48 protein-coding genes are annotated in these 56,882 nt (G+C 71.0%); 20 read left to right on the forward strand and 28 right to left on the reverse strand.

The window, feature by feature from the left end; translation table 11 throughout:
• Positions 1 to 179: 179 nt before the first annotated feature.
• Positions 180 to 419, forward strand: a complete 240-nt coding sequence (locus ACFY1L_RS14005) for a hypothetical protein (protein ID WP_388822943.1) — start codon at positions 180 to 182, stop codon at positions 417 to 419.
• A gap of 274 nt (positions 420 to 693) precedes the next feature.
• On the opposite strand, the gene gcl is transcribed toward ACFY1L_RS14005, so the two are convergent.
• A complete protein-coding gene (gcl, locus tag ACFY1L_RS14010) occupies positions 694 to 2,478 on the reverse strand; it encodes a glyoxylate carboligase (RefSeq protein WP_388822945.1) in 1,785 nt (594 codons plus the stop codon).
• Between the two features lie 205 nt (positions 2,479 to 2,683).
• On the opposite strand from gcl, the gene ACFY1L_RS14015 reads away from it, so the two are divergent.
• Positions 2,684 to 3,373 (forward strand): hypothetical protein, encoded by a 690-nt coding sequence (locus tag ACFY1L_RS14015; protein ID WP_388822947.1) that lies wholly within the window; start codon positions 2,684 to 2,686, stop codon positions 3,371 to 3,373.
• A 28-nt stretch (positions 3,374 to 3,401) separates the two neighbouring features.
• Here ACFY1L_RS14015 and ACFY1L_RS14020 read toward each other — a convergent pair whose 3' ends face one another.
• Together ACFY1L_RS14020 and ACFY1L_RS14025 are read right to left on the reverse strand one after the other, a co-directional pair.
• Positions 3,402 to 4,991, reverse strand: coding sequence for an AMP-binding protein (locus ACFY1L_RS14020; protein WP_388822949.1), 1,590 nt, complete (start codon positions 4,989 to 4,991; stop codon positions 3,402 to 3,404).
• On the reverse strand, positions 4,988 to 6,661 hold the full coding sequence (locus ACFY1L_RS14025) for an AMP-binding protein (protein WP_388822951.1): 1,674 nt from the start codon (positions 6,659 to 6,661) through the stop codon (positions 4,988 to 4,990). The genes ACFY1L_RS14020 and ACFY1L_RS14025 overlap by 4 nt, the downstream gene beginning before the upstream one ends.
• 117 nt (positions 6,662 to 6,778) lie before the next feature.
• On the opposite strand from ACFY1L_RS14025, the gene ACFY1L_RS14030 reads away from it, so the two are divergent.
• The 3 genes from ACFY1L_RS14030 to ACFY1L_RS14040 all read left to right on the forward strand — a co-directional run bounded on the left by ACFY1L_RS14030 (position 6,779) and on the right by ACFY1L_RS14040 (position 11,575).
• Positions 6,779 to 7,615 (forward strand): response regulator transcription factor, encoded by an 837-nt coding sequence (locus tag ACFY1L_RS14030; RefSeq protein ID WP_388822953.1) that lies wholly within the window; start codon positions 6,779 to 6,781, stop codon positions 7,613 to 7,615.
• 156 nt (positions 7,616 to 7,771) lie between these two features.
• The gene (locus ACFY1L_RS14035) at positions 7,772 to 10,579 is read left to right on the forward strand and encodes an ATP-binding protein (protein WP_388822954.1); all 2,808 of its coding nucleotides are present in this window, start codon (positions 7,772 to 7,774) and stop codon (positions 10,577 to 10,579) included.
• Between the two features lie 204 nt (positions 10,580 to 10,783).
• Entirely contained in the window at positions 10,784 to 11,575 is a 792-nt protein-coding gene (locus ACFY1L_RS14040; protein WP_388822955.1) for a S1 family peptidase, read from the forward strand.
• Between the two features lie 103 nt (positions 11,576 to 11,678).
• On the opposite strand, the gene dmpI is transcribed toward ACFY1L_RS14040, so the two are convergent.
• A complete protein-coding gene (gene dmpI / locus ACFY1L_RS14045) occupies positions 11,679 to 11,882 on the reverse strand; it encodes a 4-oxalocrotonate tautomerase DmpI (RefSeq protein ID WP_388824009.1) in 204 nt (67 codons plus the stop codon).
• Between the two features lie 71 nt (positions 11,883 to 11,953).
• Entirely contained in the window at positions 11,954 to 12,820 is an 867-nt protein-coding gene (locus ACFY1L_RS14050; RefSeq protein WP_388822956.1) for a LysR substrate-binding domain-containing protein, read from the reverse strand.
• A 77-nt stretch (positions 12,821 to 12,897) separates the two neighbouring features.
• Between ACFY1L_RS14050 and ACFY1L_RS14055 the strand changes: the two genes are divergently transcribed.
• Positions 12,898 to 13,545 (forward strand): LysE family translocator, encoded by a 648-nt coding sequence (locus tag ACFY1L_RS14055; protein ID WP_388822957.1) that lies wholly within the window; start codon positions 12,898 to 12,900, stop codon positions 13,543 to 13,545.
• 18 nt (positions 13,546 to 13,563) lie between these two features.
• Here the strand turns inward: ACFY1L_RS14055 and ACFY1L_RS14060 are convergent, their stop codons facing one another.
• On the reverse strand, positions 13,564 to 14,697 hold the full coding sequence (locus ACFY1L_RS14060) for a winged helix DNA-binding domain-containing protein (RefSeq protein ID WP_388822959.1): 1,134 nt from the start codon (positions 14,695 to 14,697) through the stop codon (positions 13,564 to 13,566).
• A 143-nt stretch (positions 14,698 to 14,840) separates the two neighbouring features.
• On the opposite strand from ACFY1L_RS14060, the gene ACFY1L_RS14065 reads away from it, so the two are divergent.
• On the forward strand, positions 14,841 to 15,998 hold the full coding sequence (locus ACFY1L_RS14065; RefSeq protein ID WP_388822961.1) for a magnesium and cobalt transport protein CorA: 1,158 nt from the start codon (positions 14,841 to 14,843) through the stop codon (positions 15,996 to 15,998).
• Positions 15,999 to 16,025: 27 nt separating this feature from the next.
• On the opposite strand, the gene ACFY1L_RS14070 is transcribed toward ACFY1L_RS14065, so the two are convergent.
• Positions 16,026 to 17,237, reverse strand: a complete 1,212-nt coding sequence (locus ACFY1L_RS14070; RefSeq protein ID WP_388822962.1) for a 4-hydroxybenzoate 3-monooxygenase — start codon at positions 17,235 to 17,237, stop codon at positions 16,026 to 16,028.
• A 96-nt stretch (positions 17,238 to 17,333) separates the two neighbouring features.
• A complete protein-coding gene (locus tag ACFY1L_RS14075; RefSeq protein ID WP_388822964.1) occupies positions 17,334 to 18,380 on the reverse strand; it encodes a Glu/Leu/Phe/Val dehydrogenase dimerization domain-containing protein in 1,047 nt (348 codons plus the stop codon).
• 79 nt (positions 18,381 to 18,459) lie between these two features.
• Here ACFY1L_RS14075 and ACFY1L_RS14080 point away from each other — a divergent pair, with 79 nt between their 5' ends.
• Positions 18,460 to 18,939: an Lrp/AsnC family transcriptional regulator gene (locus tag ACFY1L_RS14080; protein WP_388822966.1), complete on the forward strand. Its 480-nt coding sequence runs from the start codon at positions 18,460 to 18,462 to the stop codon at positions 18,937 to 18,939.
• Here ACFY1L_RS14080 and urtE read toward each other — a convergent pair.
• The 5 genes from urtE to urtA form a co-directional block, all read right to left on the reverse strand.
• A complete protein-coding gene (gene urtE, locus ACFY1L_RS14085) occupies positions 18,929 to 19,621 on the reverse strand; it encodes an urea ABC transporter ATP-binding subunit UrtE (RefSeq protein WP_361264137.1) in 693 nt (230 codons plus the stop codon). The two genes, ACFY1L_RS14080 and urtE, sit on opposite strands and share 11 nt — an antisense overlap.
• Positions 19,622 to 19,625: 4 nt before the next feature.
• Positions 19,626 to 20,393: an urea ABC transporter ATP-binding protein UrtD gene (gene urtD / locus ACFY1L_RS14090; RefSeq protein WP_388822968.1), complete on the reverse strand. Its 768-nt coding sequence runs from the start codon at positions 20,391 to 20,393 to the stop codon at positions 19,626 to 19,628.
• Positions 20,390 to 21,487, reverse strand: a complete 1,098-nt coding sequence (urtC, locus tag ACFY1L_RS14095) for an urea ABC transporter permease subunit UrtC (RefSeq protein ID WP_388822970.1) — start codon at positions 21,485 to 21,487, stop codon at positions 20,390 to 20,392. Before urtC ends, urtD begins: the two co-directional genes overlap by 4 nt.
• Entirely contained in the window at positions 21,484 to 22,368 is an 885-nt protein-coding gene (gene urtB, locus ACFY1L_RS14100) for an urea ABC transporter permease subunit UrtB (RefSeq protein ID WP_361264147.1), read from the reverse strand. The genes urtC and urtB overlap by 4 nt, the downstream gene beginning before the upstream one ends.
• A gap of 98 nt (positions 22,369 to 22,466) precedes the next feature.
• Positions 22,467 to 23,720, reverse strand: a complete 1,254-nt coding sequence (gene urtA / locus ACFY1L_RS14105) for an urea ABC transporter substrate-binding protein (RefSeq protein ID WP_388822973.1) — start codon at positions 23,718 to 23,720, stop codon at positions 22,467 to 22,469.
• Between the two features lie 248 nt (positions 23,721 to 23,968).
• On the opposite strand from urtA, the gene ACFY1L_RS14110 reads away from it, so the two are divergent.
• Positions 23,969 to 24,436, forward strand: coding sequence for a MarR family winged helix-turn-helix transcriptional regulator (locus tag ACFY1L_RS14110; RefSeq protein ID WP_388822975.1), 468 nt, complete (start codon positions 23,969 to 23,971; stop codon positions 24,434 to 24,436).
• Here ACFY1L_RS14110 and ACFY1L_RS14115 read toward each other — a convergent pair.
• On the reverse strand, positions 24,393 to 25,511 hold the full coding sequence (locus tag ACFY1L_RS14115) for a substrate-binding domain-containing protein (RefSeq protein ID WP_388822977.1): 1,119 nt from the start codon (positions 25,509 to 25,511) through the stop codon (positions 24,393 to 24,395). The genes ACFY1L_RS14110 and ACFY1L_RS14115 overlap by 44 nt on opposite strands.
• Before the next feature lie 188 nt (positions 25,512 to 25,699).
• Here ACFY1L_RS14115 and ACFY1L_RS14120 point away from each other — a divergent pair, with 188 nt between their 5' ends.
• The gene (locus ACFY1L_RS14120) at positions 25,700 to 27,199 is read left to right on the forward strand and encodes a family 43 glycosylhydrolase (protein WP_388822979.1); all 1,500 of its coding nucleotides are present in this window, start codon (positions 25,700 to 25,702) and stop codon (positions 27,197 to 27,199) included.
• A 29-nt stretch (positions 27,200 to 27,228) separates the two neighbouring features.
• Positions 27,229 to 28,677: a family 43 glycosylhydrolase gene (locus ACFY1L_RS14125; protein WP_388822981.1), complete on the forward strand. Its 1,449-nt coding sequence runs from the start codon at positions 27,229 to 27,231 to the stop codon at positions 28,675 to 28,677.
• 26 nt (positions 28,678 to 28,703) lie between these two features.
• Here the strand turns inward: ACFY1L_RS14125 and ACFY1L_RS14130 are convergent, their stop codons facing one another.
• Entirely contained in the window at positions 28,704 to 29,918 is a 1,215-nt protein-coding gene (locus ACFY1L_RS14130) for a cytochrome P450 (protein WP_388822983.1), read from the reverse strand.
• Between the two features lie 110 nt (positions 29,919 to 30,028).
• A complete protein-coding gene (locus ACFY1L_RS14135) occupies positions 30,029 to 31,039 on the reverse strand; it encodes a DUF2278 family protein (protein ID WP_388822985.1) in 1,011 nt (336 codons plus the stop codon).
• A 169-nt stretch (positions 31,040 to 31,208) separates the two neighbouring features.
• On the opposite strand from ACFY1L_RS14135, the gene ACFY1L_RS14140 reads away from it, so the two are divergent.
• From ACFY1L_RS14140 to ACFY1L_RS14150, 3 genes are read left to right on the forward strand one after another with little or no spacing between them, the layout of a single operon-like run.
• Positions 31,209 to 31,649, forward strand: coding sequence for an SRPBCC family protein (locus ACFY1L_RS14140; protein WP_388822987.1), 441 nt, complete (start codon positions 31,209 to 31,211; stop codon positions 31,647 to 31,649).
• The gene (locus ACFY1L_RS14145; protein WP_388822989.1) at positions 31,649 to 32,224 is read left to right on the forward strand and encodes a class I SAM-dependent methyltransferase; all 576 of its coding nucleotides are present in this window, start codon (positions 31,649 to 31,651) and stop codon (positions 32,222 to 32,224) included. Before ACFY1L_RS14140 ends, ACFY1L_RS14145 begins: the two co-directional genes overlap by 1 nt.
• A 48-nt stretch (positions 32,225 to 32,272) precedes the next feature.
• Entirely contained in the window at positions 32,273 to 33,538 is a 1,266-nt protein-coding gene (locus ACFY1L_RS14150) for a lanthionine synthetase LanC family protein (protein ID WP_388822991.1), read from the forward strand.
• A 15-nt stretch (positions 33,539 to 33,553) separates the two neighbouring features.
• Here the strand turns inward: ACFY1L_RS14150 and ACFY1L_RS14155 are convergent, their stop codons facing one another.
• The 5 genes from ACFY1L_RS14155 to ACFY1L_RS14175 all read right to left on the reverse strand — a co-directional run bounded on the left by ACFY1L_RS14155 (position 33,554) and on the right by ACFY1L_RS14175 (position 40,329).
• A complete protein-coding gene (locus ACFY1L_RS14155; RefSeq protein ID WP_388822992.1) occupies positions 33,554 to 34,705 on the reverse strand; it encodes an XdhC family protein in 1,152 nt (383 codons plus the stop codon).
• Positions 34,706 to 34,751: 46 nt separating this feature from the next.
• Complete coding sequence (locus ACFY1L_RS14160; RefSeq protein WP_388822994.1) at positions 34,752 to 36,209, reverse strand: NCS2 family permease; 1,458 nt, start codon at positions 36,207 to 36,209, stop codon at positions 34,752 to 34,754.
• A gap of 243 nt (positions 36,210 to 36,452) precedes the next feature.
• Positions 36,453 to 38,852: a xanthine dehydrogenase family protein molybdopterin-binding subunit gene (locus tag ACFY1L_RS14165; RefSeq protein WP_388822996.1), complete on the reverse strand. Its 2,400-nt coding sequence runs from the start codon at positions 38,850 to 38,852 to the stop codon at positions 36,453 to 36,455.
• 2 nt (positions 38,853 to 38,854) lie between these two features.
• Entirely contained in the window at positions 38,855 to 39,439 is a 585-nt protein-coding gene (locus ACFY1L_RS14170) for a (2Fe-2S)-binding protein (protein WP_388822998.1), read from the reverse strand.
• The gene (locus ACFY1L_RS14175) at positions 39,439 to 40,329 is read right to left on the reverse strand and encodes an FAD binding domain-containing protein (protein WP_388823000.1); all 891 of its coding nucleotides are present in this window, start codon (positions 40,327 to 40,329) and stop codon (positions 39,439 to 39,441) included. The genes ACFY1L_RS14170 and ACFY1L_RS14175 overlap by 1 nt, the downstream gene beginning before the upstream one ends.
• A 366-nt stretch (positions 40,330 to 40,695) precedes the next feature.
• Between ACFY1L_RS14175 and ACFY1L_RS14180 the strand changes: the two genes are divergently transcribed.
• Both ACFY1L_RS14180 and ACFY1L_RS14185 read left to right on the forward strand, forming a co-directional pair.
• Positions 40,696 to 42,369 carry a PucR family transcriptional regulator gene (locus tag ACFY1L_RS14180; RefSeq protein ID WP_388823002.1) on the forward strand — a complete coding sequence of 558 codons (1,674 nt, stop codon included), beginning with the start codon at positions 40,696 to 40,698 and terminating at the stop codon, positions 42,367 to 42,369.
• A gap of 153 nt (positions 42,370 to 42,522) precedes the next feature.
• Positions 42,523 to 43,305 (forward strand): hypothetical protein, encoded by a 783-nt coding sequence (locus tag ACFY1L_RS14185; protein WP_388823004.1) that lies wholly within the window; start codon positions 42,523 to 42,525, stop codon positions 43,303 to 43,305.
• Positions 43,306 to 43,309: 4 nt separating this feature from the next.
• Here ACFY1L_RS14185 and ACFY1L_RS14190 read toward each other — a convergent pair whose 3' ends face one another.
• Together ACFY1L_RS14190 and ACFY1L_RS14195 are read right to left on the reverse strand one after the other, a co-directional pair.
• Positions 43,310 to 43,603: a hypothetical protein gene (locus ACFY1L_RS14190; protein WP_388823006.1), complete on the reverse strand. Its 294-nt coding sequence runs from the start codon at positions 43,601 to 43,603 to the stop codon at positions 43,310 to 43,312.
• Positions 43,604 to 43,729: 126 nt separating this feature from the next.
• Positions 43,730 to 44,527 carry a GntR family transcriptional regulator gene (locus ACFY1L_RS14195; RefSeq protein WP_388823008.1) on the reverse strand — a complete coding sequence of 266 codons (798 nt, stop codon included), beginning with the start codon at positions 44,525 to 44,527 and terminating at the stop codon, positions 43,730 to 43,732.
• Positions 44,528 to 44,695: 168 nt separating this feature from the next.
• On the opposite strand from ACFY1L_RS14195, the gene ACFY1L_RS14200 reads away from it, so the two are divergent.
• Positions 44,696 to 45,544 (forward strand): (2Fe-2S)-binding protein, encoded by an 849-nt coding sequence (locus ACFY1L_RS14200; RefSeq protein WP_388823010.1) that lies wholly within the window; start codon positions 44,696 to 44,698, stop codon positions 45,542 to 45,544.
• Between the two features lie 303 nt (positions 45,545 to 45,847).
• Positions 45,848 to 46,885 carry a DUF2637 domain-containing protein gene (locus tag ACFY1L_RS14205; protein ID WP_388823012.1) on the forward strand — a complete coding sequence of 346 codons (1,038 nt, stop codon included), beginning with the start codon at positions 45,848 to 45,850 and terminating at the stop codon, positions 46,883 to 46,885.
• 70 nt (positions 46,886 to 46,955) lie between these two features.
• Here the strand turns inward: ACFY1L_RS14205 and ACFY1L_RS14210 are convergent, their stop codons facing one another.
• Positions 46,956 to 47,405: an ATP-binding protein gene (locus tag ACFY1L_RS14210; RefSeq protein WP_388823014.1), complete on the reverse strand. Its 450-nt coding sequence runs from the start codon at positions 47,403 to 47,405 to the stop codon at positions 46,956 to 46,958.
• A gap of 225 nt (positions 47,406 to 47,630) precedes the next feature.
• Between ACFY1L_RS14210 and ACFY1L_RS14215 the strand changes: the two genes are divergently transcribed.
• On the forward strand, positions 47,631 to 50,639 hold the full coding sequence (locus ACFY1L_RS14215) for an alpha-mannosidase (RefSeq protein ID WP_388823016.1): 3,009 nt from the start codon (positions 47,631 to 47,633) through the stop codon (positions 50,637 to 50,639).
• Positions 50,640 to 50,642: 3 nt separating this feature from the next.
• Here ACFY1L_RS14215 and ACFY1L_RS14220 read toward each other — a convergent pair whose 3' ends face one another.
• Entirely contained in the window at positions 50,643 to 51,104 is a 462-nt protein-coding gene (locus ACFY1L_RS14220; RefSeq protein WP_388823018.1) for a hypothetical protein, read from the reverse strand.
• Positions 51,105 to 51,199: 95 nt separating this feature from the next.
• A complete protein-coding gene (locus ACFY1L_RS14225) occupies positions 51,200 to 51,817 on the reverse strand; it encodes a hypothetical protein (protein WP_388823020.1) in 618 nt (205 codons plus the stop codon).
• A 174-nt stretch (positions 51,818 to 51,991) separates the two neighbouring features.
• Here ACFY1L_RS14225 and ACFY1L_RS14230 point away from each other — a divergent pair, with 174 nt between their 5' ends.
• On the forward strand, positions 51,992 to 53,341 hold the full coding sequence (locus tag ACFY1L_RS14230) for a helix-turn-helix domain-containing protein (RefSeq protein WP_388823022.1): 1,350 nt from the start codon (positions 51,992 to 51,994) through the stop codon (positions 53,339 to 53,341).
• Here ACFY1L_RS14230 and ACFY1L_RS14235 read toward each other — a convergent pair.
• Both ACFY1L_RS14235 and ACFY1L_RS14240 read right to left on the reverse strand, forming a co-directional pair.
• Complete coding sequence (locus tag ACFY1L_RS14235; RefSeq protein WP_388823024.1) at positions 53,338 to 55,080, reverse strand: pyruvate dehydrogenase; 1,743 nt, start codon at positions 55,078 to 55,080, stop codon at positions 53,338 to 53,340. The genes ACFY1L_RS14230 and ACFY1L_RS14235 overlap by 4 nt on opposite strands.
• Positions 55,081 to 55,151: 71 nt before the next feature.
• Positions 55,152 to 56,594, reverse strand: a complete 1,443-nt coding sequence (locus tag ACFY1L_RS14240; protein ID WP_388823026.1) for a protein phosphatase 2C domain-containing protein — start codon at positions 56,592 to 56,594, stop codon at positions 55,152 to 55,154.
• Positions 56,595 to 56,882 lie beyond the last annotated feature (288 nt).

Raw genomic sequence — 56,882 nt, forward strand, 5'->3', positions numbered from 1 at the left:
GGTTCGCCCGCCCCGGGGGGGGGGCGCCCCGGCCGGGGCGCCCCCCCCCCCCCCGCGCGGGCGGCCCCCCCCCCCCCCCCCCCCGGGGGGGGCGGGGGGGGGGGGGCCCGCCCCCCCCCCCCCCGCTTCTCGGCGTTCGTGGGGGTGCGGATCGGCGCGGCCCGCAGGACGCTGAAGGCATGGCACATCCAACGGAGCATCCGCACATCGTGGTGCACTCGCCGGCCCTGGACGGCTCCCGGCGGGTCACGGAGGGCGACGAGACGCTGGGGATCGCCACGCACGTCGACGACGTCAGCGAGATCCTGCGCCTGGCCGACCTGTACGTCACGGACGTGGAGGAGAGCGACCTCATCGAGTGGCAGGGCGGCGGCCCGGACGACTGGCCGGGGCTGTCGGAACACCACGAGGGGTCGTGACCACGTACGTACGCCTGGCGCGTGGACCAACGGCACGTACGCCCGGGGACGTAGGACGTCTACGCAAACCTCAAATCCAGCTCTGAACATGGTTCAAGAGGCTTCAGCCGCCCCCGCCCGCGGGCATATTCACGTCACATGGGGCCCGCCGACACGGGGGCGGCGGGCCCCATGACGGGGGAACGGGGGAAACGGGGGACGGCTCCTGGGAGCCGGGCACGCGAAAGGGGCGGTCCAACCAGCAGGTTGGACCGCCCCTCAGCTGTCGGCCGGGTCAGACCTTCAGCGTCCTGATCGACGTCGGGGCGTGCCCCGGCTCGGTCGCGATCTCCTCGAACTCCACCACGTTGCTGATGTCGTTGGTGGTCGACATGGAGATGTTGGTGACGCGCTCCAGGATGGCCTCGACGACGACCGGGACCTGGTACTCCTGCGCGAGCTTCTTGGCCTGCTCGAGGGCGGCGCCCAGCTCGGCCGGGTCGGTCACCCGGATCGCCTTGCAGCCGAGGCCCTCGGCGACCTTGACGTGGTCGACGCCGTAGACGCCCAGCTCCGGCGAGTTGATGTTCTCGAACTCCAGCTTGACCTGGAAGTCGATGTCGAACGCCCGCTGCGCCTGGCGGATCAGGCCCAGGTAGGAGTTGTTCACCAGGACGTGGACGTACGGGATCCTGTGCTGCGCCCCGACCGCCAACTCCTCGATCATGAACTGGAAGTCGTAGTCGCCGGACAGCGCGACGACCTGCGCCTCCGGGTCGGCCTTGGCGACGCCCAGCGCGGCCGGAATGGTCCAGCCGAGGGGGCCCGCCTGGCCGCAGTTGATCCAGTGCCGCGGCTTGAAGACGTGCAGCATCTGGGCGCCGGCGATCTGCGAGAGGCCGATGGTGGAGACGTACCGGGTCTCCGGGCCGAAGGCCTTGTTCATCTCCTCATAGACGCGCTGCGGCTTGATCGGGATGTCGTCGAAGTGCGTACGGCGCTGGAGCGTCGCCTTCTTCTCCTGCGCGGAGGCCGCCCACGCCGAGCGGTCGGGCAGCTTGCCTTCCGCCTTCGACTCCCTTGCCACCTCGACGAAGAGCTCCAGGGCAGCCTTCGCGTCGGACGCGATGCCGTAGTCCGGGGCGAAGATCTTGCCGATCTGGGTCGGCTCGATGTCGACGTGGACGAACTTGCGGCCGGCCGTGTAGACGTCGAGCTTGCCGGTGTGGCGGTTGGCCCAGCGGTTGCCGATGCCGAGGACGAAGTCGGACTCCAGGAAGGTCGCGTTGCCGTAGCGGTGCGAGGTCTGCAGGCCGACCATGCCGGCGTTCAGCTCATGGTCGTCGGGCAGGAGGCCCCAGCCCATCAGGGTCGGGACGACCGGAGTGCCCGTCAACTCGGCGAACTCGACGAGGAGTTCGGCCGCGTCGGCGTTGATGACACCGCCGCCGGCGACGATCAGCGGACGCTCGGACTCGTTCAGCAGCCCGATCGCCTTCTCGATCTGGGCGCGGGTCGCGGCCGGCTTGTACGCCTGGAGCGGCTCGTACGTCTCCGGGTCGAACTCGATCTCGGTGAGCTGGACGTCGATCGGCAGGTCGATCAGGACCGGGCCGGGACGCCCGGAGCGCATGAGGTGGAAGGCCTGCTGGAAGACGCCGGGAACCTGGGCGGCCTCGAGCACCGTGACCGCCATTTTCGTCACCGGCTTGGCGATCGAGGCGATGTCGACGGCCTGGAAGTCCTCTTTGTGGATCACGGCGGTCGGGGCCTGGCCCGTGATGCACAGGATCGGGATGGAGTCGCCGATGGCGGAGTACAGACCGGTGATCATGTCGGTGCCGGCGGGGCCGGACGTACCGATGCAGACGCCGATGTTGCCCGGGTGGGTGCGGGTGTAGCCCTCGGCCATGTGCGAGGCGCCCTCGACATGGCGGGCAAGGGTGTGGTTGATGCCGCCGGAGGCCTTGAGCGCCGCGTAGAAGGGGTTGATCGCCGCGCCGGGCACACCGAACGCGTTGGTGACGCCCTCGCGCTTGAGGATCTCAACTGCCGCGCGGGCAGCGGTCATACGTGCCATCGAGTACTCCTGCTTCGGCTGTCGGATTCGCACTCCCGTCGCGCCCCGCGGTGAGCTCTTCCGTGTCGACTTCCCTGATCGCTTCCGCGCCACTTCCGTGCTGGACTTCCGTATTGCGGAAACTGTTTTCTACTATCTGGAAGCAATGTAAGTGGGTGAGGGAAGGCCGTCAAGAGAAGGACAAGCGGGGGTCCGCTGGAGGACGATGTGGGCCATGTCCGAGAGCGTCTCGGTGCGCTGTCCGGCCTGCCGGCGCGAGCACCTCTACGCGGCGCCGTCGTATCCGTGCGTGTGCGGGGCACCCGTCGCCCCGCCGCTCGACCGGCACGGAAGCGCGACGGCGGTCACACAGCGTGCCTGGGCGGAGGACTGGGTCACGCTGCGGTGCGGCTCCTGCGGCCGCCGGGACCAGTGGCCGCGCCCGGAGCTGGGCTGCCCGTGCGGGACGGTGCTGCGGATCGCGGTGGCCGGGACGGACACCGACGCGGAGGGCGCCGCCCGTCCGGCGAAGCGCCGCCGGCCGTTCCAGCCCGTCACCATCCGCACCGCCAGGGACGCGGTGACGGCCGCCGCCGTATATCTGCGCTGGCTCGGCTACCGGGACATCCGCCGCGCCGACCAGCGGCCGCCGTCCGGCATCGGCATCGCCGCTCGCGGCCTGCTGGCCCAGGTCGACCCGACCGTGCGCCCTGCCTCACTGCGGGACGTGGAGTGCCTGTGGCTGACGGCCATGACGGAGTCGTCGGGCTGCGTCTACTTCTCCCTGGCCGGCTACGCCACCGACGCCCGCACCCGCGCCGACTCCCTGGGCGTCCCCCTCTTCGTCCTGGACCTGACGGGCACGCCACAGCCGGTGAACCAGCTGGCGGACGAACTCGACTCGACCGGGGCCTGAGCCCCGGCCGAGTCACCCGCAGTCGTGCTCACACGCCGTACTTCTCCCGCAGTTCGATCTTCCGCACCTTCCCCGACACCGTCATCGGAAAGGCCTCCAGGATCCGCACCCTGCTCGGCACCTTGTAGTGCGCCAACTGTCCCTCGCAGAAGGCGCGTACGTCCTCCAGGGTCGGCGGGTCGGCCGGGTCGCGCGGGATGACGCAGGCGAGGACCTCCTCGCCGTACTTCTCGTGGGGTACGCCGACCACCTGGACGTCCTGGATCTTCGGATGGCCGTAGAGGAACTCCTCGATCTCGCGCGGGTAGATGTTCTCGCCGCCGCGGATGATCATGTCCTTGATGCGGCCGACGATCTCGACGTAACCGTCCTCGCGCATCATCGCCAGGTCGCCGGTGTGCATCCAGCGGCCGGGGTCGACGGCCTCGGCGGTCTTCTCGGGCTCGTTCCAGTAGCCGAGCATCACGCTGTAGCCGCGGGTGCACAACTCGCCTGCCTCGCCCCGGGGTTGGGTCACTCCGGTCGCCGGGTCGACGATCTTCACCTCGATGTGCGGCAGGACGCGGCCGACGGTGCCGGTGCGGTGTTCGAGGTCGTCGTCGCGCCGGGTCTGGGTGGAGACGGGCGAGGTCTCCGTCATGCCGTAGCAGATCGACACCTCGGCCATGTTCATCTCGCCGACGACCCGCTTCATGACCTCCACCGGGCAGGGCGAACCCGCCATGATGCCGGTGCGGAGGGAGGAGAGGTCGTACGTCGCGAAGTCGGGGAGGTTCAACTCCGCGATGAACATGGTCGGGACGCCGTACAGGGAGGTGCAGCGTTCCCGCTGGACGGCTTCGAGGGTGGCCTCGGGGTCGAAGGACGGGGCCGGGATGACCATGCAGGCGCCGTGCGAGGTGGCCGCGAGGTTGCCCATGACCATGCCGAAGCAGTGGTAGAAGGGCACCGGGATGCAGATCCGGTCCTGCTCCGTGTAGGCGATCAACTCGCCCACGAAGTAACCGTTGTTGAGGATGTTGTGGTGGGAGAGGGTCGCCCCCTTGGGGAAGCCCGTCGTGCCCGACGTGTACTGGATGTTGATCGGGTCGTCGCAGGACAGGTCCGGGTACGGCGCCGGGGTCCCGCGGGCGATCAACGCGTCCCAGCTCGGGTCGCCGATGTAGACGGTCTCCCTCAACTGCGGGCACTTGCCGCGCACTTGGTCGACCATCGCCCGGTAGTCGCTCGTCTTGTGGCTCAGGGAGGCGAACAGCAGGGAGATCCCGGCCTGGCCGAGGACGTACTCGACCTCGTGGGTGCGGTAGGCCGGGTTGATGTTCACCATGATCGCGCCGATGCGGGCGGTGGCGTACTGGACCAGCACCCACTCGGGGCAGTTGATCGCCCAGATCCCGACCCGGTCGCCCTTGACGACGCCGCTCGCGAGCAGTGCGTACGCCAACTCGTCCACGTCCGCGGCGAATTCGGCGTAGGTCCAGCGCCGTCCGGAGGGCACGTCGACGAGTGCCTCGCGGTCCGGCCAGGCGGCGACGGCCCGGTCGAGGTTGGCGCCGATCGTGTCGCCGAGCAGGGTCGTGTCGCTCGTGCCGTGCGTGTACGACGATTTTGAGGTCACCGGAAGTCCTCCTCGCGGTACTCGTTCCCGGAACCCGCGGCCGTCGCCTCGCGCAGCTCGATGCGGCGGATCTTGCCGGAGACGGTCTTGGGCAGGGCACCGAACTCCAGGCGACGGATGCGCTTGTACGGGGCGAGGACCTCACGGGAGTGCTCGAACAGCACCTTCGCGGTGTCGGGGCCCGGCTGCCAGCCCTCGGCGAGCACGATGTACGCCTTCGGCACGGCGAGGCGCAGCTCGTCCGGGGCGGGCACGACGGCCGCCTCGGCCACCGCCTCGTGCTCCAGCAGGGCGCTTTCCAGCTCGAACGGGGAGATCTTGTAGTCGCTCGCCTTGAAGACGTCGTCGCTGCGTCCGATGTACGTCAGATATCCGTCCTCGTCCCTCGAGGCGACGTCCCCGGTGCGGTAGTGGCCGCCGGCCATCGCCTCCGCCGTACGGTCCGGGTCGCCGTGGTAGCCGGTCATCAGGCCGACCGGACGCGCCGACAGGTCGAGGGCGATCTCGCCCTCGGCGGCACCGGGCGCGCCCGTCACCGGGTCGAGGAGCTCGACCTTGTAGCCCGGGCTCGGCCGCCCCATCGAGCCGGTCTTGAGCGGCTGTCCCGGGCTGTTGGCGACCTGCACGGCCGTCTCGGTCTGCCCGAAGCCGTCCCGGATGGTCACCCCCCAGGCCCGTCGGACCTGCTCGATGACCTCGGGGTTCAGGGGCTCCCCGGCGGCCACGGCCTCGCGCGGCCTGCGACGCAGCTGGGTCAGGTCGGCCTGGATGAGCATGCGCCAGACGGTCGGCGGCGCGCAGAAGGTCGTGACCCCCGCCCGGTCCATCTCCGCCATCAGCCGGGACGCGTCGAAGCGTGTGTAGTTGTAAAGGAAGACGGTCGCCTCCGCGTTCCACGGCGCGAAGAGGTTCGACCAGGCGTGCTTGGCCCAGCCGGGCGAGGAGATGTTGAGGTGCACGTCGCCGGGCTTGAGGCCGATCCAGTACAGGGTCGCCAGATGGCCGATCGGGTACGAGGTGTGCGTGTGCTCGACCAGCTTGGGACGGGCGGTCGTGCCCGAGGTGAAGTACAGCATCAGCGGGTCGTCGGCGAGGGTGGGCCCGTCCGGGAGGAACTCGGCGGGCGCCGCGTACGCGTCCTCGTACGGCTCCCAGCCCTCCTCCGGCAGACCGCCGACGGAGATACGGGTGTACGCGCCGGGGACGTCGTCGAACTTGGCGGTGTCCTCGGCCCGTACGATCACGTGCTTCACGCGCCCCCGGTCGACGCGGTCGCGCAGGTCGGCGGGGCCCAGCAGCGGGGTGGCCGGGATGACCACGGCGCGCAGCTTCATCGCCGCGAGGGCCGTCTCCCACAGCTCCACCTGGTTGCCCAGCATGACGAGGATCCGCTCCTCGGCCCGGACGCCCCGGTCCTGCAACCAGTTCGCCACCCGGTCCGAACGCTCGGCCATCTCCGCGAAGGAGACCCGGACCTCGGAGCCGTCCTCCTCGACGATGTGCAGGGCGGTCCGGTCGTTGCCTTCGGCGATGACGTCGAACCAGTCGAGCGCCCAGTTGAAGCGCTCGGGGCGGGGCCAGCTGAAACCCTCGTATGCCTTCGCATAGTCCTCGCGGTGCTCCAGCAGGAAGTCCCGCGCGTTACGGAAGGCCTCCGTCGCCGTCGTCATCTTGCGTCCTCCTCGGTACCGGACCATTGCCGGGCGGCTCTCTGCCATCGTGTAATCCGTGATGCAGGTCTCACTACCCCCGAACGGGGGTGTGTGCTGCAGGGAAAGGGCGAGCAGGTGACAGCAGACGCGTCCGGGGCGGTCGAGATACGCAACGCGCTGGTGCGCCTGCGGCGCATGACGGGGCTGCCGGTGGCCTTCGGCGGGCTGGTGGAGCCGGGGCGGCAGCACGTGCGCATCAGCGAACTCAGCGGCAACACGACAACCGCCCTGAGCGGACTCCCGGTGACCTCCGGCAACGGCCTCGGCGGCCGCGCGGCCGCCCTCGCCCGCCCGTGCGCCGTGACGGACTACAGCTCCTCCCAGCAGATCAGCCACGAGTACGACGTCCCGGTCGCCACGGAGGGGCTGCGGTCGATCCTCGCGGTGCCGGTGGTCGTACGCCGCCGGGTGCGCGGTGTCCTGTACGGCGCCCTGCGCACGGCCCAGCCGCTCGGTGACCGCACACTGGGCGCGGCGATGGAGGCGGCGCGGGACGTGGAGCAGGCGCTGGCGGTCCGGGACGAGGCGCGCGGTCTGCTGGCGGAGGCCGCCCGCACCGAGCCCGCCCGGGACCCCGCCGCGGGCGCCGCCCGGGAGCAGGTGCGGGAGGCCCATGCAGCTCTGCGGGCGCTGGCACCGCGGATCGCGGACCCGGCACTGCGGGCGGAACTCCTCGGCGTGTGCGGGCTGTTGGCCCCGAGGGCGCCGGTCGACGAGGTCGGCCTGACCCCGCGCGAGCTGGACGTACTGGCCTGCGTGGCCGCCGGGGCGACGAACGCGGTGGCCGCGGAACGGCTCGGTCTGCGCGCCGAGACGGTCAAGGGCTACCTGCGCTCCGCCATGCGCAGGCTCGGGGCGCACACCCGCGGGGAGGCGGTGGTCGCGGCGCGCCGGGCGGGGTTGCTGCCGTAGCTCTCGGCAACCACCCCGAGGAGTGTCTATTCATTCAGCCGAGCTTCGAATTTCCCCATGCAACACCATTGTTATATCCCTCACCACGCCGTCCGTCCGAATTTCAAAGAGACGTTGCCTAGAATTTGGTCCGGACACGACACTTGGAGGGGAGCGGTGACCGTGCGAGGGGACTTCAAGGAGCCTGCCAGATGCCGCCCCGACCTGGTCATCGGCCGGGAGGAGCCGTTCGGCGCGGCGCGTGAGCAGCTCGCCCGCGGCGGCAGTGTGCTGCTCCACGGTCCCGCCGGAATAGGAAAGTCGACCGTACTGCGGGCATTGGCATCCGAATATGGGACACCCGCCCGCACCGTGTTGCGCTGCTCGGCGACCGAGTCCGAATCGCATCTCCCCTTCCTGGCCCTCGCCGACCTCCTCGGTCTGGTCGTCGACGAGGTCTCCGACAAGCTGCCCGCCGCCCAGCGCACCGCGCTGGAGTCGGCGCTCACCGGCCGCGGCGAGTCCACCCTCCAGCGCGACGGGCTCGCGCTGCGCCTGGCCGTGCTCTCCGCCCTGCGCGCGCTCGCCGCCAAGGGCCCCGTCCTCGTCGTCGCCGACGACCTGCAGTGGCTGGACCCGGCGAGCGCGGAGCTCCTCGGCTTCGCCGCCCGCCGCCTGGGCGACACCCCCGTCCAACTGTTGTGCGCGGTGCGCACGGAGGGCCAGGAGTACGACCGTCACCTACGCGCGTCGCCACCCGACACCCTGGCCGTTCGGCTCGGCGCGCTCTCCCGGACCCAGGTCTCCGCGCTGCTCGACCACCGCGGCTACACCGGCCTGCCGCGCTCCATCGTCCGGGACATTCACCGCACCAGCGGCGGCAACCCGTTCTTCGCACTCGAACTGGGCCGCGCCCTGGCCGAGAACCCGACCCCGCCGAGACCCGGTGAGCCGCTGCCGGTGCCCACCTCGCTGCGCGCCCTGGTCCTGAACCGCCTCGAGATGCTCTCCGACGAGGCCCGGCGCACCCTCCTCGTGGCCAGTGCGGGCGCCCGCCCCACGCTGGCCCTGCTGCACGCGGCCGGCCGGGAGAACGCCGAGGCCGAGACCGCCCGGGCGGCCGAACTCGGGCTGCTGGCAACGGAACCCGAGGGCCCCGCCGTACGGTTCGCGCATCCGCTGATCTCGGCCGCGCTGTACGCGGAGGCGCCCGCGCAGGAGCGGCGCGCCGCGCACGCCGCGCTGTCCACCGCCGCCTCCGACCCGATCGAGCGGGCCCGCCACCTCGCCCTGGCGACCACCGGCACCGACCCGGAGGCCGCGGCCCGTCTCGCCGAGGCCGCCGCCCTCGCCCGGGACCGCGGGGCCCCCTCGGTCGCCGCCTCGCTCGGGCTGCTCGCGGCCCGGCACACCCCGGCCGACGGCGACCCGGGCCCGGACGAGCACCGGCTGCAGGCTGCCGAGGACGCGATCACCGCCGGCGAGGTGGACCTCGCCCGGGACATCGCGCGCGAGGTGCTGACCCGGGCCACCGCACCCGCGGACCGGGTGCGGGCCTGGATGGTGGTCATCGAGGCGGCGGGCCAGGCGCTCGGCGAGGTCGACACCGTCTACCCGCAGGTGCTGGCCGACGCCGGCGACGACCCGGGCCTGCTCGCCCTGGTCCACTACCAGCTGGCCTGGCGGGGACTGGTCGTGGAGGGCGACTTCGCCATCGGCCGGGAGGAGGCCGCGCACGCCGCAGAGCTCGCGGCCCGCTCCGGCGACCGGCGCACGGAACTCCTCGCGCTCGCCTTCCAGGCGCAGACCGAGACCCTGATGGGCCACCCGGACGCCCCCGCGACCATCAAGCGCGCCCTGAAGGAACCCCAGCTGCCCGAAGTGGCCTGCCACCACAACGGCGCGGGCGCGACCCGCTACCGCTGGCTGATCATGAGCGACCAGCTGCCCGAGGCCCGCTCCACGGTCAGCGCGCTGCTGCGTGAGGTGCGGCGGCGCGGCATGGTCGAGAGCGAGGTGCACTTCGTGCGCCTGCTCGCCGAGACCGAACTGCGCTCCGGGCACTGCGGACGCGCCCTCGACCTGGCCCGGGAGAGCATGCGCCTGGCCCGGGACTCCGGCATCGGCGAGATTCCCTCCGCCGTGCTCGACTCCCTCGCCGAGGCCTCCGGCGGCGACGTGGACCGGGCGCTGGCACTGGCGCGCGAGGCCGTGGAGCAGGCCGGGCAGGTCGGCGACCAGATGTACGTCTCCCGGGGGCTGACCGCGCTCGGGCACGCCCAGCTGGTGGCCGGCGACGCCGAGGGGGCGGTGCACTCGCTGCGCCGGGTCCGGGAGCTGGAGAACGGCCTCGGCATCACCGACCCCGCGCGCGGCCGCTGGCACGGCGACCTCGCCGAGGCCCTCGTCCGCATCGGCGAGGTCGACGAGGCGCAGCAACTCCTCGACGTGGCGCGCGAACACGCGCTGCGGCTCGGGCGCGAGAGCGTGCTGGCCCTCCTGGACCGCGCCGAGGCGCTGGTGCGGGCCGCGCGCGGGGAGCGCGACGCCGCCATCGCCCAGCTGACGTCCGTTCAGGACCGGCTCGCCAAGCTGGGCTACGGCCTGGAGGAGGCGCGCGCCGCGTTCGCCCTGGCCTCGCTGCGCACCGGCCGGCCGGGCCCGACGTCGTACGACGAAGCGGCCCGGCTGTTCCGTCGCTGCCGGGCACTGCCGTGGGTGCGCCAGGTGGAGCAGGCGGCCGTGGCGAATCCGGTGGAACCGATCGCCACCCCTGCTGCGTCAGAGGGCCTGGAAGGCCTTGCCTCGATGGAGCGACAGGTCGCCGCGCTCGTCATGGAGGGTGCGACCAACCGCGAGATCGCATCGCGCCTGTTCATCAGCGTGAAGACGGTCGAGGCGACCCTCACCAGGGTGTACCGGAAGCTCGGGATCCGTTCGCGGGTGGACATAGTCCGTTTGGCCGCAGGCCGCCGCGCGAAGTGACGGCACCCCGGGTTAACTGAGCCGGACCGAGGGTTTTCCCTCCCCTACTCCCTTAGGGGGTTCCCTCATTGGGAGCAGGGCGTTCCGGGTCCTAGCGTTAGGGCGTGCCGCTCGCCCGGGCATACGGGGGTCGGTCCCGCGACCCCCGTGCACAACCCCCCACACCCGCGCGACCCCCCACCGGCAACCCCACTGAGGAGACTCATGTTCGGGCTCACCCGTGCGAGAAAGACCGCCGCCATAGTCGTGGCGACCGCTGCCGCGGCCGCCACCGCACTGCTCGGCGCACCTTCCGCGGCAGCCGCGCCTCAGCCCATCGTGGGCGGCACGACGACCACCACAACGGCCTACCCCTTCGTCATGCAGATCACGGACGCCTCGCAGAACCAGTTCTGCGGCGGCACCCTCGTATCGGCCACCAAGGTGATCACGGCCGCCCACTGCATGGTCGGCGAGACCACCAGCAGCGTCCGGGTCGTCGGCGGCCGCACCTATCTGAACGGCACGAACGGCACGGTCAGCAAGGTCAGCAAGATCTGGATCAACCCGGACTACACGGACGCCACCAACGGTGACGACGTGGCCGTCCTGACGCTCTCGACGTCGATGCCGTACACGACGGCGTCGTACGTGAAGTCCTCGGACACCTCGGTGTACGCGGCAGGCACCACCGCCCGCATCCTCGGATGGGGCACCACCTCGGAGAACGGCAGCTCCTCCAACCAGCTGCGGACCGCGACCGTCCCGACCGTGTCCGACTCCAGCTGCAAGAGCTCCTACGGTTCCGACTACGTCGCGACCGACATGGTTTGCGCCGGATACACCTCCGGCGGCACAGACACCTGCCAGGGCGACAGCGGCGGTCCCCTGCTCATCGGGGGCGTCCTGGCAGGGATCACTTCTTGGGGCGAGGGCTGCGCGGAGGCCGGTTACCCGGGTGTGTACACCCGGCTGACGACCTTCTCGAGCCTGGTGACCACGCAGGTCAACTCGTAACAAGAGAGATCTCCCGAGCACCCCTCGGGGAAATACCAGGGGGCGTTGCGAGCTACCACGAGCAGCTCGCAGCGCCCCCTATCCATGCCCCGCTACGTGTGCGCTACTTGTCGGCGGTGAGCCTGCCCGCCGCGCCCCAGCTGTCCGCCGGCACCTCGTGGATCCACACCTGCACGGTCTCCGCCGGGATCTTGTACGCGTCCACGAAGGCGTCGGTGACGCGCTTGACGAGGTCCCGCTTGAGCTCGGTGTCGCGGGGGCCCTGCTGGATGGTGACGATCGGCATGACTGCACTCCCTCGAGTGATGTTCCGTTCGGGTGAGTCCAGTTCATCGCGGCGGGTGTCCGTGACCAAGAAGCAGATCCCGACCGCAGCGATCAGTTCTCGTGATCACCGCAGGCCAGCAGCAGGGTGTCCAGGTGCGGCGGGGCGGCCGAGTCGGACACCGCGAGGCCCGTCGACAGGGCCAGGCCGGGGGCCTTGAACGGTACGAAGGCCACGCGGGGACTGTGCAGCACGCGCGCGTGGGAGGCGTAGACGACCGTCCACAGCGGCCGGGTACCGATGGTGGCGAGGGTGTCCTGCAGGGAGCCGCTCACCGGTCCGGGAGGCGGTTCGAACCCGGCCTCGTGGCAGGCACCGACGACCAGGTCGACGAGGGCGGGGTTGTTGCGGCGCTCGGTCAGGGTCAGGGGCAGCCCGGCCAGTTCCCCGACGCCGATCTCCGGCCGGCCGGCGAGGGGGTGCGTGGCGGGGAGGGCCGCGACCAGAGGGTCGGGCCACAGGGGCAGCACGCGTACGCCGGGCACGGGTTCGACCGCGCGGACGAACGCGGCGTCGAGCTGCCCTCCGGCGACCCGGGCGAGCCGCTCGGCGGCCGGCAGCGAGAAGAGCTCGACGGGAACCTCGGGCGCACGGCGCGCGAACGCCACGAGCACCCGGTCCAGATGCGCACCCAACCCCGTGCTCGTACCGATCCTCAGCCCCGGCGGCGGGGCGACGGCCGCGCGGGCCCGGTCGGCGGCGGCCAGCACGGCCCGCGCCTCCGGCAGCAGCCGCTCCCCCGCCGCGGTGAGCCGCACCCGGCGCGGCGTCCGGTCGAACAGCTCGGCCCCCAACTCCCGCTCCAGCCGCTGTATTTGCTGGCTCACCGCGGACTGCACGATATGCAGCCGCTCGGCCGCACGCCCGAAGTGCAGCTCCTCGGCGACGGTCACGAAATAGGTGAGCTGCCGCAGTTCCATGGGCCCGACTCTAGAGGGGGCCGCGAGATGGCTGTTTCAATGAGCGCGCCCGAGAGTGCTCCAGGGAAGTGATACGCATGGTGTCCACGGACCGTTTCCTCGCCTTCGCCGCGATGTCCCTGCTGGTGATCGTGATTCCGGGACCCAGCGTCCTGTTCGTCATCGGCCGGGCCCTCGCCCACGGCCGCCGCACCGCGGTGGCGACCGCGCTCGGCAATGTCTTCGGCTCGTATCTGCTGGTGGTTGCGGTCGCCGTAGGCATCGGCTCGCTGGTGGAGCGCTCGGTCGCGATCTACCTGGCGGTGAAGCTGGCGGGCGCCGCCTACCTCGTCTACCTGGGCGTGCACGCCTTCCGGCACCGCAAGGAGCTCAAGGCCTCCGCGATCAGGGCGACACCCGCGGCCCCGGCGCGCGGCGATCTCCGTACGGTCCTGGACGGCGCACTCGTCGGCCTGACCAACCCCAAGGGCATCGTGTTCTTCGCCGCCGTACTCCCCCAGTTCGTGGACCACTCGGCGGGCCAGGTCACCGCCCAGATGCTCCTGTTGGGCCTGATCCCGATCTCGATCGGCCTGGTCACCGACACCCTGTGGGGCCTGACCGCGTCCGCGGCCCGCGCCTGGTTCGCCCGCTCGGACCGACGCTTGTCGCTGATCGGCGGCGCGGGCGGCTTCACGATGATCGGGCTGGGGCTGACGGTTGCGGTGACGGGACGGGCGGACTGAGGGGTCCAGGCAGCGGTCCTACGGCAGCACGGTGCCGAAGCGGATGTCGTACGAGGCTCCCGGATGCATGGTCTCGAGCATCCGCTCGCCTTCCTGGACCACGTCCTCCCGCTGGGCCTTGGTGAGCTTCCCGAAGGGCTCGACCACGAGCGCGTCCTCGGCCAGCTTCCACACCCCCGCCAGGAAGCCGTCCACGAGGAACGTGCAGTAGACCATGTTCCCCACCCAGCTGCGGCCCCAGTACTCGGGCGGTACGACGCGGGTGCGGTCGGCGTGGGAGAGGAGCAGGTTGTCGAACTCGGGGAGGAAACGGGGCGGGGCGGGGAGGTCCGCGTCGGGACGGGGCGCGTCGGGGAGGTCGAAGAGTTCGACGCCGTTCTCGTCGCGGAAGGTCAGGAGTCGGGGGCGGAGGCGTTCGAAGGCCTCGCGCAGGCGGGTCAGGCCGGCCCAGGTCTGCATGTCCTTGACGGAGGCGGGACCGAAGGCGGCGAGGTAGCGCAGGACGACGGCGTCCGGGGCCGGTGCTTCCCCCGCCGGACGGCCGAGCCAGTGCTCGGCGGTGGTCAGGGCGACCTGGCCGCTCCTGCCCCACAGTCCGCGCGGGGTGACCTGGACGAGTGGGAGCCGGCAGCGGGCGGCGATGCCGAGGGCCTGCGGGTCGGCGTCGGGCCACTCGGCGAGCAGGGCCTCGCGCAGCTGCTTCATGGTGCGCGGCTCGGACTCGACGAGCTCGCGGGCGAGCGCGGCGAGCCGGTCGAGGTCGACGCCGGCAAGTCCCTTGCGGAAGTTGGTGAGTTCGCGGTCGCGGGCGGGCTGGACCAGCGGGCGCAGGGTGAGGCAGTCGTCGGCGGTGTGGGTGTGGATGGTCGAGCGCATGGTGACGATGCGGACGACCTCGCGGTCGGCCATCAGCGACGACAGCTGCTCCGGGGAGAAGCCGTCGAGGCGGGCGGCGAGCGCGTAGTACGGCGGCTTGACGTTCTGCGCCTGGAGCCCGAGGAGATGCTCGACGGCGGCCTCGACGGAGAGCGGCGACCGGCGCAGGAGCAGCTGCCGGGCGAGGGTGGCGCGGTTGAGGGCACGGGAGCCGAGCACGGGAGCCGTGGCGGTGGTCTTCGTCGTGCTGCGCTGCGTACTGCTCCGCTTCGTCATGCCTGCACGCTAACGGCGCTTGCGGACACCTTCTGTCCGCAACTCTCACCGAATCCCGGAACCGCCCGCCACCCCGGCGTCGTTTGCCCCGTATATCCTGCCCGGGATCACGCAGCCGCAGGTTCGACCCGGGAGGCAGCCGCATGTCCGAGCGACGCGTCCGTCCCGCCTCCAAGAACGCGAGGAAGTCCGTCTGGCGCCGCGCGCTCACCCCGCCGCAGCCGCCGGAGCCGAAGAACCCACCGCCCGCCGACCCGGCGCCCCCGGAGCCGTCGGAGGTGGCGAGCGTCGTCCAGGCGGCCCTGTACCGGGACGGGGTCCGCGTCTCCGCCCCCGCCACTCTCGCCGAAACGTTCCGCGAGCTGCGCGAGCAGCCGTCCGGCATGGCGTGGATCGGGCTCGCCCGTCCGACGGAGGCCGAACTCCTCTCCCTGGCCAGCGAGTTCGATCTCCATCCGCTCGCCGTCGAGGACGCGATGGAGGCCCACCAGCGCCCGAAACTGGAGCGCTACGGCGACACCCTGTTCGTCGTCCTGAGCGCGGCCCGCTACCTGGACGCACCCGAGGAGGTCGACTTCGGCGAGCTGCACGTGTTCGTCGGGCCCGACTTCGTCATCACGGTCCGCCACGGCGCGGCCCCCGACCTCTCCGCAGTGCGCCGCCGTATGGAGGAGACGCCGGACCTGCTGAAGCTGGGCCCGGAGGCGGTCCTGTACGCCATCCTCGACGCGGTGGTCGACGGCTACGCGCCGGTGGTCGCCGGCGTCCAGAACGACATCGACGAGATCGAGACCGAGGTCTTCCGCGGCGACCCCGAGGTCTCCCGCCGTATCTACGAACTCTCCCGCGAAATGGTCGAGTTCCAGCGCGCTACCCGCCCCCTGGTCGGCATGCTGCACGGCCTGATCGCCGGGTTCTCCAAGTACGGCACGGACGAGGAACTCCAGCGCTATCTGCGGGACGTCGCCGACCACGTCACCCACACCAGCGAGCGCGTCGACGGCTTCCGCCAGGCCCTCACCGACATCCTCACGGTGAACGCGACCCTGGTCACCCAGCAGCAGAACGCGGAGATGCGGGCGCTGGCGGAGGCGGGGTTCGAGCAGAACGAGGAGGTCAAGAAGATCTCCAGCTGGGCGGCGATCCTCTTCGCCCCCACGCTCGTGGGCACCATCTACGGCATGAACTTCCAGCACATGCCCGAGCTGGGCTGGACCTTCGGCTACCCCTTCGCCATCGGCCTGATGGGTGTCGTCTGTGTGAGCCTGTACGTGATCTTCAAACGGAAGGACTGGCTGTAGCGGGCCGCACTGCGCGCCGTCGGCTCGTCAGGCCGGATCCAGTCCCGTCATGAGTTCCGCGAAAGCACCGCCCGCAGCGGGAGAGGTGAAAAGGCGGTCCAGGCGGGCCCGCGCCAGGCTGCGGTGGAAAGGACCGGCATCGGTGGCATCACCGGCGTCATGGAGAGTCCGGGTCAGCCAGTGGGAGAACTCCTGGTCGTTCCAGACGCGGCGCAGGCAGCGCTGTGAATACGTGCGCAGACCGGTGTCGTCGTTGTCGTGGACGAAGCCGCGGACGGCGCGGGCGAAGACGTCGGCGTCGTAGAGGGCGAGGTTCATGCCCTTGCCGCCCATGGGCGAGACGATGTGCGCCGCGTCGCCGACCAGGAAGAGGCGGCCGTACTGCATGGGGTCGTGGACGAGGCTGCGGAGTCGGAAGGTCTCGCTGTCGGTGATCGGGCCGGAGGCGAGGTCGGGGTCGCCGAGCCGGGTGCGCAGTGCGTCCCAGACGCGAAGGTCGGGCCAGGCGCCGGGGTCGTCGTCGGGCGGGCACTGGAGGTAGTAGCGGCTGCTGTGCGGGCCGCGGGGGAAGTGGGCGGCGAAGCCCTGCGGGCTGACCGCGAGGAGGGGATGGGCCGGGGGCGGGGCGTCGGCGAGGACGGTCAGCCAGCCGATGCCGTGGTCGAAGGCGTGGGCGGTGAGGACGTCGTCGGGGACGGCGGTGCGGCTGACGCCGTGGTCGCCGTCGCACCCGGCGACGAAGGTGCAGGCGATCGTACGGAGCGTGCCGTCGGCCGCGCGGTAGCGGACGGTGGGGCGGTCGTCGGTCAGGTCGTGCAGGGAGACGTCGGCGGCCTCGAAGCGCACGTCGCCGCCGTCGTCGAGGTACGCGGCGGTGAGCTTCTGGACCAGGACCTGCTGGGGGCAGAGGCGGGCCTGCGGTCCCTCGGAGCCGTCGCTGTCGGTCACCAGGTGGGTCTCGCCGTCGACCCGGATCTCCAGGATGCCGTCGTACGGGATGCCGCCGAGGACGCGGTCGGCCAGCCCCCAGGAGTCGAACATCCGCACGGCGCGGGTCTCGACGATGCCGGCCCGCTGGCGCTGCGCCACGTACTCGCGGCTGCGGCGCTCCAGGACCACGCAGTCGACACCGCTGCGCCGCAGCAGGTTGGCGACGGTCAGCCCGGCCGGGCCCGCGCCGATCACCACGACCGTCGTCGATTCCGACGGCTCGCCCAACTCCCCTGCTTCGACGGTCACTTGACCACCTCCGGGCTCAGCCTAGGGCCTGATCCACCGAACAGGCCCCAGACCTGCGTTCCGGCGAGGCGGGCCCGGGCCTGCCCGTCGCCGCGCTCAGCCGGCGGCCAGCGGCACGAGCCTGTCGGCCGCGAGGGCTTTCGCCTCCCGCAGCGGAGTCGTGCCGTTCGTGCGCGACCTGTCGAGCAGCAGCCGTACGGTGTCCCCGATGCCCGACACCCGTCGTGCGGCGGCCTCTCGGGTGAGGTGTTCGACCTCGCGGGCGAGGGTGTGGACGACACCGCCCGCACCCGCGACGAAGTCGGGGACCCATACGATGTCCCGTTTCATCAGCAGGTCGGCCACCGAGTCGGTGGTGAGCTGGTTGTTCGCCGGGCCCACCACCAGCCGTACGTCGAGTCGCGGAACCGTCTGCGGGCTCAGTACTCCCCCGACCGCGGCCGGCACCAGGACGTCCGCCCGTGTGCCGGGCACCTCGTCGGGCTCGACCCAGCCGAATCCGGCTCGCACGGCGGCCACCCGCTTCGTCGGGTCCACGTCGGAGACCAGGACCCGGGCGCCGTCCGCCGAGAGGCCGGCCGCGATGCGGCTGCCGACGGAGCCGAAGCCGCTGACAAGTACGGTGCGGCAGGTGAGCGAGGCGGTGCCGAAGACATGGTCCGCACCGGCACGCAGGGCGGCGAGGGTGCCGGTGGCCGTCGGCGTGCTGGACGTGCCCGTGCCGCCGTGCTCCTCGGGCAGGCAGAACACGTACGGGGAGAAGCGGCGCAGCACCACCATGTCGTCGGGGGCGGTGCCGATGTCCGGGCCCGCGAGATAGGAGCCCTCGAAGGAGGCGATGAACTCGCCCATGTCGGCCAGCGCCGCCGCGCGCAACTCCGGGGTGGGATCGGTGTGCTCGTCGAGGGCGATCACGCTCTTGCCGCCGCCGAAGTCCAGGCCGGACGCGGCGCACTTGTAGGTCATGGCCTCGGACAGGCGCAGCGCGTCCGCGAGACCCTCGCGCCAACTCCCGTACCGGTGCAGGCGGCAGCCGCCGACCGCCGGGCCCAGGGCGCGGGAGTGGACCGCGATGATCAGGGGCAGCCCCGAGCGGGGGCCGCGGTGGACCGTCACCTCTTCGTGCTCGAGTGTTTGCGTCATGGCCGGGAGGTTAGAGAGATGTACCGGGCCGTGGTCGAACTCCCGAAGGAAATTCGGGAGCGGGCAGAAGGAAGCGATCGTGGACGAACTTGATACGGCGATCCTGCGGCATCTGCAGGAGGATGCGCGGCAGTCCAACCGAGCCGTCGCGGAGAAGGTCGGCATCGCGCCGTCCACCTGCCTGGAGCGCATCCGGCTGCTACGGCAGCGCGGGGTGATCCGGGGCTATCACGCGCAGGTGTCGCTGCCCGCGCTGAACCGCGGTGTGCAGGCGATGGTGGCGGCGCAGGTGCGACCGCTCAGCCGGGAGGTGGTGGCGGACTTCGAGCGGTCGGTGTCCCGGCTGCCCGAAGTCCTTTCCGTCTACACCATGGCCGGCAGCGACGACTTCCTCGTCCACGTCACAGCCCAGGACATCGAGCATCTGCACGCGTTCCTGCTGGACCGGTTCACCAACCGTCGCGAGATCCTCAGCTTCCGCACCATGATCATCTATCAGCATCTGACGAACTCCGTGCTGGAGCCGCTGCCGCCTCCCGGGGGCCCTGTCACACGCTGAGCGCCGCCCGAACCGCCTGCTCCGAGTCCGCGCCCCCTTCGCCGTCGGAGGTGACCCGGCCCGCTTCCAGAACGTAGTACCGCTGGGCCGCGCGCATGGCGAAGCCGACGTGCTGCTCGACGAGGAGGACGGACAGGCCGCCGCGCCGGGCCAGGGCGAGGATCGTCTCCTCGATCTCGGCGACGACGGAGGGCTGGATGCCCTCGGTCGGTTCGTCGAGCAGCAGCAGCCTCGGGCGGGTCACCAGGGCGCGGGCGATGGCGAGTTGCTGACGCTGGCCGCCGGACAGCAACCCGGCCCGGCGGCCGGAGAGTTCGCGCAGCACGGGGAAGAGGTCCAGCGCCTCCGCGATCGCCTCCTTCCCGTCCGGGCGTCCGTCGGCGACGAGTTGGAGGTTCTCCGCCGTGGTCAGGTGCGGGAAGGACTGCTGGCCCTGCGGGACGTACGCCATCCCGCGGGCCACCCGCTGGTGCGGGGAGAGGCGGGTGATGTCCTCGCCGTCGAGCAGGATGGTCCCGCCCTTCGGTTTGAGGAGGCCCATCGCGGTGCGCAGCAGGGTGGACTTGCCGGCGCCGTTGTGGCCGAGGACGGTCGCGACGCCGTCCTTCGGGACCGAGACGGTCACGCCGTGCAGGACGGGCGAACGGTCGTAGCCCGCCCGGATGTTGCTCAGCTCCAGCATGGCGTCACGCCTCCTCGGCGACGGGAACAGAAGCGACTTCGGCGGCCCGCCCGAGGTAGACCTCCTGCACCTTGGCGTCGGCCTGGACCTCGGCGACCGTGCCCTCGCTGAGGACCTTTCCGGCGTGCAGGACGCTGACGCTGCGGGCGAAGGAACGCATGAAGTCCATGTCGTGCTCGATGACCACGACCGTGTGGTCCGCGCTGACGCGCTGCAGCAGCTCGCCGGTGGCCTCGCGCTCCTCGTGGCTCATACCGGCCACCGGCTCGTCGAGCAGCAGGAGTTGCACGTCCTGGACGAGCAGCATGCCGATCTCCAGCCACTGCTTCTGCCCGTGCGCAAGGACGCCGGCCGGACGGTCGCGCAGGTCGGTCAGGCCGGTCGTCTCCAGCGCCCTGGTCACCGGCTCCGGTACGGACTTGCGGCGCCGGAGCATGGTCAGCGGTCCGCGTCCGGCACCGGCCGCGATGTCCAGGTTCTGAAGGACCGTCAACTCCTCGAAGACCGTGGCTGTCTGGAACGTACGGCCGATCCCGAGCCGGGCGATCCGGTGCACCGCCTTGCCGAGGAGCTCCTCGCCGCCGAAGCGCACCGACCCGGTGGCCTTCACCAGGCCGGTGACCGCGTCGACGAGCGTCGTCTTTCCGGCGCCGTTCGGTCCGATGAGGAACCGCAGGTCGCCGGGGCTGATGTCCAGGTCCACACCGTCGACCGCGGTGAAGCCGTCGAAGGTGACCCTCAGGTCGCGGATGGTCAGTCCCTCGCCGCTCATGCCGTCTCTCCCACCGTCACGGGAACCGGTTCTTGCACAGGGGCCTCGGCCGTACGACGCCTGCGCAGGACCGCGCCCAGCGAGGCCAGACCGCCCGGCAGGAAGCCGACCGCCAGGACGAACAGCAGACCCTGGAGGTACGTCCACGCGGCCGGGAACTCGTCGGACAGCGTGCTCTGCGCCCAGGCCACGGCGATCGCACCGACCACCGCGCCCACCAGCGAGGCCCGTCCGCCGACGGCCGCGCCGATGACGAAGCCGATGGACGGCACGATCCCGATCAGCGCCGGGGAGATGATCCCGACGACCGGTACGAACAGTGCGCCGGCCAGGCCCGCCATGCCGGCCGCGACGACGTACGCGACGAGCTTGACGTTGGCCGGGTCGTACCCGAGGAAGCGAACCCGCTCCTCGGAGTCCCGTACGGCGACCAGGAGTTCGCCGTAGCGGCTGACGAACAGCTGGCGGGCCAGGGCCATCAGCAGGAGCAGGACGGCGGCGACGATGAAGTACACCATCCGCTGGTTGACCGGGTCGTCCAGCGAGTAGCCGAAGAAGCCCTGGATGTCGGTGAGTCCGTTGGTGCCGCCGGTGGTGGCCTGCTGGCCGATCAGCCAGATGGACAGGGCGGCCGCGAGCGCCTGGCTGAGGATCGCGAAGTACGCGCCCTTCACCCGGCGCCGGAACACGAAGAAGCCGAGCACCGCGGCGACCGCCATCGGCAGCAGCACGGTCATGGCGAGCGCGAACGCCGGGTTGGCGAACGGCTTCCACCACCAGGGCAGCGCGTCCGAAGTGCCGTACAGCTGCATGAAGTCGGGGAGCTTCTCGCCGGTGTCGGCGGCGTCCGCGAGCTTGAGGTGCATGGCCATGGCGTAGCCGCCGAGGCCGAAGAAGACGCCCTGGCCGAGGACCATGAGCCCGCCGCGGCCCCAGGCGAGGCTGACGCCGACGGCGACGATCGCGTAGCAGAGGTACTTGGCGAGCAGGGAGAGGCGGAAGTCGGAGAGGGCGAGCGGGGCGATGCCCAGCAGGAGCACGGCGCCCAGCAGGAAGGCTCCGGGGACGCGGAGGCGTTCGGTGATCGTCGTCATGCCAGGCTCCGGGTGCGCAGTGTGTACAGGCCCTGGGGTCGCCACTGGAGGAAGGCGACGATCGCCACCAGCACGACGACCTTCGCGACGCTGACCGTCGTCGAGTACTCGAGGACCGACTGCAGCACGCCCAGCGCGAACGCCGTGATGACGGCGCCCCTGAGCTGTCCGATGCCGCCGACGACCACGACCAGGAAGGCGTCGACGATGTAGTTGGTGCCCATCGTCGGGCCGATCGGGCCCACGAGCGTGAGCGCGACGCCCGCCACGCCCGCGAGGCCCGAGCCGATGAAGAAGGTGATCCGGTCGACCTGGCCGGTCGCGATGCCGGAGACCTCCGCGAGGTCACGGTTCTGCACGACGGCCCGGATGCGGCGGCCGAGCGGGGTGAAGCGCAGGACCAGCGTGAGGCCGAGGACGCAGAGGAGTGCCAACCCCAGTATGAACAGGCGGTTGTTGGCGAAGGTGACGCCGCCGGCCGAGATGTTGCCGGTCAGGATGTCGGGCGCGGCCGTCTGCACGTTGGGGGCGCCGAAGATGTCACGGGCCAGCTGCTGGAGCATCAGCGAGACGCCCCAGGTGACCAGCAGGGTGTCGAGCGGGCGGGTGTACAGGCGCCGGATCAGCAGCCATTCGAGCAGCGCGCCCATGGCTCCCGCGACCAGGAACGCGAGCGGCAGGGCGACCAGGAGCGAGACTCCGGCGCTGCTGATGGACTTCTGCAGGACGTACGTCGTGTAGGCGCCGGCCATGATGAACTCGCCGTGCGCCATGTTGATCACGCCCATCTGACCGAACGTCAGGGTCAGGCCGAGCGCGATGAGGAGCAGGACGGCACCGATGCTGATGCCGGTGAAGGACTGGTTGAGGACGACCGTCATGAAGCGGCTCCGGAGGACTCCGTGTGGCGGGGACGGGGTGCGGGCGCGGGGCTGAACCCGGCGCGGGCGGCGCCGGGTTCAGCACTGGTGCGGGGGGCTCAGGACAGGCCGGAGGCCCAGTCGTAGCCCTTCAGGTACGGGTCCGGCTTGATCGGCTTGCCGGAGTTCCAGACCTCCTCGATGAGGCCGTCGGAACCGACCTTGCCGATGCGGGCCGTCTTGTAGACGTGCTGGGTGGCGCCGTCGACGGTGACCTTGCCCTCGGGGGCATCGAAGATGATGCCGTCGCTGGCCGCCTTGACCTTGGCGACGTCGAACGAGCCCGCCTTCTCGACCATCTCCTTCCAGAGGTAGACCGAGATGTACGCGGCCTCCATCGGGTCGGACGTCGGCTTCCCCTTGCCGTAGGCGGCCTGGTAGGCGGCCACGAACTTCTTGTTCGCCGCGCCCGGGGTGGTCTCGTAGTAGTTCCAGGCGGTCAACTGGCCTTCCAGGTACTGCGTTCCGATGCTCTTGACCTCCTCCTCGGCGATGGAGACGGAGAGCACCGGCAGGCTCTTGGCCGTGAGGCCCGCGGACTTGTACTCCTTGAAGAAGGCCACGTTGCTGTCGCCGTTGAGGGTGTTGAACACGGCGTCCGCGCCGGCGCCCTTGACCTTGTTGACGATGGTGCTGAACTCCGTGGAGCCGAGCGGCGCGTAGTCCTCGCCGACCACCTTCATGCCCTTGGCCTTCGCGTACGCCTTGATGATCTTGTTGGCGGTGCGCGGGAAGACGTAGTCGCTGCCGACGAGGTAAAGGCGGGTCAGGCCCTGCTTCTTGAGGTAGTCGAGGGCGGGCACGATCTGCTGGTTGGTGGTGGCGCCGATGTAGAAGATGTACGGCGACTCCTCCAGGCCCTCGTACTGCACGGGGTAGTAGAGCAGCGACTTGTACCGCTCGAAGACCGGCTTGACGGCCTTGCGGCTGGCGGAGGTCCAGCAGCCGAAGGTGGCGACGACCTTGTCGTCCTTGATGAGGGTCTCGGCCTTCTCGGCGAAGGTCGGCCAGTCGGAGGCGCCGTCCTGGCTGATCGGCTTGAGCTTCTTGCCCAGCACACCGCCCGCCGCGTTGATCTCCTTGACGGCGAGCAACAGGGAGTTGTGGACGGTGACTTCGCTGATCGCCATGGTGCCCGAGAGCGAGTTCAGCAGACCCACCTTCACGGTGCTGCCGGAGGTGTCCGCCTTGGCACCGGCGTCGGACGAGGTGTCGGTGCCGGTCTTGGCGCCGCACGCGGTGAGCGCCGCGGACGCGCCTAGGGCGGAGGCGCCGGCCAGAAGATTGCGCCTGCTGAGGCTGAGCCCGGACATGCAATACCTCCTTGCCCGAAGGCAATGAAAAGAGATCGTGAAATTCGGGAGGGAAATGCGGCAGCGCACTTGGGGGTTGAGCTGCGGAAGCGCGGTCCACAGACTGCGCCGGTGCTGTTTCCGTCGCGTTTCACGGCGATTGATGAACAGTTGCTAATACTTCCCGTAGGAAGCATTAATTACGGGTCGGGGTGATCGCGGGTACGCTGTTCAACACCCGCCTTGGAACCGTTACTTCGAGGAGTGCGATGGCGACCCGGCCCCAGGACCTGATCCAGTTGCTGACCCGGGCCGAGCGTCTCTCCACCCGCCGGTTGCAGCAGGTACTGGACGAGTCGGGGTGCTCGGTGGAGGCGTGGCGGGTGCTCGCACTGCTTGCCGACGGCCAGGGGCACAACATGACGGCCATAGCCGACTGCGCCTTTCTGCCGCCGCCGAGCCTGACCAAACTGATGGACCACCTGGTCGATCAGAACTGGGTGTACCGGCGCACCGATCCGGCCGACCGCCGCCGCATCCTCGCCCAGCTCACCCCGCGTGGAGCGGAGTTCTGGCGGCGGGTCGATCGCGATGTCCGCGCGGAGCTGGCGCCGCTGCTCGGGCCGGAGGACGACGAACGGCTGCGGACGCTGTTGTCCCGGCTGGCCGACACACTGGACGGCGACAGCGAGGTCACAACAGGTCGTGCGGGGACCGGAGTTGGGCGAGCACGTTGAAGTCGAGTCCGTCGGCCTGCGCGAGGTAGATGCGCTGACGGACGTGCCGCCCGTCGAGGCCGACGAGTCCGCGCGGACCCTCGTAGGAGACGTCCTCGGCGGTGGCTCCGATCGCGGACACGTCGAGGGTGCGGGCCCGTTCGACGAGCGCGGCGAGCAGCAGGACGCCCTCGTAGCAGGACTCGCCGAGGCTGCCCGGGACGGGCGCGTCGGCGCCGAAGCGCTCGGCGTAACTGCCGTGGAAATCCATGCTGTTGCGGTCCGCGAGTGAAGCGAAGAAGCCGGCCGTGCTGAACAGGTCGGCGGTGGCCTCGGGCCCGCTGCCCAGCAGCATGTTCTCGTCCATCAGCGTGCTCAGCCTGAGGCATCGCTGGTCGAGTCCGGCGGCGGCGAAGGCCCGGTTGAAGCGCACGGCGTCGCTGCCCACCAGCAGCATCAGTACGGCGTCGGCGTCCGAGTGCTCGATCCGCCGCAGCACCTCGCCGAACTCCTCGGCGCCCAGGGGCAGATAGGCCTCGCCGCAGACCCGGCCCCGGACCTCGCGCGCATAGCGGCGGGCGGCGCGGGCGGTGCGCCGCGGCCAGACGTAGTTGTTGCCGACGACGAACCAGCGGCGCACCTGCCGGGCCTCGGCCAGCATCCGCATGGCGGGCAGCAGTTGCCAGGCGGGCGTCTCGCTCGTCATGTAGACGCCCTCGGTGCGCTCGCCGCCCTCGTACAGGGCCGTGTAGACGTACGGCACCCGGTGCGCGATCCGCGGTGCGACGGCCTGCCGTACGGATGAGATGTGCCAGCCGGTGACGCCCTGCACCGCCCCCGTCGACACCAGGGCCTCGACCTCCTCGGCCACCTGCCCGGGCTCGGCTCCGCCGTCCACCTCGAGCAGTCTCAACTCCCGGCCCAGCACCCCGCCCGCCTTGTTGATCTCCTCGGCGGCGAGCCGCGCGCACGCCTCGCAGGTGGGGCCGAAGATGCCGGCGGGTCCCTGCATCGGGTACACGAGCGCGACGTTCAGGGCCGAGTCGTCGGCCGTGTACCAGTCGGGCACGTGGAGGCGGGGCGGCGGGCGGCGCATGCGCACATGATGGCGCAGGAGCCTTGGCGGGCGGCCCGCAGGAGCGACAACCAAGCGCATGCAAAGCGCAGATGACCAAACCGTTGACGGGAGCATGCCCCCACTTCTATGTTCTGGCCGGAATCACGAACTCCGTTCGAGATTACGAACATGACTAGTGGAGCGATACGGACAAGGGACGGTCTCGTATGCCTCGGACAGATTTCAGGACGCGCCGCAGACCGCTCCTCCTCTGCGTGCTCGCCGTACTCCTCGCGCTGGTGGCGGCGACGCAGCCCGCGTCCGCGGCGGACGGCCGCCCGTACACCAACCCGCTCAAGTCCGCGAAGGGCGCCGACCCCTGGCTGGAGTACTACGACGGCAACTACTACCTGATCACCACGACGTTCACGGGCATCCTCGGCATGCGCAAGTCGCCGACCCTGGCGGGACTCGCCACCGCGCCCAACATCCAGGTGTGGTCGGACACCACGTCGACGCGCAACACCAACATCTGGGCGCCGGAGATCCACTTCATCGACGGGCACTGGTACCTGTACTACTCGGCCGGGCAGAGCGGTGTGGCGTGCTGCGACTCGCAGCGCACGCACGTCCTGGAGAGCGCCGGCACGGACCCGCTGGGCCCGTACACGTACAAGAACACGCTGACCGGATCCAACCTCTCGCCGAACGGCTGGCTGATCGACGCGAGCGTGCTGCAGGCGAACAACAAGCTGTACCTGGTGGGCAGCGGCTTCGTGAACGGCAGTGCGCAGAGCCTGGTCATCGCGCCGATGAGCAACCCGTACACGCTCTCCAGCAGCACCTTCACGGTCATCTCCAGTCCGACGCTGGACTGGGAGAAGTCGGGCGCGGCGGTCAACGAGGGCCCGGAGCCGCTGTATCACAACGGCCGCACCTTCCTGACCTACTCGGCGAGCTACTGCCAGACCGCCGACTACAAGTTGGGCCAGCTGGAGTTGACGGGTTCGGACCCGCTCAGCGCTTCCTCGTGGACGAAGAAGTCGACGCCGGTTCTCCAGCGCAGTGACGCGAACGGCGTGTACGGGCCCGGGCACAACGGCTTCTTCACCTCGCCCGACGGCACCGAGAACTGGATCGTCTACCACGCCAACTCCTCGTCCTCCGGCGGCTGCGGCAACGGACGCACCACCCGCGCGCAGAAGTTCACCTGGAACTCCGACGGCACCCCGAACTTCGGCACCCCGGTCGCGCTCGGCACCACGCTGCCCGGCCCGTCCGGCGAGACGGCGGCGACCCCGACGTCGTACACCCTCGTGAACCGCAACAGCGGCAAGTGCCTGGACGTCTCGGGCGGCAACACGGCCGACGGCACCAACGTCCAGCAGTGGACCTGCAACGGCGGCACCAACCAGAAGTGGAAGGTCGAGGACCTCGGCGACGACACCAGCCGGCTGGTGAACGTGGCCACCGGCAAGGTGCTGGACACCGCCGACTGCTCCACGGCCGACGGGGCGGACATCCGGCAGTGGTCCTGGCTGAACAACAAGTGCCAGCGCTCCCGGCTCGTGTTCACGGCCACCGGCGACTACGTGCGGATCGTCAACGAGAACAGCGGCAAGGTCGCCGACGTGGCCGACTGCGGCACCGCGAACGGCACGGACGTACGGCAGTGGACCTGGCTGAACAACAACTGCCAGCAGTGGCGACTCGTTCCGACCACCTGACCACAGCCTCGGAAACCCGGAGAACTCCCTTGAGACGCAACGTCGTTCGGCTGCTCATGGCCGCGCTCGTCGCCATGGCGGCCTGCATCACCGGCCCGGTCACCGCCGCCCGCGCCGCCGTACCCGACTCCCCTGCGGTGACATACACCAACCCGATCGCGGAGAAGCGCGCCGACCCGCAGATCTACAAACACACCGACGGCTACTACTACTTCACCGCGACCGTCCCCGAGTACGACCGCATCGTGCTGCGCAGGGCCACCACCATCCAGGGCCTGTCGACCGCCGCCGAGACCACGATCTGGACCAAGCACAGCAGCGGGGTCATGGGCGCGCACATCTGGGCGCCGGAGATCCACTACATCGACGGCAAGTGGTACGTGTACTTCGCCGCCGGGTCGACCAGTGACCAGTGGGCGATCCGGATGTACGTCCTCGAAGGCACCGGTGCCAACCCGCTCACCGCCACTTGGACCGAGAAGGGACAGATCAAGACGACGTGGGAGAGCTTCTCGCTCGACTCCACCACCTTCGTCGTGAGCGGCGTCCGCTATCTCGCCTGGGCCCAGCGCAACCCGTCCGAGGACAACAACACCAGCCTGTTCATTGCCAAGTTGGCCAACCCCTGGACGATTCAAGGGACTCCGGCCGAGATCTCGCAGCCCACGCTGTCCTGGGAGACCGTCGGCTACAAGGTCAACGAAGGCCCGGCGGTGATCCAGCACGGCGGCAAGGTCTTCATGACCTACTCGGCGAGCGCCACGGACGCCAACTACTGCCTGGGGATGCTCACCGCGTCCGCGACCGCGGACCTCACCGACCCGGCGTCCTGGTCGAAGGGTTCGCAGCCGGTCTTCAAGTCGAACGACTCGACCTCGCAGTACGGCCCGGGCCACAACTCCTTCACCGTCTCCGAGGACGGCAAGTCGGACATCCTCGTCTACCACGACCGCAGCTACAAGGACATCACCGGCGACCCACTGAACGACCCCAACCGCCGCACCCGCGTCCAGAAGATCTACTGGAAGGCGGACGGCACCCCCGACTTCGGCATCCCGGTCGCCGACGGCGTCACCCCGCAGCGCTTCTCGTCGTACAACTACCCGGACCGCTTCATCCGGCACTACGACTACCGCGCGAAGATCGAGGCGAGCGTCAGCCCGCTCGCGGACTCGCAGTTCCGCGTCGTGACCGGGCTGGCCGGCAGCGGCACGGTCTCGCTGGAGTCGGCCAACTACCCCGGCTACTACCTCCGTCACAAGAACTTCGAGGTGTGGCTGGAGAAGAACGACGGGACGGCGGCCTTCGCCTCCGACGCCACGTTCTACAAGCGGGCAGGCCTGTCCGACTCCGCGGGCGTCTCCTACGAGTCGTACAACTACGCCGGGCGCTACGTCCGGCACTACAACTACCTGCTGTACGTGCAGACTCCGAGCACGGCGACGGACAAGGGGGACGCCACGTTCTACGGGCAGTGACCCTGCGGACCGCGAACAGCGCTGACTCACCAGGTCAGGCGCAGGGCCTCCGGTGAACGGTGGATCATCGTCGGCCGCATGGTGACCGGTCCGTCGTCCGCCAGTCGCAGTCCCGGCAGCCTGCGGGTCAGCTCCTCGAGTGTGAGGCGGAGTTGCTCGCGGGCCAGCTGGGAGCCGGGGCAGCCGTGCACGCCGAAGCCGAAGGCGAGGTGGCGTGTGGCGGTGCGGGTGATGTCGAACTCGTCGGGGCGCGGATGGCGGGCGGCGTCCCGGTTGGCGCCGCCGAAGGCGACGAACAGCGTTGCCCCGGCGGGCAGTTCGGTGCCGGAGAGGATGACCGGGCCGGTGGTCACGCGGCGGAAGCCCTGCAGGGCGCCGTCGTAGCGGGCGGCCTCCTCGACGGCGGCCGGGATCCGCTCGGGTTCGGCGCACAGCAGCTCCCACTGGCGGGGGTGCCGCAGCAGGTGCAGGACGGTCGTTCCGATGAGCGCGGTCGTGGTCAGGTGCCCGGCGATCAGCAGGTTCTGGAGATGGGCGACGAGTTCGTGCCGGTGCTCCAGGGTGAGTTCACCCTCGCCGACGACCGACGCGACGAGCTCCGTGCAGAGGTCCTCGCGCGGCTCTGCGTGCCGCTCGCGTGCGTACCGGTCGAGGATGTGCTGCATGGCGACCACGTCCTCGGCCGCGGCGACCTGCTCGTCCTCCTCCAGCGGGCGGAACAGCAGTTCCTCGGCGCGGTGCCCGCCGTGCACGACGGCCGGCACGTCGGCGGGGTCGAGGCCGACGACACGGCCGATGACGTCGCCGGGGAGCTTCCCGGCGTACGCCGACATCAGCTCGACGTGCCCGTCCTTCACGAAGCCGTCGACCAGGGCGGCCGCCCGCTCGGCGGCATACGGCAGTACGGCCGCGACCCGGGCCGGAGACAGCCCGCGCACGATCGGCGCGCGTAACTGCTGGTGGAGTGCGCCGTCGGCGGTGACGACGACGGGCCGCCCGCCGAACCCGCCGCCGAGGACGGCGAGCGCGGCGGGAGCGGGCAGCACGTCGGGGACGAGGGCGTTCGCCGACGAGAACTCCTCCGGCCGGCGCAGGACTTCGCGTACGTCGGCGTCGCGGGCGACCAGCCAGGCGTCGAGCTCGGCGACGTGGGTCAGCCCGTCCGCGCGTCGCGCCTGTTCGTAGTGCGGGTAGGGGTCGCGCTGCAACTCGTCCAGTCTGCCGTGCAGTTCACGATCCACGAGACGCCCTCCCGGCCGGCGGTGGTACGGGGTCGGGCTCATGGTGCCGTACGGGTGTGCGGATGCGGTAGGTGTCTTGCGGGCTCCGTATACGGGAGTCGGGGCGCGGTTCAGAAGACGACGGACCAGCCCTCACGGGCGGCCTGCTCGGCGGTGTACGAGACGCCGTGCACCTTGAGGCCGCCGGCGTCCAGGAGGGTGATCTCCCCGCCGTGGTTGCCGAGTTGGGCGCCACCGGTGAGACGGACGAGCAGACAGGCGCCGGCGGCGAGCGGGCCCGGCGGCACGGCGGAACTCTGGCCGATGCGGTCGACGAGGTGCCAGCCGGTCAGGTCGACGGGCGCGGGCGAGGCGTTGATCAGGGTCACCGTCTCCGCCTCGGGCGCCGGGCCGGGCGGGTTGACGAGCGCCGCGACGATGCGAACCGGCCGGGTGCCCGGCTCGGGACGGTCGCCGTCGACGTCGTCGAGAGCATGGCCGGTGACGTCGTCCGTGTGCCAGGACTGGCCCTGGAAGGCGAGGAAGATGCCGACCCAGCGGTCCTGCGCCGGGAAGTGGATGAGCATCCCGCCGTCCTGCCAGACGCCGTCGTCGCGCTGGAACTTCCGGCTGTTGCCCTGGTTCATGTGGATGTCGTGGACGCCGTTGCCGGGCAGGAAGCCGAACACCTTGTCCTTGACGGCCGGTTCGGGGCCGAAGCGCTCGCCGAAGACGTACAGCCGGGCCTCGGTGTCCTCGACCGCGCGCTGTACGTAGTGGTCGAGGACGTCGGCCAGGTCGTTGTCGGGGCCGGAGACGTCCGGGGGCAGGGTCCGCATCTTCGCGGGGTCGAAGAGGTTGCCGCGCACGAAGTCGAGGTTCGGGCCGCCGGGCCCGGGCGGCAGGGTGTTCCAGCCGCTCGGCAGGCCGTTCAGGCGGGCGGTGACGGGGTGCCGGAAGTCCTCGTCGACGAGGTAGAGCAGTTCGGAGGGCCGCTCCTGGGAGAGCACGTTGACGGCGGCACGGTAGTGCGTACCGCCGTCATCCTTGAGGTGGATCTGGTAGTGCGGTGTGTCGGCGGCGCCCTCGCGCCTGGTGCCGACCGCCTGCGCGATGAGTACGCCGTAGGCCTTGAGTGGCATGGCGACCAACTTCCCCCGGGGGCAGGCGGATTGCCCGCCCATGGGAGGAATGGTAGAGGGATGGACCCTTATGCGACCCCGAGTTCGCAGCTATTTCATCGCTGGGCCAAGTGCGTGACGCGTGGATGAACACCCCTCTGAGCAGCCCGGATTCCCTACGATTCGTTACGTGGTCAACTTCCTCCTCGAACGCACGGCACCGCTCCCCCTCGACGAGGCATGGCGTCGCCTGACCGAGTGGACCCGTCATGGCGAGGTGGTCCCTCTGACCCGCGTCACGGTCACCACTCCCCCGCCGACCCGCGAGGGCACGGTCTTCGTGGCCCGTTCGGGGCTCGGCCCGCTGGCCTTCGACGACCCGATGGAGGTCACGGTGTGGCGCCCGCCGACGGACGACACGCACGGTGTGTGCCGGCTGGAGAAGCGGGGGCGGGTCGTGACGGGGTGGGCCGAACTGGAGGTGCGGCCGGGGCCGGGCGGGCGCAGCCGCGTGGTCTGGCGCGAGGAGCTGGCGGTCCGGTGGCTGCCGGGCCTCTTCGATCCGGTTCTCCGGCAGGCGGCCCGCTATGTGTTCGGCCGAGCGGCCAACCGCCTCCTCAGGATGCCGTGATGCCCGCCCCACGGGCCCACTGGGAGGACATCTTCGCCGCGGGCAACGGCTTCCACCGTGCGGACGACCGCGAGATACGACTGCTCGCCGAGGCCGTACGCCCACGCACCGGGACCCGGGCCCTCGACGTCGGCTGCGGCCTCGGCACGTACGCGGCGGCCCTGGCCGGTCTCGGCCACCGCACGCTCGCGGTCGACTGGGCCGACTCGGCGGTGGCCGCGACACGGGACCGGTACGCGGACCTGGAGCCCCGGCTGGAGGTGGCCGGGCTCGACTTCGAGGACGCGACGGCGCGCCTGCCGCAGGCGGCCTTCCACCTCGTGACCATGCGGCTCGTCTTCGCGTTCATGGCGGACAAGGAGACGGCCTCGGAGCGTGTACGAGGACTGCTGGCACCCGGCGGGGCATGGGTGGTGACGACACCGCTGGCGGAGCGGCTGCCCGAGGAGCGCCGCCACATCGGGCTGACGGCGGCCGAGGTCGGCGCGCTCCTGGACGACTGGAGCCGGGGCCACTGGTACGACCTGGAGCCGGGCGGACTGCGCGTCTTCGTGCTGCGCGCACCGGCCGAGTGACCGGGTGGCGTCTGGGCGGGTGGTGCCGGGCATGCAACAGTGGGCGTCATGACGGCAGTCGACGGTACGACCGTGGTGGTGGACGAGGTCGAGGCGCTGGCGGTGGACGGGCTGCGATGGCTGCTCGCGACGGCGCGGGAGACGGACGGCGGCGGGCTCGGCTGGGCGGAGAAGCCCTCCGACGACGAGCTCGACCCGACGTTCTACAGCGGTACGGCCGGAGTGGTGCCCGTGCTCCTGGAGGCGCGACGCCACTTCGGCGACGACTCATACGGCGACACGGCCCTGCGCGCGGCCCGCAGCCTGGCCGCGGCCGTCGACGACGCCGACCAGGACGGCCTGTACTTCGGCCGCGCCGGAATCGCCGTCGCCCTGCGGGCCGTTCACGACGAGCTCGGCGACAAAGATGCCGGTGCCGCCGCGGACCGGGCCCTCGAGATCCTGCGATCGCGCTTCGACGGGACGCGCTGGGGCGAGCTGTTCGAGCTGATGGGTGGCAACGCGGGCATCGGGCTCGGCGCATCGGCACTGGGCGACGCCGAGTTGGCCGTACTCGCCATGGAGCCGTATCTGCGGACCGCCGAGAAGACCCCGGTGGGCGTGCACTGGCCGCACCGCCCGGGTGCGGAGTCGCGCCTGCACCACCTCTCGCACGGCGCCCTCGGCATGGTCGCCGGGCTTGCCGAGGTGGGCCGGGCGACCGGCCGCGCGGACCTCGTCGAGTTGGCGCTGGCCGGTGCCGCGGACGTCGTGTCCCGGGACGAGGCCGGCCCGGACGGCTTCCTGGTCCCGCACTCCGACCCGCAGTACCGCCCCGAGCTGGTGGAGCGCATCAGTTACGGGTGGTGCCACGGCCCGGCGGGCGACGCCCAGGTCTTCCGGCTCCTCAGGGACGTCACCGGCGATCCCGCATGGCCGTCCCTCGCCGACCGCTGCTGGCACACCGTGGTCCGCTCCGGGATCCCCGAGCGGCTGCGCCCCGGTTTCTGGGACAACAACGGCCGCTGCTGCGGTACGGCCGGTGTCCTCGCCCTGGCCTGCGACCGGATGGCCGAGCAGGGCGACGGCGCCGACTTCGCCCACGTCCTCGTCGCCGACATCGTCGCCCGCGCGACCCGGGACGGCGACGGCACCCGCTGGTCGAACTTCGAGTACCGGGCCACCCCGGGCGACCTCGAACCCCACACCGGGTGGGGGCAGGGGAACGCGGGCATCGTGCGGGAACTGCTGCGCTTCGTACGGCTGAGCCGCGGGGGCGACCCGGCGTACGCGTTCACCTGGCCGGACCAGCCGACGGTGCGCCCTGCGGCCTGAGCGCTCCCGGACGGCTCAGGCCACCGACCCGATCCGCCCCGCCGGCGCCGACGTGGCGTCGTGGTGGATCGGCGTGTGCGCGCCGGTCAGCGAAACCCCGCTGCCACCGCGCCGGTTGGCGACGATCTCCGACGCGATCGACAGGGCCGTCTCCTCGGGCGTACGAGCACCGAGGTCGAGGCCGATCGGGGAGCGCAGTCGAGCCAACTCCAGCTCGGTGACACCGATTTCGCGGAGGCGTTCGTTGCGGTCCAGGTGGGTGCGGCGGGAGCCCATGGCGCCGACGTACGCGACCGGGAGGCGCAACGCCAGCTGCAGCAGGGGCACGTCGAACTTGGCGTCGTGGGTCAGGACGCACAGGACCGTGCGGCCGTCCACCGGCGTCCGCTCCAGGTACTTGTGCGGCCACTCGACGACGATCTCGTCCGCGTCCGGGAATCGGGTCCTCGTCGCGAAGACGGGGCGCGCGTCGCACACCGTCACGTGGTAGTTCAGGAACTTGCCGATCCGCACCAGCGCCGACGCGAAGTCGATCGCCCCGAACACGATCATCCGGGGCGGCGGCACCGAGGACTCCACCAGGACCGTGAGCGGGGTTCCGCAGCGCGAGCCCTGTTCGCCGATCTCCAGGGTGCCGGTGCGGCCGGCGTCCAGGAAGGCGGACGACTCCGCGGCGACCGTGCGGTCGAGTTCGGGGTGGGCGCCGAAGCCGCCCTCGTAGGAGCCCTCGGGGCTCACCAGCAGCGCGCGGCCCAGCAGCTCCGCCGGGCCCGACACGATCCGCGCCACCGCCGCCGCCTCCCCGCGAGCGGCGGCGGCCAGCGCGGACGCGACCACCGGGCGGGCGGGGTCACCGGCCCGTAGCGGAGTGACGAGGATGTCGATGATGCCGCCGCAGGTCAGGCCGACGGCGAAGGCGTCCACGTCGCTGTACCCGAACCTCTCCAGGACGGTTTCGCCGTCCTCGAGGGCTTGTTGGCACAGGTCGTACACGGCGCCCTCCACACAGCCGCCGGAGACCGAGCCGATCGCCGTGCCGTCGGCGTCCACCGCGAGGGCGGCGCCCGGCTGGCGCGGGGCGCTGCCGCCGACGGCCACCACGGTGGCCACGGCGAAGTCGCGTCCCTGCTCGACCCACCGGTTCAGCTCCTCGGCGATGTCCAGCATCTGTCGGTCTCCTAACGGGGTTTGTGTGGAGGGCAGTTGAAGGCGGCTAGTGCACGCCCATCCAGCTCTCGATCGGATTGAGGGCGAAGTAGATCAGGAAAATGGCCGTCAGACCCCACATGAACGCCCCGATCTCCCGCACCTTGCCCTGGGCGATCTTGATGGCGACGTAGGAGATGACTCCGGCCGCGACGCCCGCGGTGATGGAGTACGTGAACGGCATGATCACGACGGTCAGGAAGACCGGGATCGCGGTGGCGCGGTCGGCCCAGTCCACATGGCGGGCGTTCATCATCATCATGGCGCCGATGACCACCAGGGCCGCGGCCGCGACCTCGCCGGGGACGATCGCCGTCAGCGGGGTGAAGAACAGACAGGCCGCGAAGAACAGGCCGGTGACCACGGAGGAGAGTCCGGTACGGGCCCCCTCGCCGACGCCCGTCGCGGACTCGACGAACACGGTCTGGCCGGAGGCGCCCGCGACGCCGCCGATCGCGCCGCCCGCGCCGTCGATGAACAGCGCCTTGGACAGGCCCGGCATCCGGCCCTGCTCGTCGGCCAGCTTGGCCTCGGTACCGACGCCGATGATCGTCGCCATGGCGTCGAAGAAGCCGGCGAGCACGAGCGTGAACACGATCATGCCGACCGTCATCGCGCCGACGCTGCCCCAGCCGCCGAACTCGACGTGCCCGAAGATCGAGAAGTCCGGCATGGAGACCGCGCTGCCGTGCAGTTCGGGAGCGCCGCTCGCCCACTGCTTGGGGTCGATGACGCCAAGTCCGTTGAGAACCACGGCGAGTACGGTGCCGCCGACGATGCCGATCAGGATCGCGCCGGGGATGCCGCGCGCCTGCAGCATGAAGATCGCGAGGAGGGTGGCCGCGAAGAGCAGCACGGGCCAGCCGGCGAGTTCACCGGTCGGGCCGAGGGTGACCGGGGTCGCCTTGCCCTGGTGCACGAAGCCGGCCTTCACCAGGCCGATCAGGGCGACGAACAGGCCGATGCCCATGGTGATCGCGTGCTTGAGGGCGAGCGGGATCGCGTTCATGATCATCTCGCGCAGGCCGGTGACGACCAGCAGCATGATGACCACGCCGTACATCACGCACATGCCCATGGCCTGCGGCCAGGTCATCTGGGGCGCGACCTGCGACGAGAGCACGCCGGACACGGAGAGGCCGGCGGCGAGCGCGAGGGGCACCTTGCCGAAGAAGCCCATCAGCAGCGTGGTGAAGGCCGCCGCGAACGCGGTCGCGGTGATGAGGGCCTTCTGCCCGAGCGTGTCCCCCGCCGCGTCCTTGCCGGACAGGATCAGGGGGTTGAGCAGGAGGATGTACGCCATCGCCATGAAGGTGGTGACGCCGCCGCGCACCTCGCGCGCGACCGAGGATCCTCGCTGGGATATGTGAAAGTACCGGTCGAGCCAGGACCTGCCGGCCGGGATACGGGTTCCTTCACCCGCATCGTCGGCGGCGGTCGTCGGCTCCAGTGACTGCTGGGTCATGTGGGCCTACTCCCAAGGTTCACAGGGGCACCCGTATCAACCGCCTTCGCGGCCACGGGATTTGGGAAGGTGCTTCGGCCGCACGACCCGGGGGACGGCCCGAGACGAACGAACAGGATTTCTACTGCTGGTACTTGCTGGTACTGCCGGGGTTTTTCTCAAGTTCCGCGAGCGGTGCGGTGCTTGAGTACTCCGGGCGGCGCGGCGAAGTGTGACGTTCCCGGCGCCGCCCGGAGAGACTTGCTACGCCGTGCCCGTGAGGTGTTCGGGCCGCACCGGCGTGCGGTTGAGCTCCAGCCCGGTCGCGTTCCGGATCGCCGCGAGGACGGCCGGAGTCGACGACAGGGTGGGGGCCTCGCCGACGCCCCGCAGCCCGTACGGGGCGTGGTCGTCGGCGAGTTCGAGCACGTCGACAGGGATGATCGGCGTGTCGAGGATGGTGGGGAGCAGGTAGTCCGTGAAGGACGGGTTCCTGACCTTCGCGGTCTTGGGATCGACGATGATCTCCTCCATCACCGCGATGCCCATGCCCTGGAGCGTGCCGCCCTGGATCTGGCCGAGGACGGACAGCGGGTTGAGCGCCTTGCCGACGTCCTGGGCACAGGCCAGCTCGATCACCTTGACCAGGCCGAGCTCGGTGTCGACCTCGACGACGGCGCGGTGCGCGGCGAAGGAGTACTGGACATGGCCGTTGCCCTGGCCGGTGCGCAGGTCGAAGGCCTCGGTCGGGCGGTGCCGCCACTCGGCCTCGACCTCGACGGACTCGCCTTCCAGTACGTCGACCAGGTCGGCGAGGACCTCGCCGCCGTCGGTGACGACCTTGCCGCCCTCGAGCAGCAACTCCGCCGTCGCCCAAGCCGGGTGGTACGTACCGAACTTGCGGCGCCCGATCTCCAGGACCTTCTCGCGCACCAACTCGCAGGAGTTCTTGACGGCGCCACCGGTGACGTACGTCTGCCGCGACGCGGACGTCGAACCGGCGCTGCCCACCTGCGTGTCGGCCGGATGGATGGTCACCTGCGCGACGCCGAGCTCGGTGCGGGCGATCTGCGCGTGGACGGTGACACCGCCCTGGCCGACCTCCGCCATCGCGGTGTGGACCGTGGCGACCGGCTCGCCGCCCACGACCTCCATGCGGACCTTGGCCGTCGAGTAGTCGTCGAAGCCCTCGGAGAAGCCGACGTTCTTGATGCCGACCGCGTAGCCGACACCGCGTACGACACCCTCGCCGTGCGTGGTGTTGGACAGACCGCCGGGCAGCTGACGTACGTCGGCCTCCTCGCCGGCCGAGAGCCACTGCTGCTCCGGCGGCATGGGCATCGCCTTGACGCGGCGCAGGAGTTCGGCGACCGGGGCCGGGGAGTCGACCGGCTGCCCGGTCGGCATGATCGTGCCCTGCTCCATCGCGTTGAGCTGACGGAACTCGACCCGGTCCATGCCCACCTTGTCGGCGAGCCTGTCCATCTGCGCCTCATAGGCGAAGCACGCCTGGACCGCACCGAAGCCGCGCATCGCGCCGCAGGGCGGGTTGTTGGTGTAGAGGGCGATGGCCTCGATGTCGACGTCGTCGACGACGTACGGGCCGACGCTCAGCGAGGAGGCGTTGCCGACGACCGCCGGGGAGGCCGAGGCGTAGGCGCCGCCGTCCAGGACGATCCGGCACTTCATGTGGGTGAGCTTGCCGTCCTTGGTCGCCCCGTGCTCGTAGTAGAGCTTCGCGGGGTGGCGGTGGACGTGCCCGAAGAAGGACTCGAAGCGGTTGTAGACGATCTTCACGGGCTTGCCGGTGCGCAGCGCCAGCAGGCAGGCGTGGATCTGCATCGACAGGTCCTCGCGGCCGCCGAAGGCGCCGCCGACGCCGGAGAGCGTCATCCGGACCTTGTCCTCGGGCAGGCCCAGGACCGGGGCGATCTGGCGCAGGTCGGAGTGCAGCCACTGAGTGGCGATGTACAGGTCGACGCCGCCGTCCTCCGATGGGACCGCGAGACCGGACTCGGGGCCGAGGAAGGCCTGGTCCTGCATGCCGAAGGTGTACTCGCCCTTGACGATGAAGTCGGCCTTCTTGGCGGCCTCTTCGGCGTTGCCGCGCACGATCGGCTGGCGGTGGACGATGTTCGGGTGCGGGACGTGCCCGATGTGGTGGTCGTCGCGGTTCTCGTGGACGAGGATCGCGTCCGGCGCGGTCGCGGAGGCCTCGTCCGTGATGACCGGCAGCTCGCGGTAGTCGACCTTGATCTTGGCGGCCGCGCGGCGCGCGGTCTCCGGGTGGTCGGCGGCGACGATGGCGACCGGTTCGCCGTGGTGGCGGACCTTGCCGTGCGCGAGGACCGGGGTGTCCTGGATCTCCAGGCCGTAGTTCTTCACCTCGGTCGGCAGGTCGTCGTACGTCAGGACGGCGTAGACGCCCGGGGTCTTCAGCGCCTCGCTCGTGTCGATCGAGACGATCTCGGCGTGCGCGACCGTGGAGCGCAGGATCTGACCCCAGAGCATGTCCTCGTGCCACATGTCGGACGAGTACGCGAACTCACCGGTGACCTTGAGGGTGCCGTCCGGGCGGAGCGTGGACTCACCGATGCCGCCCTTGGTCTGGGAACCCTGGGTGACCTTGGTGGGAGTGCCGATGGGAGCACCGTTGGTGGGCATCGTCAGACCGCCTCTCCCTGCCGGGCGGCCGCCAGGCGGACCGCGTCCATGATCTTCTCGTAGCCCGTGCAGCGGCACAGGTTGCCCGACAGGGCCTCGCGGATGTCCGCGTCGGTCGGGTTCGGGTTGCGCTCGAGCATCTCGTCGGCGGCGACCAGCAGACCCGGGGTGCAGAAGCCGCACTGGACGGCACCGGCGTCGATGAACGCCTGCTGGATCGGGGAGAGTTCGGTGCCCTCGCCGGTCTGCGAGTCCTGGCCCTTGGCCCCCCACTGCTGGGCGTCCTGCAGCGACGTACCGCAGGCACCGGAGGCACAACCGCCGTGCTCGGCACGCTGCTTGGCGAAGTCCGCCAGGCCCTCGACGGTCACGACGTCACGGCCCTCGACCTGGCCGGCCGCGACCAGACACGAACACACCGGCACGCCGTCCAGGCGGACCGTGCAGGAGCCGCACTCGCCCTGCTCGCAGGCGTTCTTGGAACCGGGCAGGCCCAGGCGCTCCCTCAGCACGTACAGCAGGGACTCGCCCTCCCAGACGTCGTCGGCTTCCTGGGGACGTCCGTTGACGGTGAAGTTGACGCGCATTACGCAGCTCCCTCGGTGGTGCGGCGGGCGCCGCGGTACGACTCCCAGGTCCAGGTCAGCGTGCGGCGGGCCATCACGCCCACCGCGTGGCGGCGGTAGCTCGCCGTGCCCCGGACGTCGTCGATCGGGTTGCAGGCGCCGGAGCACAGCTCGGCGAACTGCTTGGCGACCGACGGGGTGATGATCTTTCCGTTGTCCCAGAAGCCGCCCTCTTCGAGCGCCGCGTTCAGGAACTCCTCCGCGGCCTTCGCCCGGACCGGGGTGGGCGCGGCCGAACCGATGCCCGTACGGACCGTGCGGGTCTCGGGGTGCAGCGCGAGCCCGAAGGCGCACACGGCGATCACCATGGCGTTCCGCGTACCGACCTTCGAGTACTGCTGCGGGCCGTCGGCCTTCTTGATGTGCACGCTCTTGATGAGCTCGTCGGCGGCGAGCGCGTTGCGCTTCACGCCGGTGTAGAACTCGTCGATCGGGATCAGCCGGGAGCCGCGCACCGACTCGACCTCGACCTCGGCGCCCGCCGCGAGCAGCGCGGGGTGGGCGTCGCCGGCCGGGGAGGCGGTGCCGAGGTTGCCGCCGACGCCGCCGCGGTTGCGGATCTGCGGGGAGGCCACCGTGTGCGAGGCGAGGGCGAGACCCGGCAGCTCGGCGCGCAGGTGCTCCATGATGCCGGTGTACGGGACGGAGGCACCCAGCCGCACCGTCTCCTCGCCGACCTCCCACTCGGTGAGGTCGGTGATGCGGTTCAGGTCGAGCAGGTACTCGGGCCGCCGGTGGTCGAAGTTGATCTCGACCATCACATCGGTGCCGCCCGCAATGGGCACAGCGGTGGGGTGCTCAGCCTTGGCGGCGAGCGCCTCCTCCCAGCTGGCGGGGCGAAGGAAGTCCATGACCGGCTCTCTTCTTCGTCTCGTGGGTCGTACGGATCGAGCCACATCCGGTGCGGCGGGACCGGCTCGTTCATGTGCTGTTTACGCGGAGTGGAGTCAGTACACAGCGACGTGCCGCGGCCCGGTCAGTCACCGAAACCATGAAGGAGTTGGCTGGCCAGGGCGGGCATCTTGTAGATTCGTATGAACGGAGGTCATCAGTAACCGCCTCGTTTTCCTGTGGAAACGCGAGACACACCCCGCGTGACCTGGGACACGGCCCTGGAGACGGTGAGCACCGCTCATCACCTCACCGGACGGGCACCCTCATCACAAGGCCCTCATAGTTCATCGTAGATTTCGAGACAAAGATCGGCGGCGACGAGAATGCGGCTGCGCGCACTGCTGGACACCGACGCGCTGGGCCTGCGGCTGCTCGGCGGCGAGGACGAGCTGGATCGCACCGTGCGCGGTGTGATGACCACCGACCTCCGGGATCCCAGCCGGTACCTCTCGGGCGGGGAGCTGGTGCTCACGGGTCTGGCCTGGCGCCGGGACGCCGACGACTCAGAGCCGTTCGTGCGGATCCTGGTGCAGGCCGGCGTGGCCGCGCTGGCGGCCGGCGAGGCGGAGCTGGGTGACATCCCGGACGACCTGGTCGTGGCCTGCGCCCAGCACCGTCTGCCGCTGTTCGCGGTGCACGAGTCGGTGGCCTTCGCGACGATCACCGAGCATGTCGTACGGCAGGTCTCCGGCGAGCGCGCCGGGGACCTCGCGGCGGTCGTTGACCGGCACCGGCGGATGATGACCTCCGGCCCGGCGGGCGGCGGCCCGGACGTGGTGCTCGACCTGCTCGGCTCCGACCTGGACCTGCGGGCCTGGGTGCTGTCCCCCACCGGGCGGCTGATCGCGGGCCCGAAGGTGGCGGGACCCGGGCTGCCCGCGGACCTCTGCGCCCGGCTGGCCGCCGAGCACCTGGCCGCCGTCCGCACGGGCCGGCGCGGGCCGCACCGGGTGACGCTCGGCCCGGGCACGTACAGCCTCTTCCCGATCCGTAGCAGCGGGCGGTCCGCGCAGGCCTCCCGGGACGTGCGCGAGACGGTGCTGTCGGACTGGCTGCTGGCCGTCGAGGCGGACGCCGGGGACTGGCCCGCCGAGCGGCTCGACCTGCTCCAGGGGGTCACGCAGCTGATCTCGGTCGAGCGGGACCGCCGGGACGCGGCGCGGACCGTGCGGCGCCGGCTCGCGCAGGAGGTCCTGGAGCTGGTGCAGACGGGTGCGGCGCCCGCCGAGATCGCCGCCCGGCTGCGGGTGGCCGCCCCGGTGCTGCTGCCGGGCCTCGGGGCCGCCCCGCACTGGCAGGTGGTCGTGGCCCGTGTCGAGTGGCAGGGCGGCGAGATCGAGGCGGGTCCGGTCACCCAGTCGCTCCTGGAGGAGATCCTCGTCGACCCGCTCGCCACGGGTCCCGAGCCCTCCGACCGCATCGCCGTCGCGCACACCGGCGACGAGGCGATCGCCCTCGTACCGCTGCCGGCGGTCTCCGCCGAGCACGACGGCTCCGAGTCCGGCATCCTCGCCGACGCGCTCCTGGAGTCCGTACGGGCTCCGCTGTCGGCCGGTCTGGACGACGACGGGCAGGTCACGCTGGGTGTCAGCGCGGCCGTGCACTCGGCGGAGGGGCTGCGCGGGGCGCTGGAGGAGGCGCGGCACGCACGGCGGGTGGCGGCCGCGCGGCCCGGGCGGGTGTGCGCGGCGGGCCACCAGGAGCTGGCCTCGCACGTGCTGCTGCTGCCGTTCGTCCCGGACGACGTGCGGCGTGCGTTCACCGCGCGGCTGCTGGATCCGCTGCGGGACTACGACCGCCGCCACCGCGCCGAACTGATCCCCACCCTCGAGGCGTTCCTCGACTGCGACGGCTCCTGGACGCGCTGCGCCACCCGGCTCCACCTGCACGTCAACACGCTGCGCTATCGGGTCGGGCGTATCGAGCAGTTGACGAGCCGTGACCTGTCGCGACTGGAGGACAAGCTCGATTTCTTCCTGGCGTTGCGCATGAGCTGAGGTCACCGGGGGATGACACCGGGGTGGCACCAAGTGCCGTCGCCGTCCCACGACTTTGTGAAATCCTTCACCCACCCCCTTGGCCGGGCGCCGCGATTCGTGCTGAGATGCCGCCACCACTCATAGCTCGATGGCGTGCTCGGGGAGGGCAACGTGGCGTATTCCGCCATGTCTGGTAACGGAACGACCGCCGGTGACGATCCCCTCCAGACCGCGGTGTGGCGGCTGCGCTCACGCGCCTGCTGGGCCGACGCGGCAGCCCTGCTCCGGCCCGACACCCCGGCGGCCGCGCTGCAGCGGGCCGCGCTGCTGGTGGAGCGGTGTCTGTACACCGAGCAGGGCTGGGAAGAGGCCGAGGACGCGCTGCGTACGGCGGAGGCGCTGGCCCACACCGACGACGAGCGGGGCGCGGCCGCTTGTGAACGCGGGCAACTTGCGTACGCGGCGACGCTGCACTCAGTGCGCGACCGGGCCGACGAGGCGCGGGCGGCGCTCGGGCGGGCGGCGGCGCTGATCGCTCCGGGGGCGGCGGGGCGGGCGGTGCTGGACTTCCGGCGCGGGCTGCTCGCCGAGAACCTGGCCCGCTCCCCGCAGGCCGCCCGTGCGGCGTACCGGCGGGCGCACGCGGGCGCGACCGCGCACGCCGATCCGCTGCTGCTGTCGTTCACCTGGCGCCACCTCGCCGGACTCGCCCTGCGGGAGGGCGAGTTGGCGGAGGCCCGGCACGGCTTCGCCGAATCCCTGCGGATCCGGGAGGAGTTGGGCTACCTGGTCGGCACGGCCCCGGCACTGGCCTCCCTGGCCGACACGGAACCGGAACCGGAGGCATCACGCCTCCGAGAGGAAGCGGGCCGCCTGTTCCGCCTCCTGGGCGGCGTACCGACATGGCTGGCACGGCAGTTGACCCCACCGGCGGCGGGCGCGGCGACGGCGTGAACCGCTAGCCCTCCTGGATCTGCGCGAGCAGGTGCTGTATCGAGCCCAGTACGGATTCGCGGAGTTCGGTGTTGCGGGCGAGGACGACGACCACCGCGACCAGGATCAGGAAAGAGACGAGGCCTCCGCCGCGCCCCCGGTACGCGCCGGAAGGGGGCATGGGCGGCGGGCGATGGCCGTGCCGCACGGCGTGCTGATGGGCCTGCTGGTGGGCACGCATCGCCTGCTGGTGGGCCTGCTGTGCCTGTTGCTGGGCCTGCTGTGCCGCTTGCTGCGCGAAGAAGGACGGGTCGGGCATCGGTGTCACCTCCGGTGCCGGCATCACTCGTGCCGTGCAGGGAAGGCCACGCGGGCCGGACTGCCCGGGTTCCGGGTGTCGCGAACCGTTGCCGGAGCCGACCGTTCTGCGACGGCCGTCACACGTTCAGGACGCCCCCGTGAAGTGCTCCCCCACCAGCGAGCGCACCACGTCCAGGTCGCGGGCGATCAATGCGTCCAGGAGTGCCGTGTGTTCCACGGCGTCCGCCAGGAGGTCGGCGTGGCCGCGGGAGGCGGGGGCGCCGACCAGGGGCCACTGGGAGCGGCGGTGCAGGTCGTCCGCGATCTGGACCAGTTGCTCGTTGCCGGAGAGGGCCAGCAGCGCGCGGTGGAAGGTGCGGTCGGACTCGGCGTACGTCGCGCGGCAGCCGGAGGACGCGGCACGGACCGTGGCCTCGGCGAGGGGGCGGAGTTCCGCCCAGCGTTCGGCGGGGACCGTGCGGGCCAGCCGCAGCATCACCGGGAGCTCGATCAGGGCTCGGACCTCGGCCAGTTCGGCCAGCTCCCGCGCCCCGCGCTCGACCACCCGGAAGCCCCGGTTGGGCACGACCTCGACGGCGCCCTCGAGCGCGAGCTGCTGCATCGCCTCCCGTACGGGCGTCGCGGACACCCCGAACCGCTCGCCGAGCGCCGGCGCCGAGTAGACCTCGCCCGGCCTCAGGTCCCCGGCGACCAGCGCGGTGCGCAGGGCCTCGAGGATCTGGCCGCGGACGGAGGCCCGCTGCACCAGGCGGGGCCGCGGAATCGGCGTCTCGCTGTGCGTGTGCTCACCGCGGGTGCCCGCCGAGGCGACACCGCGCTGGCGGTCCATGTCCTCGACCCTGGCCTGCGGCGGCACCCGCGGCGGCTGCGTACGGATCTCCGGATTCCCCGTCTCCGCGGAGCCCTGCGCGCTCTGCCTCACGGGTCCTCCTCCGGACGTGTCGGTACTTGGGGTCATTACGGCGGGTTGTTACTCGTCCGTCAAGCACCTTAGGCGCACTCGGCACCAGTTCAAATCCCATTGATCTTGGGTAAGGTTAGCCTTACCTTCAAAATCGTCATGCCCCCGTCGCGGATCGGTGGTCCCCGCATGCCCGTGCCCCGCCCGGCACTCTCGGACGCGTACGCCCGCCTGACCGCGGCCTTCCCGGGGCTGGAGATCACGGAGCTCGGCGCGGGGCAACCGGCCCCCGAGGGCGGCGGCTGGGTCTCCGCCGCCTCGCTCGCGGAGGGCGGGGCCGACCTCGAGGCGTTCCTGGCATGGGACGACGCACAGGTGCTGCGCGACTACGGCCGGCGCGCCCGGCCGGACGTCGTCGCGAGCTTCGGCCTGCACCGCTACGCCTGGCCCGCGTGCCTCCTGATCACCGTGCCGTGGTTCCTGCACCGCCGCGTGCCCCGCTTCCCCGTGACACATGTCTCGTACGACCGCAGCGTCCCCGGCCTCTCCATAGGCCGCCTGGCCGTGCGGACGGACGGCTTCGCCTGTCTGCCCGGCGATCCGGCCGCCGCACTGCCCGGCACGCGGGTCGTCGCCGACGAGGAGGCACTGCGGGCCGAGGTGCGGGCCGCGGTGGCCGAGCACCTCGAGCCGGTCCTCGCCGGCTTCGGTCCGCGCATGCGGCGGCGCGGACGGGCCCTGTGGGGCATGGCGACCGACGAGGTCGTGGAGGGGCTCTGGTACGTCGCCCATCTGCTCGGCGAGGAGCAGCGGGCGATGCGCGAACTGGAGGCGCTACTGCCGGGCGCGACCCGGCCCTACGTCGGCTCGGCCGCCTTCCGGGAGCTGACCGGACCGGACGGCGAGGCGCTGCCCACCCGGGACCGGGCGAGCTGCTGCATGTTCTACACGGTGCGCCCCGAGGACACCTGCGCCACCTGCCCGCGCACCTGCGACGCGGACCGGGTCACCAAGCTGCTGGCCGCCGCCGCGAGTTGAGACCCCCTCAGGCGCACCGGTCACCACCCGTCCCGTAAGATCAGCCGCGAACAAGGCGCCCGCCCGGTTACAGGCAATTCACAACTTCCTCACTTGCCGCAGGAACTTTCCGTGGAACCATCCGTACGGGTAGTCTTATTCGAACTCAACTCCCGCCCCTCAAGCGGCAGTTCGAGCAGAACGTCGCCCTGGGCATCCCCTTGCACTTCCTTGGCGGCCTCTTGCCCCGAAACCCCCTGAGGGCCGGTGGGATTGGGCCACTATGGCGGGCGTTACGCCCTATCCCAATGCAAGGGACCCCAGATGAGACTGACCGACATATCGCTGAACTGGCTGCTTCCGGGCGCCGTACTGCTCCTGGGCATGCTGGCGGCGGTGGCGGTGCTCGCGCGCAGCAAGCGGTCCAGCGGGGAGCACGCGAAGGACGACTCGTGGGAGCGCAGTGAGGAGCGCCGTCGGCGCAAGGAAGCCATATACGGCACCGCCTCCTACGTCCTGCTGTTCTGCTGTGCGGCGGTGGCCGCCGCGCTCTCCTTCCACGGCCTGGTCGGCTTCGGCCAGCAGAACCTCGGCCTGACCGACGGCTGGGAGTACCTGGTGCCGTTCGGCCTGGACGGTGCGGCCATGTTCTGCTCCGTGCTCGCGGTGCGCGAGGCCAGCCACGGTGACGCGGCCCTCGGCTCCCGGATACTGGTGTGGACGTTCGCGGGTGCCGCGGCCTGGTTCAACTGGGTGCACGCACCTCGGGGCATGGCCCACGCGGGTGCCCCCCAGTTCTTCGCCGGCATGTCCCTCTCGGCGGCCGTGCTGTTCGACCGCGCGCTGAAGCAGACCCGCCGGGCCGCGCTGCGCGAGCAGGGCCTGGTGCCCCGCCCGCTGCCGCAGATCCGTATCGTCCGCTGGCTGCGGGCCCCTCGCGAGACCTACAAGGCCTGGTCGCTGATGCTGCTGGAGAACGTGCGCAGCCTGGACGAGGCGGTCGAAGAGGTGCGCGAGGACCAGCGGCAGAAGGAGACGAACCGCCTGCGCCGGCGCGAGGCGGACCGTCTGGAGCGCGCCCAGCTCAAGGCCATCAGCCGGGGCCACCGCGGATTCATCGGCCGCGGCGGCGGACGCCAGGCGGAGCCCCAGGCCCTGGAGCGCGCCTCGGTCTCCACGGAGCCTGCCATATCCACCCCGGAACCGCTGCCCGTGCGATCCCGGCCCTCACTGCAGCCCGTCCGCAAGGGCGGTTCTGACTCGGTCACCGTCGACCTCACCGCGGAGGACGACACAATGGCCCTGCCGCGCCTGGACTCCCTGGAGCGCAAGCTCAAGGACCTCGAGCAGCAGTTCGGCTGAGGCCTGACTGAAGCCCGGCGAACGGCCGGAACGGGAAGGGGCGTGACCATTCGGTCACGCCCCTTCCCGTTCACGCGATTCCGGCGTCGAGTTCGAACCACACCACCTTTCCCACCCCGTGCGTCCGCACGCCCCACGCGTCGGCGAGGGACTGCACCAGGACCAGGCCTCTGCCGTGCGTACCGTCGTCGGCGTTCGGTACGCGCAGTCTGGGTCTGCGGGCCACGAAGTCCCTCACCTCCACCCTGAGTCCGCGGGGCGAGATCGTGGCCGTGAGAACTGCGTCGTTGTCGGTGTGGATGAGTGCGTTCGTGACGAGTTCGCTCGTGAGCAACTCCGCGATTTCCGACCGCCCGGGCCGGCCCCACTGCCGTAGCAGCTCGCGCAGCGCCCTGCGTGCCTCCGGCACCGCCCTCAGGTCCGCCCGTCCGAGTCTCCGCCGCAGCTGGGACGGCTGCCCCTGCTCGGCGCCGTCGGTCCTGTCCTCCACTGTCTTCGCCGAGGAGGCCCCTACCGCCATGGGACCGCCGCCTCGTGCCTGCCTCTTCATGACCCCCGCCCGCGTGCCGATGTCGGTTCCCCTCCTTGTCGAACACGTTCACGGGATCCATGCCCCATGGGGCACGCGCCAGTCATGTCGAATACTGAACGACCAGGTGTTCGGCCACGGATGTGCCCCCTCCCGACGGGTAGAGGGACCCTTGGAAAGAGGTGCCAGAGCCGACCGAGCGCCGAGGGAGCCGCCGTGCACGACGACCGAACGCTGGTGGAGGCGCGCCTGGAGCGGGCCATGGGGCAGTTCGTACGGCCCGCGCAGTACGCGCAGCGGGTGCCGCTGGTGCTGTCCGTGTGGCATGTGCCGGGTGAGCCGGTGCCGGTGGACCAGGCACTGCAGGCCTCCTACGAGTCCTTCACAACCGGAACGTCCTGGGGAAAGCCCTGGTCGACGAGTTGGTTCCGCTTGACCGGCCGGGTGCCCGAGGAGTGGGCGGGCCGCCGTGTGGAGGCGGTGATCGACCCCGGTTTCACGGGCGACGGCCCCGGCTTCCAGGCCGAGGGACTGCTGTACGACGCAACGGGCGTCCCGCTGAAGGGCGTTCACCCCCGCAATCGCCACCTGACCGTCGGCGCCCCGGCGAGCGGAGGCGAACCGGTGCATCTGCTCCTGGAGGCGGCGGCCAATCCGGCCGTACTGCACGGCTTCACACCTACGCACCTGGGCGACGTCCTGACCGCCGGGGGTCGGCCCATCTACCGATTCCGCTCTGCCGACCTCGCCGTACTCGACGAGTCCGTGTGGCAGTTGGTCCTGGACGTCGAGGTGCTGTCGGAGCTGATGCACGAGCTGGCCATGGACCGGCCCCGGCGGCACGAGATCCTGCGCGCCCTGGAGGACATGCTCGACACGCTCGATCTGCACGACGTCTCCGGTACGGCGGCCGCGGCCCGGGCCGCGCTGTCGGACGTACTCGCGGCCCCCGCCTCCGCCAGCGCGCACCGGATCTCGGCGACCGGGCACGCGCACATCGACTCGGCCTGGCTGTGGCCGCTGCGGGAGACGGTCCGCAAGGCCTCCCGCACCTTCGCCAACGTCACCGCGCTCGCCGCCGACTACCCCGAGCTGGTGTTCTCCTGCTCGCAGGCCCAGCAGTACGCCTGGGTGAAGGAGCACCAGCCGCACATCTGGGAGCGGATCAAGAAGGCGGTCCAGGACGGCAACTGGGCTCCGGTGGGCTCGATGTGGGTGGAGTCGGACGCCAACATGCCGGGCGGCGAGGCGCTGGCCAGGCAGATCGTCCACGGCAAACGCTTCTTCGCCGAGGAGCTGGGCGTAGAGACGGAGGAGATCTGGCTGCCGGACTCCTTCGGCTACACGGCCGCCTTCCCACAGCTCGCGAAACTGGCCGGAATCCGATGGTTCCTCACCCAGAAACTCAGCTGGAACCAGTCCAACAAGATGCCTCACCACACCTTCTGGTGGGAGGGCATCGACGGCACCCGCGTCTTCACCCACTTCCCGCCCGTCGACACCTACAACTCCCAGTTCCACGGCCGCGAACTCGCCCACGCGGAACGCAACTTCGCCGACAAGGGCCGCGCGACGCGCTCCCTCGTCCCCTTCGGCTGGGGTGACGGCGGTGGCGGCCCGACCCGCGAAATGCTGGAGAAGGCCCGCCGGCTGCGCTCCCTGGAGGGCTCACCCCGGGTGGAGATCGAGAAGCCGTCCGCGTTCTTCGCGGCCGCCGAGGAGGAGTACGGCGCCCAGGCCCCCGTCTGGTCGGGCGAGCTGTACCTGGAGCTCCACCGGGCCACGTACACCACCCAGGCGAAGACCAAGCAGGGCAACCGGCGCTCCGAACACGCCCTGCGCGAGGCCGAGTTGTGGTGTACGGCAGCTGCCGTACGCAATCCGTCGTATCGCTACCCCCACGACGCCCTGGACCGGCTGTGGAAGACGGTGCTGCTGCACCAGTTCCACGACATCCTGCCCGGCTCGTCGATCGCCTGGGTGCACCGGGAGGCCCGGGACACGTATGCGCAGGTGCTGGCGGAGGTGGAGGAGCTCACGGCGGCGGCCGTAGCGGCGCTGGGGACAGGCGGGCCCGTGGTGTTCAACGCGTCGCCGTACGAGCGGACGGAGGTCGCCGGGGGCGTGCTGGTGACCGTGCCGGGGCTGGGCAGTGCGCCGGTCGCGAGCACGGCGGGCGAGGTCGTCCGCGCGGAAGAGGAAGGCGGCACCTACGTACTGGAGAACTCCCGGCTCCGAGTCACCGTGGACGCCCAGGGGTTGATCTCCTCCGTACGCGACCTCGCCGCCGACCGCGAGGTGCTGTCCGGCCCGGGCAACCTTCTCCAGCTGCACCCCGACCATCCCAACGCCTGGGACGCCTGGGACATCGACCGGCACTACCGGCGCCGGCACACGGACCTGACGGACGTCGAGTCGGTGGAGCTGGTGGAGGACGGGCCGCTCAGGGCGGCGGTGCGGGTGACACGGACGTTCGGGAAGTCGCGGATCACCCAGGAGATCCGCCTTGCGGCCGGGTCCGGGCGCCTCGACGTCGTCACCGACGTCGACTGGCAGGAGTCCGAGAAGGTCCTGAAGGCCGCCTTCCCGCTCGACGTGCACGCCGACCGCTCCACCGCCGAGATCCAGTTCGGGCACGTCCACCGCCCCACGCACGCCAACACGTCCTGGGACGCGGCCCGTTTCGAGATCTGCGCCCACCGCTGGCTCCGGGTCGCCGAGGAGGGCTACGGCGTAGCGGTCCTCAACGACTCGACGTACGGCCACGACGTGACCCGTACCCCGCACGAGCACGGCCTCGGCACGACCGTACGTCTCACCCTGCTGCGCGCCCCGCACAGCCCCGACCCGGAGACGGACCTGGGCGCGCACCGCTTCACCTACGCGCTGCTGCCGGGCGCGGACGTCGGGCACGCGGTCGCCGAGGGGCTGGCGCTGAACCTGCCGCTGCGGGTGGCCGGGGCTCCGGTCGTGGAGCCGCTGGTGCGCGTGGACCATCCCGGGGTGACCGTCGAGTCGGTCAAGCTCGCGGAGGACCGCAGCGGGGATGTGGTGGTACGGCTCTACGAGTCGCGCGGCGGGCGGGCGCGGGCCACGCTGACACCCGGATTCCCGGTCGGCCGGGCCGAGGTGACGGACCTGCTGGAACGGCCGCTGCACGAAAGCGACTTGGCCTTCGAGCTGCGACCGTTCCAGATCCTCACCATGCGGCTGCGGCCGGCGTAGGAGCTACTTGCCGCCGATGCCCTTCTCCCCGATGCGGAAGATCTGGCGGCTGTCGCGGGTCATGTCGACGACCACCTTGCTGGTGCTCGACTTGCTCCAGGTGAGGGTGATGACGGCCTCCGTGTACTTGGCGGTGCTGCCGTTGTCGGTGACCTTCCAGGCGAGCGGGACGTTCTGGGCGCGCAGGACGCCGTCGGCGTGGTTCTTCTCCTCCCAGGCGTTCAGTTCCTTCTGGAAGCCCGCGGTGAGGTAGTGGGCGCGCAGGGCCTCGCCGAGGTTGCCGCTGTCCTCGTCGGTCACCGCGTCGATGTAGGCGCCGTAGAAGTCGGCGATGCGGGTGATGTTGTCGGACGGCTTGCCGCTGACGCTGCGCGGGGTGCCGGCGGTGGCCTGGGCGGTGGCGCCGAGGCCGAGGGCGACGGCGAGGACGCCGGCGGTGAGGGCGGTGCGGGTCTTGCTGTTCATGTTCGGTTCCCCGTTTTCGAGTGGTCGAGTGGTCGAGCTGTGCTGTGGGCCGCCCTCCCGACCCCCGTGGCGAGAGGGCGGCCCTGGTCGTGCGGTCAGTGGAGCTTGTTCACGGCCGTGGTGGTCGTCTTCTTGAAGGCCTTCACCGGGGCGCCCTTGAAGTCGCCCAGCTGCGCCCAGTTCACGACCGTGACCGTGCGGCCGTCCCGGCCGACCGACAGGAGGCGGACGTCGCTCGCGCCCCCGGAGGTCTCGGTGTGGACGCCGTAGACGTGGGCGCCCTCCTCGACGGCGAGCTTCCCGTAGTCCTTGCCGGTGGCCTCGGTGTCCGGGTCCTGCTGCTCGATCCGGGCCGCGCAGGACTTGATGTCCTTGTTCAGCCACGAGGTCAGCTGCTTGGCCGAACGGGTGTCGGGCAGCACCACGGTGATCTGCCGCGCGTTCGTGTCGAGGTCCGTGCGGAAGTCGCGGTGCCAGGCGGACTCGTGGCCCGGCAGTGCCCGCAGACAGGTGTCCCAGTCCGTGTCCTCCGGTACGCCGCCGGTGACCTTGCCGGCCGTCCAGGACGAGGAGGGGTGCGGCGGGAGGTCCTTGGCCGCGAGGAAGCCGGGTGCCTTCGTGGCGGCGTTCGCCGGTGCGGCGAGCGCGGTGCCGAGGGCGAGACCTGCGGCGGTCAGGGCGATGAGCGCGCCGGCTCTGGTGCGCTTGGGCATGGATGTCCCCCGTGAATGAGTGCATGGGTGTCGGTTGTCGCCCGACGCCGGAAGGTCGGTCCGGCCCTGGTCGGTGCGACACCAAGAGCATCGGCGGTCACAACAGCCCGGCGCAACGACTGCCGCCCTTTTGGCGACGGTGGAACCATCCCAGCCCATCTGACGTGCAGGTATATGAGTGCCTGGGATACGGGATCGCGGGCGGACGACGGGGGAACGGTGTCCACTCGGGACGAGGTCGAGGAGTTCGCGGCGCTGCTGCGCCGGCTGAAGGACCGCACGGACCGGAGCTACGGCTCCCTGGCCCGGCGCGTCAACATGAACACCTCCACGCTGCACCGGTACTGCGCGGGCGAGGCGGTACCGCAGGACTTCGCGCCCGTGGAACGGCTCGCGGCCTTCTGCGAGGCGACGCCGGAGGAGCGCCTCGAACTGCACCGGCTGTGGTTATCGGCGGTGGCGGCTCGGCAGCGGGTGCGTGCGCCCGGCTCGGCGGAGGAGCCGGTTCCGGAACCGGCTGCCGTGGAAGTGGCCGACGCCGAGGCGGACGCCATCGGGGAGCCCGAGCCCTTCGCCGCCCCGGCTCCCCGTCCCTGGTACCGGCGTCGGCGGGTCCTCGCGTCGACCGCCGTCGCGTGCGCGCTGCTCGCCACGCTGGGCGGTCTGTCCGCGCTGTCGGCCGACCGCGGTTCCTCTGACCGGGCCGCATCCCCTTCCGGCCGCCCCGGGACGACGGCCCGGGCGGCACCGCACGGCTCGTCGAAGCCGTCGGCCAGCTCCTCCCCCACACCCGGCCGGACGTCGTCCTCACCGCACGCCCGGAGCAAGGGCCCCGCCTCGTCCGCTCCGGCCGACGACACCGGCACCGGCACCGCCACTGGAAAGACCACTACCGCCCTGCCCCTCACCTGGAGCGCGAACTCCCAGATCTGGCAAGGCGGCTGCGGCCACGACTACGTCGTCGACAAGCCGCCCGCGCAGGTCCCTCCGCCGCCGTTGCCGCAGGACGCCGGGAACTGGGCGGCGACGCAGGGCGCGGTGCACGGGCGGCAGACGATGGTGCAGATCTCGGTGCAGGGACGGTCGTCCACGGCCGTGGTCCTGGAGGCGCTACGGGTCCGGATCGCCGGCCGGGCGGACCCGGCCCCGGGCAACGCGTACTCCACGGAGCAGGGCTGCGGCGGCGGCCTCACTCCCCGCTACTTCGACGTGAACCTCGACATCGACCGCCCCATCGCCCACTCGGTCTCCGGCAACGACAGTGGAAAGACGATCCCCGCCGTTCAGTTCCCCTACCGCGTCTCCGCCGAGGACCCGGAGGTGCTGCTGGTCACCGCGACCACCGAGACCTACGACTGCAACTGGTACCTGGAACTCGACTGGTCCTCGCAGGGCCGCACCGGCACGATCCGCATCGACGACCACGGCCGCCCGTTCCGCACGAGCAGCATCAAGGGCCTGCCCCACTACGGCTACGGCACGAACGGCCACGGCGTACGCCAGTGGGTCCCGTACGGAAGCTAGGGCCGCGGCACGTTCCGCAGGTTGGAGCGGGCCATCTGGAGCATGCGCCCGACCCCTCCGTCCAGGACGATCTTCGACGCGGACAGGGCGAAGCCGGTGACCATCTCGGCGCTGATCCGCGGCGGGATGGACAGTGCATTGGGGTCGGTGACGACGTCGACGAGGGCCGGGCCCTTGTGCTTGAAGGCGTCCTTCAGGGCGCCGGCGAGGTCCTTGGGCTTCTCGACGCGCACGCCGTGGGCACCGCAGGCACGGGCCACGGCCGCGAAGTCGGGGTTCTTGTTCGTGGTGCCGTAGGACGGCAGCCCGGCCACCAGCATCTCCAACTCGACCATTCCGAGGGAGGAGTTGTTGAAGAGGACGACCTTCACCGGGAGGTCGTACTGGACCAGGGTCAGAAAGTCGCCCATCAGCATGGAGAACCCGCCGTCCCCCGACATCGACACGACCTGCCGCCTGCGGTCCGTGAACTGGGCGCCGATCGCCATCGGCAGCGCGTTCGCCATCGAGCCGTGGGAGAAGGAACCGATGACGCGACGGCGGCCGTTGGGCGAGATGTAGCGGGCGGCCCAGACGTTGCACATCCCGGTGTCGACGGTGAACACCGCGTCCTCGTCGGCGAGTTCGTCGAGGACGGAGGCGACGTACTCGGGATGGATGGGCACGTGCTTCTCCACCTTGCGGGTGTAGGCCTTCACCACCCCCTCCAGCGCGTCCGCGTGCTTCTTCAGCATCTTGTCGAGGAAGCGCCGGTTCCGCTTCTCCTTCACTCGCGGGACCAGACAGCGAAGCGTCTCCCGTACGTCGCCCCACACGGCCAGGTCCAGCTTGGAGCGGCGGCCCAAGTGCTCGGGCCGGACGTCGATTTGGGCGATCTTGACGTCGTCGGGCAGGAACGCGTTGTACGGGAAGTCGGTGCCGAGCAGGATCAGCAGGTCGCACTCGTGCGTGGCCTCGTACGCGGCGCCGTACCCGAGCAGACCGCTCATGCCGACGTCGTACGGGTTGTCGTACTGAATCCACTCCTTGCCCCGAAGGGCGTGCCCCACCGGTGACTTGACCTTGCCGGCGAACTCCATGACCTCGGCGTGCGCGCCCGCCGTGCCGCTGCCGCAGAAGAGGGTGATCTTCTCGGCCTCGTCGATCATCTCGACAAGCCGGTCGATCTCGGTGTCGCCGGGGCGGACGGTGGGCCGGGAGGTGACGAGGGCGGTCTCCACGGCCTTGTCGGGGGCGGGTTGGTCGGCGATGTCACCCGGGAGGGAGACCACGCTGACCCCCGACTGCCCGACGGCGTGCTGGATCGCGGTCTGCAGCAGCCGCGGCATCTGCTTCGGGCTGGAGATGAGTTCGCTGTAGTGACTGCACTCGCGGAACAGCTGGTCGGGGTGGGTCTCCTGGAAGTAGCCGAGGCCGATCTCGCTGGACGGGATGTGCGAGGCGAGGGCGAGGACGGGGGCCATGGAGCGGTGGGCGTCGTACAGGCCGTTGATGAGGTGGAGGTTGCCCGGGCCGCAGGAGCCCGCGCAGGCGGCGAGCTTCCCGGTGATCTGGGCCTCCGCGCCGGCCGCGAAGGCGGCGGTCTCCTCGTGCCGTACGTGCACCCAGTCGATGGCGGCGTTGCGGCGTACGGCGTCCACGATCGGGTTGAGGCTGTCGCCTACGACTCCGTAGAGGCGCCGGACCCCGGCGCGGACGAGGATGTCGACGAACTGTTCGGCGACGTTCTGCTTGGCCATGGCTGTCGTGCCCCTTCGGTCTCCGGTTCCGTGGGTTCCCTCCGGGTTCCATCAATCCACAGCCGCCCCGCTCACGCCTCCCAAACGGCGGCGGCCGTACGGTCGTCGGCGTATCCCTTGACCCTGACCTGGGTGTCGGCGAGGAACGCGGCGAGGCCGGGCGGGGTGGGGCCGGACCACCGGGTGGTCAGGTACCTGCACAGGTCCGGTTCGCCGCGCAGCGGCTCCGCGAGACCACCGCTGCACATCAGCAGCGTGTCACCCGTGTGGGCCACCGAGGCGCGGAAGCGGAAGGGTTCGCGGGGCGGTTCGGGGGCCGGGTCGTACGGGCTCGGGGGTGTGGTGATGCCCAGGTCCATGGTGAGCCGGTCGCCCTCGGGCGTCTCGGCGGGCAGCGAGCCGAAGCCGACGACGGGTTCGCCGGTGGTGTCGGTGACCCGCGGCTCGATGTCCTGCCAGGCGCCGTCCCTCAGGCGGAACAGTCCGCCTGCTCCGACGCCGAAGAAGACGCGCGTACGGCACTCGGGGTCGGCGGGCAGCAGCAGACAGCGCAGGGTGGCGGAGTACTCCTCCGGCTCGATGCCCTGCTCGGCGGCGCTGGCGCGGAGTTTGCCGAGGCTGCGGTCGGTCAGGCGGTGCAGGCCGGACTTGAGGTCGCCGCGGCGGCCGGCGTTTATGTCCTCCGCGAGCCGGGCGTGACTGCGGCCGATGGCCCGCCCGATCCAGTGACAGGCCTCGGCGGCGGCACGGTGGGCACCTGGGGTGGCGCGGGCGCCGGTCGCCATCGCGACCAGGATCAGGGCGTGTTCGCCGGTGCCGAAGCGGGCGGTGAGGAGGGAGTCGCGTCGGGGTTCGCCCCGGTAGCGGGCGGAGTCGCCGCGGACGGAGACCGCGCGGAGGGTGCAGGCGCCGTAGCGGGCGCCGTCGAGGACGGTGTCGGCGACCAGGTCGTCCAGGTCGTCGGGGTCCGCGGGCGGGAGGGCGGTGGGTTCGGCGTCGTAGGTGGGCGGGCCGGAGCCGACGTAGTCGACGGGGGCCGGAGGGAGGGTGGGGAGGTCGAGGTGGGTGGCGGTGCGGATGTCCGGGAGGGAGTCGGTTTCGCCGCCCTCGGGGGTGTCGGCCGGTGCGGCGTCCGTGTCGGGCGGGATGGTGACCGCGTCCACCGCGGGCGGGGGCGCGGAACCGGGGGCCTCGGGCGGCATGCGGGAGGCGGGGGCCGTCGTGCCGGGGGTCTCCGTGGAGGTCCGGCCGTCGCTGGTCGCCGTACGGCCGTCGGATGTCGACGTACGGTCGTCGGTCGTGGTCACCCCTGCCCGCACCGGCGCGTCGGCGACCTCGCTGCCGCCGGGCCGCTGCGCGGGGACTCCCGGCTGCACCGCATCTGCCGCCGACGCGAAGCGGTCGTCCAGGGTGTCGGGCGCGGGCGCTGGGCCCGTGTCCTCGGTGGAGTCGTCGTACAGCTGCCCCCACCAGTCGTCCTCATGACCGGTGGGCCTTCCCCCCTGCTGGCTCATGCCCCCAATTGTCCACCGCACTGGCCGTATGAAAACGGGGCATCGGGAAAAACCGGCCGGGTGCCTCGCTCCTCGACCGCGTGTCGAGTGAGTCGTCGAACGGCGATGCGGAAAAGTCGCCGGGCGGTTCCACCCCCCACGGGAGAACCGCCCGGCGACGCCGGAGTGACCCGGGCCCGGATCCCCTTCGCGCCGTCGGTGCGTCGACGGCACGCTTCGGGCCCGGATCACGTTCTGGGTGACCGGATCACGCCCCCGCATGCATACGGACCGGCCACGAGTGTGACC

Source organism: Streptomyces sp. NPDC001663 (assembly GCF_042893105.1).
Classification (GTDB): domain Bacteria; phylum Actinomycetota; class Actinomycetes; order Streptomycetales; family Streptomycetaceae; genus Streptomyces.

Coding starts and splice junctions, on each gene's coding strand:
- ACFY1L_RS14005 (WP_388822943.1), top strand. CDS start 180: ATGGCACATCCAACGGAGCATCCGCACATCGTGGTGCACTCGCCGGCC.
- gcl (WP_388822945.1), bottom strand. CDS start 2,478: ATGGCACGTATGACCGCTGCCCGCGCGGCAGTTGAGATCCTCAAGCGC.
- ACFY1L_RS14015 (WP_388822947.1), top strand. CDS start 2,684: ATGTGGGCCATGTCCGAGAGCGTCTCGGTGCGCTGTCCGGCCTGCCGG.
- ACFY1L_RS14025 (WP_388822951.1), bottom strand. CDS start 6,661: ATGACGACGGCGACGGAGGCCTTCCGTAACGCGCGGGACTTCCTGCTG.
- ACFY1L_RS14040 (WP_388822955.1), top strand. CDS start 10,784: ATGTTCGGGCTCACCCGTGCGAGAAAGACCGCCGCCATAGTCGTGGCG.
- ACFY1L_RS14050 (WP_388822956.1), bottom strand. CDS start 12,820: ATGGAACTGCGGCAGCTCACCTATTTCGTGACCGTCGCCGAGGAGCTG.
- ACFY1L_RS14055 (WP_388822957.1), top strand. CDS start 12,898: ATGGTGTCCACGGACCGTTTCCTCGCCTTCGCCGCGATGTCCCTGCTG.
- ACFY1L_RS14060 (WP_388822959.1), bottom strand. CDS start 14,697: ATGACGAAGCGGAGCAGTACGCAGCGCAGCACGACGAAGACCACCGCC.
- ACFY1L_RS14065 (WP_388822961.1), top strand. CDS start 14,841: ATGTCCGAGCGACGCGTCCGTCCCGCCTCCAAGAACGCGAGGAAGTCC.
- ACFY1L_RS14075 (WP_388822964.1), bottom strand. CDS start 18,380: ATGACGCAAACACTCGAGCACGAAGAGGTGACGGTCCACCGCGGCCCC.
- urtE (WP_361264137.1), bottom strand. CDS start 19,621: ATGCTGGAGCTGAGCAACATCCGGGCGGGCTACGACCGTTCGCCCGTC.
- urtD (WP_388822968.1), bottom strand. CDS start 20,393: ATGAGCGGCGAGGGACTGACCATCCGCGACCTGAGGGTCACCTTCGAC.
- urtC (WP_388822970.1), bottom strand. CDS start 21,487: ATGACGACGATCACCGAACGCCTCCGCGTCCCCGGAGCCTTCCTGCTG.
- urtB (WP_361264147.1), bottom strand. CDS start 22,368: ATGACGGTCGTCCTCAACCAGTCCTTCACCGGCATCAGCATCGGTGCC.
- urtA (WP_388822973.1), bottom strand. CDS start 23,720: ATGTCCGGGCTCAGCCTCAGCAGGCGCAATCTTCTGGCCGGCGCCTCC.
- ACFY1L_RS14110 (WP_388822975.1), top strand. CDS start 23,969: ATGGCGACCCGGCCCCAGGACCTGATCCAGTTGCTGACCCGGGCCGAG.
- ACFY1L_RS14115 (WP_388822977.1), bottom strand. CDS start 25,511: ATGCGCCGCCCGCCGCCCCGCCTCCACGTGCCCGACTGGTACACGGCC.
- ACFY1L_RS14120 (WP_388822979.1), top strand. CDS start 25,700: ATGCCTCGGACAGATTTCAGGACGCGCCGCAGACCGCTCCTCCTCTGC.
- ACFY1L_RS14135 (WP_388822985.1), bottom strand. CDS start 31,039: ATGCCACTCAAGGCCTACGGCGTACTCATCGCGCAGGCGGTCGGCACC.
- ACFY1L_RS14145 (WP_388822989.1), top strand. CDS start 31,649: ATGCCCGCCCCACGGGCCCACTGGGAGGACATCTTCGCCGCGGGCAAC.
- ACFY1L_RS14150 (WP_388822991.1), top strand. CDS start 32,273: ATGACGGCAGTCGACGGTACGACCGTGGTGGTGGACGAGGTCGAGGCG.
- ACFY1L_RS14155 (WP_388822992.1), bottom strand. CDS start 34,705: ATGCTGGACATCGCCGAGGAGCTGAACCGGTGGGTCGAGCAGGGACGC.
- ACFY1L_RS14160 (WP_388822994.1), bottom strand. CDS start 36,209: ATGACCCAGCAGTCACTGGAGCCGACGACCGCCGCCGACGATGCGGGT.
- ACFY1L_RS14165 (WP_388822996.1), bottom strand. CDS start 38,852: ATGCCCACCAACGGTGCTCCCATCGGCACTCCCACCAAGGTCACCCAG.
- ACFY1L_RS14170 (WP_388822998.1), bottom strand. CDS start 39,439: ATGCGCGTCAACTTCACCGTCAACGGACGTCCCCAGGAAGCCGACGAC.
- ACFY1L_RS14175 (WP_388823000.1), bottom strand. CDS start 40,329: ATGGACTTCCTTCGCCCCGCCAGCTGGGAGGAGGCGCTCGCCGCCAAG.
- ACFY1L_RS14180 (WP_388823002.1), top strand. CDS start 40,696: ATGCGGCTGCGCGCACTGCTGGACACCGACGCGCTGGGCCTGCGGCTG.
- ACFY1L_RS14190 (WP_388823006.1), bottom strand. CDS start 43,603: ATGCCCGACCCGTCCTTCTTCGCGCAGCAAGCGGCACAGCAGGCCCAG.
- ACFY1L_RS14200 (WP_388823010.1), top strand. CDS start 44,696: ATGCCCGTGCCCCGCCCGGCACTCTCGGACGCGTACGCCCGCCTGACC.
- ACFY1L_RS14205 (WP_388823012.1), top strand. CDS start 45,848: ATGAGACTGACCGACATATCGCTGAACTGGCTGCTTCCGGGCGCCGTA.
- ACFY1L_RS14210 (WP_388823014.1), bottom strand. CDS start 47,405: ATGGCGGTAGGGGCCTCCTCGGCGAAGACAGTGGAGGACAGGACCGAC.
- ACFY1L_RS14220 (WP_388823018.1), bottom strand. CDS start 51,104: ATGAACAGCAAGACCCGCACCGCCCTCACCGCCGGCGTCCTCGCCGTC.
- ACFY1L_RS14225 (WP_388823020.1), bottom strand. CDS start 51,817: ATGCCCAAGCGCACCAGAGCCGGCGCGCTCATCGCCCTGACCGCCGCA.
- ACFY1L_RS14230 (WP_388823022.1), top strand. CDS start 51,992: ATGAGTGCCTGGGATACGGGATCGCGGGCGGACGACGGGGGAACGGTG.
- ACFY1L_RS14235 (WP_388823024.1), bottom strand. CDS start 55,080: ATGGCCAAGCAGAACGTCGCCGAACAGTTCGTCGACATCCTCGTCCGC.
- ACFY1L_RS14240 (WP_388823026.1), bottom strand. CDS start 56,594: ATGAGCCAGCAGGGGGGAAGGCCCACCGGTCATGAGGACGACTGGTGG.